The sequence below is a fragment of the [Limnothrix rosea] IAM M-220 genome, from assembly GCF_001904615.1.
Taxonomy (GTDB): Bacteria; Cyanobacteriota; Cyanobacteriia; order Cyanobacteriales; family MRBY01; genus MRBY01.
In genome coordinates this window covers 846-58,516 of sequence record NZ_MRBY01000020.1, presented here as the reverse complement: position 1 = coordinate 58,516, position 57,671 = coordinate 846, and the positions used below count along the sequence as shown (strand labels likewise).

At 45.2% G+C, this 57,671-nt stretch carries 48 protein-coding genes (1 of these 48 only partly in view); 25 read left to right on the top strand and 23 right to left on the bottom strand.

From position 1 onward, the window contains the following. On the bottom strand, positions 1-1,179 hold the start of the coding sequence (locus tag NIES208_RS09750; protein WP_075892189.1) for a CHAT domain-containing tetratricopeptide repeat protein. 2,124 nt of this gene lie to the left of the window's left edge; 1,179 of the gene's 3,303 nt are visible here — the first part of the coding sequence; it begins with the start codon at positions 1,177-1,179; its stop codon lies off the left edge, out of view. Between the two features lie 595 nt (positions 1,180-1,774). On the opposite strand from NIES208_RS09750, the gene NIES208_RS09740 reads away from it, so the two are divergent. Then, positions 1,775-2,323 (top strand): Uma2 family endonuclease, encoded by a 549-nt coding sequence (locus tag NIES208_RS09740; protein WP_075892187.1) that lies wholly within the window; start codon positions 1,775-1,777, stop codon positions 2,321-2,323. An 83-nt stretch (positions 2,324-2,406) separates the two neighbouring features. Beyond that, positions 2,407-3,285 carry a hypothetical protein gene (locus tag NIES208_RS09735; RefSeq protein ID WP_075892185.1) on the top strand — a complete coding sequence of 293 codons (879 nt, stop codon included), beginning with the start codon at positions 2,407-2,409 and terminating at the stop codon, positions 3,283-3,285. A gap of 435 nt (positions 3,286-3,720) precedes the next feature. Here the strand turns inward: NIES208_RS09735 and NIES208_RS09725 are convergent, their stop codons facing one another. From NIES208_RS09725 to NIES208_RS09705, 5 genes are all read right to left on the bottom strand, one after another. After that, positions 3,721-4,134, bottom strand: coding sequence for a type II toxin-antitoxin system VapC family toxin (locus NIES208_RS09725; RefSeq protein WP_075892179.1), 414 nt, complete (start codon positions 4,132-4,134; stop codon positions 3,721-3,723). Further along, positions 4,131-4,406, bottom strand: a complete 276-nt coding sequence (locus NIES208_RS09720; RefSeq protein ID WP_075892176.1) for a hypothetical protein — start codon at positions 4,404-4,406, stop codon at positions 4,131-4,133. Before NIES208_RS09720 ends, NIES208_RS09725 begins: the two co-directional genes overlap by 4 nt. Before the next feature lie 236 nt (positions 4,407-4,642). After that, complete coding sequence (locus tag NIES208_RS09715) at positions 4,643-4,903, bottom strand: type II toxin-antitoxin system RelE family toxin (RefSeq protein WP_075892174.1); 261 nt, start codon at positions 4,901-4,903, stop codon at positions 4,643-4,645. Continuing rightward, positions 4,900-5,139 carry a hypothetical protein gene (locus NIES208_RS09710; RefSeq protein ID WP_075892171.1) on the bottom strand — a complete coding sequence of 80 codons (240 nt, stop codon included), beginning with the start codon at positions 5,137-5,139 and terminating at the stop codon, positions 4,900-4,902. Before NIES208_RS09710 ends, NIES208_RS09715 begins: the two co-directional genes overlap by 4 nt. After that, positions 5,132-8,044 (bottom strand): NACHT domain-containing protein, encoded by a 2,913-nt coding sequence (locus NIES208_RS09705; protein WP_075892168.1) that lies wholly within the window; start codon positions 8,042-8,044, stop codon positions 5,132-5,134. Before NIES208_RS09705 ends, NIES208_RS09710 begins: the two co-directional genes overlap by 8 nt. Positions 8,045-8,320: 276 nt before the next feature. On the opposite strand from NIES208_RS09705, the gene NIES208_RS09700 reads away from it, so the two are divergent. Next, positions 8,321-8,506 carry a phage integrase N-terminal SAM-like domain-containing protein gene (locus NIES208_RS09700; RefSeq protein ID WP_225875285.1) on the top strand — a complete coding sequence of 62 codons (186 nt, stop codon included), beginning with the start codon at positions 8,321-8,323 and terminating at the stop codon, positions 8,504-8,506. Between the two features lie 175 nt (positions 8,507-8,681). Further along, positions 8,682-10,646, top strand: coding sequence for an acetate--CoA ligase (acs, locus tag NIES208_RS09695; RefSeq protein WP_075892166.1), 1,965 nt, complete (start codon positions 8,682-8,684; stop codon positions 10,644-10,646). A 70-nt stretch (positions 10,647-10,716) separates the two neighbouring features. On the opposite strand, the gene NIES208_RS09690 is transcribed toward acs, so the two are convergent. After that, complete coding sequence (locus NIES208_RS09690) at positions 10,717-11,280, bottom strand: Uma2 family endonuclease (protein WP_075892164.1); 564 nt, start codon at positions 11,278-11,280, stop codon at positions 10,717-10,719. A gap of 145 nt (positions 11,281-11,425) precedes the next feature. Between NIES208_RS09690 and NIES208_RS18955 the strand changes: the two genes are divergently transcribed. The 3 genes from NIES208_RS18955 (at position 11,426) to NIES208_RS09680 (ending at position 14,082) form a co-directional block, all read left to right on the top strand. Further along, the gene (locus tag NIES208_RS18955; protein ID WP_171971749.1) at positions 11,426-11,563 is read left to right on the top strand and encodes a hypothetical protein; all 138 of its coding nucleotides are present in this window, start codon (positions 11,426-11,428) and stop codon (positions 11,561-11,563) included. Positions 11,564-11,609: 46 nt separating this feature from the next. Then, on the top strand, positions 11,610-11,867 hold the full coding sequence (locus NIES208_RS18380; RefSeq protein ID WP_084176590.1) for a Uma2 family endonuclease: 258 nt from the start codon (positions 11,610-11,612) through the stop codon (positions 11,865-11,867). A 556-nt stretch (positions 11,868-12,423) separates the two neighbouring features. Continuing rightward, positions 12,424-14,082: a DUF6798 domain-containing protein gene (locus NIES208_RS09680; protein WP_139325030.1), complete on the top strand. Its 1,659-nt coding sequence runs from the start codon at positions 12,424-12,426 to the stop codon at positions 14,080-14,082. 81 nt (positions 14,083-14,163) lie between these two features. On the opposite strand, the gene NIES208_RS09675 is transcribed toward NIES208_RS09680, so the two are convergent. Further along, positions 14,164-14,961 carry a class I SAM-dependent methyltransferase gene (locus tag NIES208_RS09675; RefSeq protein ID WP_075892160.1) on the bottom strand — a complete coding sequence of 266 codons (798 nt, stop codon included), beginning with the start codon at positions 14,959-14,961 and terminating at the stop codon, positions 14,164-14,166. 142 nt (positions 14,962-15,103) lie between these two features. Between NIES208_RS09675 and NIES208_RS09670 the strand changes: the two genes are divergently transcribed. Then, the gene (locus tag NIES208_RS09670) at positions 15,104-17,494 is read left to right on the top strand and encodes an ATP-binding cassette domain-containing protein (protein WP_075892157.1); all 2,391 of its coding nucleotides are present in this window, start codon (positions 15,104-15,106) and stop codon (positions 17,492-17,494) included. Between the two features lie 72 nt (positions 17,495-17,566). Here NIES208_RS09670 and NIES208_RS09665 read toward each other — a convergent pair whose 3' ends face one another. The 3 genes from NIES208_RS09665 to msrB all read right to left on the bottom strand — a co-directional run bounded on the left by NIES208_RS09665 (position 17,567) and on the right by msrB (position 21,177). After that, positions 17,567-19,276, bottom strand: coding sequence for an L-lactate permease (locus tag NIES208_RS09665; protein ID WP_075892154.1), 1,710 nt, complete (start codon positions 19,274-19,276; stop codon positions 17,567-17,569). Positions 19,277-19,578: 302 nt separating this feature from the next. Beyond that, positions 19,579-20,637: a 4-hydroxythreonine-4-phosphate dehydrogenase PdxA gene (gene pdxA / locus NIES208_RS09660; protein ID WP_084176594.1), complete on the bottom strand. Its 1,059-nt coding sequence runs from the start codon at positions 20,635-20,637 to the stop codon at positions 19,579-19,581. A 138-nt stretch (positions 20,638-20,775) separates the two neighbouring features. Further along, positions 20,776-21,177 (bottom strand): peptide-methionine (R)-S-oxide reductase MsrB, encoded by a 402-nt coding sequence (gene msrB / locus NIES208_RS09655; protein WP_075892150.1) that lies wholly within the window; start codon positions 21,175-21,177, stop codon positions 20,776-20,778. A gap of 315 nt (positions 21,178-21,492) precedes the next feature. On the opposite strand from msrB, the gene NIES208_RS09650 reads away from it, so the two are divergent. From NIES208_RS09650 to NIES208_RS09640, 3 genes are all read left to right on the top strand, one after another. After that, positions 21,493-21,729, top strand: a complete 237-nt coding sequence (locus tag NIES208_RS09650) for a hypothetical protein (RefSeq protein WP_075892148.1) — start codon at positions 21,493-21,495, stop codon at positions 21,727-21,729. 248 nt (positions 21,730-21,977) lie between these two features. Further along, a complete protein-coding gene (locus tag NIES208_RS09645) occupies positions 21,978-22,121 on the top strand; it encodes a chlorophyll a/b-binding protein (RefSeq protein ID WP_075892145.1) in 144 nt (47 codons plus the stop codon). Positions 22,122-22,239: 118 nt separating this feature from the next. Then, a complete protein-coding gene (locus NIES208_RS09640; protein WP_075892143.1) occupies positions 22,240-22,512 on the top strand; it encodes a hypothetical protein in 273 nt (90 codons plus the stop codon). A 154-nt stretch (positions 22,513-22,666) separates the two neighbouring features. Here the strand turns inward: NIES208_RS09640 and NIES208_RS09635 are convergent, their stop codons facing one another. Both NIES208_RS09635 and NIES208_RS09630 read right to left on the bottom strand, forming a co-directional pair. Next, positions 22,667-23,026, bottom strand: a complete 360-nt coding sequence (locus NIES208_RS09635; RefSeq protein ID WP_235641366.1) for an FHA domain-containing protein — start codon at positions 23,024-23,026, stop codon at positions 22,667-22,669. A gap of 319 nt (positions 23,027-23,345) precedes the next feature. Next, positions 23,346-24,053, bottom strand: a complete 708-nt coding sequence (locus NIES208_RS09630) for a class I SAM-dependent methyltransferase (protein WP_075892138.1) — start codon at positions 24,051-24,053, stop codon at positions 23,346-23,348. 71 nt (positions 24,054-24,124) lie between these two features. Between NIES208_RS09630 and NIES208_RS18950 the strand changes: the two genes are divergently transcribed. Further along, positions 24,125-24,331: a hypothetical protein gene (locus NIES208_RS18950; protein WP_075892136.1), complete on the top strand. Its 207-nt coding sequence runs from the start codon at positions 24,125-24,127 to the stop codon at positions 24,329-24,331. Positions 24,332-24,400: 69 nt separating this feature from the next. Here NIES208_RS18950 and NIES208_RS09620 read toward each other — a convergent pair whose 3' ends face one another. From NIES208_RS09620 to NIES208_RS09600, 5 genes are all read right to left on the bottom strand, one after another. Then, positions 24,401-32,332 carry a calcium-binding protein gene (locus NIES208_RS09620; RefSeq protein WP_075892133.1) on the bottom strand — a complete coding sequence of 2,644 codons (7,932 nt, stop codon included), beginning with the start codon at positions 32,330-32,332 and terminating at the stop codon, positions 24,401-24,403. Between the two features lie 415 nt (positions 32,333-32,747). Then, the gene (locus NIES208_RS09615) at positions 32,748-33,479 is read right to left on the bottom strand and encodes a lipoate--protein ligase family protein (protein WP_235641365.1); all 732 of its coding nucleotides are present in this window, start codon (positions 33,477-33,479) and stop codon (positions 32,748-32,750) included. A 59-nt stretch (positions 33,480-33,538) separates the two neighbouring features. Next, positions 33,539-34,567 (bottom strand): mannose-1-phosphate guanylyltransferase, encoded by a 1,029-nt coding sequence (locus NIES208_RS09610; protein ID WP_075892129.1) that lies wholly within the window; start codon positions 34,565-34,567, stop codon positions 33,539-33,541. A 15-nt stretch (positions 34,568-34,582) separates the two neighbouring features. Next, entirely contained in the window at positions 34,583-34,789 is a 207-nt protein-coding gene (locus NIES208_RS09605; RefSeq protein ID WP_075892126.1) for a hypothetical protein, read from the bottom strand. A gap of 247 nt (positions 34,790-35,036) precedes the next feature. Beyond that, positions 35,037-37,481, bottom strand: coding sequence for a serine/threonine-protein kinase (locus NIES208_RS09600; RefSeq protein WP_171971748.1), 2,445 nt, complete (start codon positions 37,479-37,481; stop codon positions 35,037-35,039). A 237-nt stretch (positions 37,482-37,718) separates the two neighbouring features. Here NIES208_RS09600 and NIES208_RS18945 point away from each other — a divergent pair, with 237 nt between their 5' ends. Then, positions 37,719-37,895: a hypothetical protein gene (locus tag NIES208_RS18945; protein ID WP_171971747.1), complete on the top strand. Its 177-nt coding sequence runs from the start codon at positions 37,719-37,721 to the stop codon at positions 37,893-37,895. Between the two features lie 50 nt (positions 37,896-37,945). Beyond that, positions 37,946-38,569: an exopolysaccharide biosynthesis protein gene (locus tag NIES208_RS09595; protein ID WP_075892122.1), complete on the top strand. Its 624-nt coding sequence runs from the start codon at positions 37,946-37,948 to the stop codon at positions 38,567-38,569. Here the strand turns inward: NIES208_RS09595 and NIES208_RS09590 are convergent. Together NIES208_RS09590 and NIES208_RS09585 are read right to left on the bottom strand one after the other, a co-directional pair. Continuing rightward, positions 38,566-39,477, bottom strand: coding sequence for a mechanosensitive ion channel family protein (locus NIES208_RS09590; protein ID WP_075892120.1), 912 nt, complete (start codon positions 39,475-39,477; stop codon positions 38,566-38,568). The genes NIES208_RS09595 and NIES208_RS09590 overlap by 4 nt on opposite strands. A 1-nt stretch (position 39,478) precedes the next feature. Continuing rightward, positions 39,479-40,708, bottom strand: coding sequence for a hypothetical protein (locus NIES208_RS09585; protein WP_075892118.1), 1,230 nt, complete (start codon positions 40,706-40,708; stop codon positions 39,479-39,481). Between the two features lie 291 nt (positions 40,709-40,999). Here NIES208_RS09585 and NIES208_RS09580 point away from each other — a divergent pair, with 291 nt between their 5' ends. After that, entirely contained in the window at positions 41,000-42,526 is a 1,527-nt protein-coding gene (locus tag NIES208_RS09580) for a c-type cytochrome (RefSeq protein WP_225875284.1), read from the top strand. Between the two features lie 3 nt (positions 42,527-42,529). After that, positions 42,530-43,126 carry a hypothetical protein gene (locus tag NIES208_RS09575; protein WP_139325029.1) on the top strand — a complete coding sequence of 199 codons (597 nt, stop codon included), beginning with the start codon at positions 42,530-42,532 and terminating at the stop codon, positions 43,124-43,126. On the opposite strand, the gene NIES208_RS09570 is transcribed toward NIES208_RS09575, so the two are convergent. Then, positions 43,109-43,981, bottom strand: a complete 873-nt coding sequence (locus NIES208_RS09570) for a DMT family transporter (protein ID WP_075892114.1) — start codon at positions 43,979-43,981, stop codon at positions 43,109-43,111. The genes NIES208_RS09575 and NIES208_RS09570 overlap by 18 nt on opposite strands. Before the next feature lie 331 nt (positions 43,982-44,312). Between NIES208_RS09570 and NIES208_RS09565 the strand changes: the two genes are divergently transcribed. The 5 genes from NIES208_RS09565 (at position 44,313) to NIES208_RS09545 (ending at position 50,351) form a co-directional block, all read left to right on the top strand. Then, a complete protein-coding gene (locus NIES208_RS09565) occupies positions 44,313-44,810 on the top strand; it encodes an Hsp20/alpha crystallin family protein (RefSeq protein ID WP_075892112.1) in 498 nt (165 codons plus the stop codon). Between the two features lie 310 nt (positions 44,811-45,120). Next, on the top strand, positions 45,121-46,479 hold the full coding sequence (locus tag NIES208_RS09560; RefSeq protein ID WP_075892110.1) for a hypothetical protein: 1,359 nt from the start codon (positions 45,121-45,123) through the stop codon (positions 46,477-46,479). Between the two features lie 100 nt (positions 46,480-46,579). Next, the gene (gene ilvD, locus NIES208_RS09555) at positions 46,580-48,265 is read left to right on the top strand and encodes a dihydroxy-acid dehydratase (protein ID WP_075892108.1); all 1,686 of its coding nucleotides are present in this window, start codon (positions 46,580-46,582) and stop codon (positions 48,263-48,265) included. A 58-nt stretch (positions 48,266-48,323) separates the two neighbouring features. Then, entirely contained in the window at positions 48,324-49,379 is a 1,056-nt protein-coding gene (locus tag NIES208_RS09550; protein WP_075892106.1) for a HindVP family restriction endonuclease, read from the top strand. Positions 49,380-49,382: 3 nt separating this feature from the next. Next, complete coding sequence (locus tag NIES208_RS09545) at positions 49,383-50,351, top strand: DNA cytosine methyltransferase (protein WP_315861632.1); 969 nt, start codon at positions 49,383-49,385, stop codon at positions 50,349-50,351. A gap of 316 nt (positions 50,352-50,667) precedes the next feature. Here the strand turns inward: NIES208_RS09545 and NIES208_RS09535 are convergent, their stop codons facing one another. Further along, positions 50,668-51,471, bottom strand: coding sequence for an OmpA/MotB family protein (locus NIES208_RS09535; RefSeq protein ID WP_084176588.1), 804 nt, complete (start codon positions 51,469-51,471; stop codon positions 50,668-50,670). Between the two features lie 160 nt (positions 51,472-51,631). Here NIES208_RS09535 and NIES208_RS09530 point away from each other — a divergent pair, with 160 nt between their 5' ends. From NIES208_RS09530 to NIES208_RS09515, 4 genes are all read left to right on the top strand, one after another. After that, entirely contained in the window at positions 51,632-52,342 is a 711-nt protein-coding gene (locus NIES208_RS09530) for a hypothetical protein (protein ID WP_075892102.1), read from the top strand. 96 nt (positions 52,343-52,438) lie between these two features. Next, the gene (gene hemJ, locus NIES208_RS09525) at positions 52,439-53,062 is read left to right on the top strand and encodes a protoporphyrinogen oxidase HemJ (protein WP_075892100.1); all 624 of its coding nucleotides are present in this window, start codon (positions 52,439-52,441) and stop codon (positions 53,060-53,062) included. Positions 53,063-53,303: 241 nt separating this feature from the next. Then, positions 53,304-54,155 (top strand): FecR family protein, encoded by an 852-nt coding sequence (locus NIES208_RS09520; protein WP_171971746.1) that lies wholly within the window; start codon positions 53,304-53,306, stop codon positions 54,153-54,155. Continuing rightward, positions 54,139-55,959: a CHASE2 domain-containing protein gene (locus NIES208_RS09515; RefSeq protein ID WP_075892096.1), complete on the top strand. Its 1,821-nt coding sequence runs from the start codon at positions 54,139-54,141 to the stop codon at positions 55,957-55,959. Before NIES208_RS09520 ends, NIES208_RS09515 begins: the two co-directional genes overlap by 17 nt. A 782-nt stretch (positions 55,960-56,741) precedes the next feature. Here NIES208_RS09515 and NIES208_RS19230 read toward each other — a convergent pair. Further along, positions 56,742-56,912: a helix-turn-helix domain-containing protein gene (locus NIES208_RS19230; RefSeq protein WP_216349392.1), complete on the bottom strand. Its 171-nt coding sequence runs from the start codon at positions 56,910-56,912 to the stop codon at positions 56,742-56,744. Positions 56,913-57,671 lie beyond the last annotated feature (759 nt).

Below are 57,671 nucleotides of genomic sequence, written 5' to 3'. Positions count from 1 at the left end.
CAAATTATTGAGGGTTGTGGCTTCCATTTGGCGATCGCCCACCTCACGAGAGAACCCAAGAGACTGTTCGTAAAATTCCAAAGCTTGCTCATATTCGCCGAGGGAATAATAAACTAAGCCAATATTGCCAAGGGTTGTGCCCACCATTTTTCTTGCTCCACCCGCTTCCGATAGGGGCAAAGATGTTTGATAGGCATCGAGGGCTTGTTGTTTTTCACCGAGGGCATCGTAGGCTAACCCGATATTATTGAGCACTGTCGCTTCCATGGTCGGATCGCCAATGGTTTGGATAATTGCCAACGACTGCCCATAGAAATCAAGGGCTTGTAATTTATCGCCGAAGGAGCCATAGACCAACCCTTTATTACTGAGGACTGTGGCTTCCATCCGGCGGTTATTGACAGCTCGCAGTAAGGGCAGCGCTTCATCGTAAAAAGCTAGGGCTTTTTCTTTTTCCCCTAGGGCATCATAGGCATAACCAATATTGTTGAGCAGTGTTCCCCGAATAGATTGATCACCTAATTCTTCGGCGATCGCCACCGCTGCGAGATAGAACTCAAGGGCTTTTTCCCGTTCACTGAGGTTGTCATGGGTCAAACCCATATTGCTTAGGGTTGTCGCCTGCATAGCGAGGTCACCCACCTGCTTCGAGAGAGGCAAAGATTGCTCGTAATAGTCCAAGGCTTCACGGTTTTGACCGAAGGCATTGAGCACTAAGCCAATATTATTCAGAACGCGGGCTTCCCCTAATAAATCTCCGGCAGCGCGATAAAAGGGTAATGATCTTTCGTAATAGTCCAGAGCTGTCTGGTTTTGCCCCAATAGATCGTAGGAACGCCCCAACAGCAGATACAGTACGGCAATATCGTCAGGAAAATCATTGGCGACCACTTCCGGAATGACGACTTCAAGGTTGGCGATCGCCAATTTATAGCCCTCTTCAGTTTCCGTTTGAAAAGCAACCACAGCTTCTGTAATCAGCGCTTCTGCTGCGGCAGATAGAGTCGCAGTTTCTGCCTGGGCAATGAGCGGCATGGGAGAGGAAATTAAGGCCGTTTCAAGCTTCGGTTGTGTCGGGATGCCAACAATCGCAGCCGATTTCGCTGGTAAGGGGGCATTGAGCCCTGCGCAAAATACCGTTGTAGCGAGAGAAAGAAACGTTGCAGAGCGGATATTCATAACCACCAAAATCCATGTCCGTTTCTATCCTAATGACCCCACTTTAGAACTTGGAATTTGGAGTTTATTTAGTCACAAAAAGCAAAGAATTTCTGCTGAGTCTCTGTTTTCTTTTCCTCTATTTTTAGATATTTTTAAGAGTCCCAGAGGAAGCGAGTATCTAGCTCAAATCCAACTAAAATATCTTCACCGGACAATTTATTTAGCGCTGCTAAAATCTCTACAGGGCGATCGCCGCGATAGATGCCCACCCGTTTATTTTCTATATCTAATAATCAACCCAATCGACAACCATTCGCTTGATATTCTGCCATTTTGCCATACCCAATTTCCAAGAATCTGATGGCGACAACAGCTCAATCACAAAATCAAGGCACAGCGGCAGAAATCCTTGTCGTTATTCTGGCGTTAAGCTGTCCCATGTTTCGAGGGGAATCCAAGACACATCACTAAAATCAAGCGTAAAAGCAGTCATCGGTTTCAAGTAAAAAGATTATGTCTAGGGTGACAGGCAATTTTTTGAGACGAAAGCGGCGATCGCCCCCAAGAAATTCCCCATAAAATAGATAGCAGAGTGACTCAGGTAAATAATGCGATGCAACTGGCTACCTATAAATTCTCCGTCGAAGACTATCACCGCATGGGTGAAACAGGTATTTTGCCGCCTGATAAAAACTTTGAATTAATCCGTGGAGAAATTATCGAGATGTCCCCTGTCGGTTTTAAACACGCAGCAGCAGTCAAACGTTTAAATGCTTTTTGTTGCAATAATTTTCCTGCCGTTGTTAGTGTTCAAGATCCGATTTTATTGGGAGATGTATCGGAGCCAGAGCCAGACATCATTCTTCTAAAACCAGAGGATACTTTTTATGGTTCACGGTTGCCTGTTGCGGCGGATGCAATGCTAATTATCGAGGTTTCGGATAGTACCTTACGATATGATCAAACGGCTAAACTTACTCTTTATGCGGAAAACCAAATTCCAGAAGTTTGGATTGCGAACATTCAAGATCAGCAGTTAGAAGTTTATCGAGAATCGGATGGGTCAAATTACTTGCAAACTCTGATTTTGAAAGATTTGGAAACCATTACTCCGCTCGCTTTTCCTGAGATTGAGATTTCTGTAAAAGATATTTTGGGATAGCAGTGAGGCGATCGCCTATTGCTCTATGATCACCATCAAAATCCTGTATCTACAATTCCCATTCCAGATTCGAACATTTACCCATGCTCAATTCCTTTCTTAAAAAATATCGTCATCACCACAAGCCTCTTGCGGCTTTAGGATTAGTGCTACTAATCACAAGTTGCACTGCCAGTGAAGCCCCACCAGACTCTGCCACTGAAACTCCGAATAACCCATCAGAAGAAACAGTAGTCACAGAAACAGAAACAAATACTGAAATATCCACTCCCAAAACAAACAATGTCCCAACCCAACAGACATCAGCAACGAATACCGAAACGTTACTGAAAAGTTTTGAGCAAGGGACACCATATGCGGTTGTGCGTGCGCAGCTTTTAAAAGCAGGCTGGACTCCTGCAGAAGTACCGGAACCAGGGGCTTTTGGCGTTGAGCGAGAGGCCTATGATTCCGGGTTTATCGAAGTTTCGGCTTGTGCTGGCACTGGCATGGGACAGTGTCGTTTTGAATTGGTAAATTTAGAGAAACAAAAAGGGCTTTCTATCACCACCTATGGGGGTTCTGACCTGCAATTTGGCGATTGGAGTATTTATCCTTACACCTCGGCTGAAGTTGCACCCCCCAGTGACGGCAACATTACGGTGAGCAATCCCATCATCCAAGAGGGCCGCAGCGAGATTCCCTCTCAGTTTCAGGGTGAATGGAATGCGAATTTAGATGGCTGTGGTTCATTATCAAGCGACGGTCGGCTAGTCATTAAACCGAGTCAATTGCAATTTTATGCATCTACGGGAACTGTTTCAAAAATTATGGTGACAGGTACGGCGGGCTTGACGGTCACGGCTGAATATTCTGGGGAGGGATCAACTTGGACTGAAACGGATAATTTTCAGTTATCGTCGGATCTTTCCACGTTGACAAATTTAGATACTGGCGGTGTCCGATATCGTTGTTCTAGTTAGGAAAGATAGGGGCGATCGCCACCCATTTATTTCTGATTTCTACGCTTAATTTGTAAGGGAAAATCAGGCACAATTTCAGAAGTTTCTAGTTGTTTCTCTTTATTGAAAAAAGTGAGGTTGCCGAGGCGATCGCAAATCCAGACTTCCTGTGCCCCTGCCTCAAAATATTGATTTTACGGGGACTCATAACGATTTGTCCCCATTGATTCAGCTCAACTTTATAAGACAAATCTTGTAGTAATTTGTCATCACAAATGTCTTGCCATTCCATGAATTTTGCCTCTGTTTAGCCGACTAAATCCAACATATGTTTCCAGCATAGTAGGAGTTTTGAGAAAATTAGCGAGGGTGGCGATCGCCATCCAAATTTCTCACGATGAAATGTAGTGACAGCAGATGAACTCGAACTCTACACTTGCAGCCTTAGCTGGCAGTTCACGGAAATAACTCAAAGTAATTGCAGTGATTGGGACGAATAATCGAGAAATCTCGGCGGTCAAGGGTGTAAACACGAGCGATATTAAGTCTTTCAGCTATGGCAACAATCGCCGCATCTGTAAAATCAAGCTGATTATCGGCATACTGTTCCAAAATCTCATGGGCTCGCGCTAAATCTTCTGGGATTACAGGCTCAACTTGAACCGCATCAGGTGTCATGTTGGAGACAAAACGACGCATTGCTTGATGCCCCAATCTTGAGGCAATCAGATAGCAAACTTCGGGCAAAACTACTACTGGCAGCACTAACCGTTCATCTACGCTTTGAGCAATAGTCAAGACCCGTTGATGGTTGCGATCGCTCTGATCTGTTAGGGCATAGAGAAAACTGGTATCGAGTATTGCGGTCATACAGAATTGCTTGGTTTGGAACTCCACCCATACACAGGATCAACTTCATTGCGGAGAATCTCTTCATCCCGCTCTGAAACATCTGGCTGATTAGAATTACCTAAACCTGCAACTGCCACTAAAAAATTAGCAGATTGATTTTTTGTTTCTCTGCTCTGGGCTGATTTGTAGCGAAGGTAGTCAAGAAAACTGGCAAGTTCCATCAAATCCTCTTCGGGAAGAGCACTGACTGATTCCAGAATCTGTTGCCGCTCTATGGTGCTTCTATCCATCGCTAAATCTCAGGGCTAGGCTTCTTTCTAATGCTATCTTGTAACTCAAGCAAAACAAGTATGCCAGAATACTTGTAACTATAGCGGCGATCGCCGTACGAAATTCTAATGCTCCCCTTCAGCGGCGGCAAGTAACCTTGAACTCAGCACCGAGGATTTATACCTATCCGCTGCAAGAAGGCTGTTGTGCAAACGACGGTTGCGAAATGTTCCAACGGGACAAGAACTAGGAACTATCACTTTTTATAAACATCTTTTCGGTGCTTGCATTGCAGGAGGAGAATAATCAATTCTTTATCATCGATTTCGTAGCGAACGCGATAGTCACCGATACGAATACGGTACTGATTATCAGACCCTTTCATCTTGACCACTCCATCAGGACGTGGAGCTTCGGCAAGTTGGTCAATCTTCTTAGCGATGCGATTGTAAACGTCATCAGGCAAGACATCCAGCTGTTTTCGCACAGCTTTCGGTGTGATGATGGTATAGGTCATGCTGATCGCTCTGCTCGGTGCGCCTTGTATTCATCAAAGGTCATATAATCCCCTGCTTCGTAGTCAGCACGGGCAGCTTGAATTTCAGCGATATCCTCCGGAGAATCTTCATCATCAGGGAATAACTCAGCTTCCAGAAGCGCCCAAAGCCGATGCTTTTCAGCAATTCCTAGTGATGAAATTGCTCCTAAAAGTGATTGAAATGAAATATCTACTTTCACAGTATCCTCAGCCATCAGAATTTGCCTCCATTTTTATTTTTGCATCATGTATTTTTAACTGTTCCTGTGCCCATTCTCGCAGTTGCTCATCAGGATCATTAATGGCGTGATCGCGCAGCAGCTTGATCGTTTTGGGATAGGTAGGATAGTGAGTTATGAGAGCTTCTAATGCAGCACAACGCGGATCTCCTTCTAGATAGCCTTTTTCACCACCAGGATCATTGACTGCAATCTCACTAAAAATATCAGATAAATCTGAGCTGCATCCCCAATACTGAGACAATGTTTCTACTGCAGAGTGACGAGTTGCCCAATTTTCATCAGATTGAGCAATTTTTACAACAATTGGCAAAGCATCAGGATCATTTTTCCAGTATCGTACCAAACATTCCATAGCTCCTCTGCGAATTGCCCATAGTTTATGGTGCTGAACTAAATCTTTAAGCCAAGGTAATGTATCGCTATTTTCTTTCCAGAATTGAGCGACTGCATTTACTGCTGATTCACACACACCCCAATCCGAATGACCTTCCTGTACTAACTTTTTAAGCCAATTTAAAGTATTAGAATCTTTACCAGAATTGCAGGCAATAGCAAAAACTGCGCGTCTTACAAACCAATGCCAATCTTTATCACTTTCAACACCATTTTTCAACCATTCGGTTAGTTGTATATTTCCCTGCCAAGTAGAAGTGAGATTATCTGCAATTACCCTTGCAACGTCTGCTCCAAAAGGATAGGGTAACTGATTGTCAACTTCATCTTGGAACTTCATTAATAGCTTTTCCGAAATCTCAACTACCTGCTTGCGATTTTTAATCTCCATAAGACACTGAGATGCAAGCGTAAGGTTACCTATAGCTTCACGCTTGAGATAATTATCAGGGGGTCGATACATATTTGGATCATCTAGAAACTGGGTTCTATCTATTTCTACCTCCATTAGAAACTGGATTATTTGCGCTGAAAATTTTGGATCGATCGCCCCACAAATCAATCTCAGCACCTCATGCCAAGTTTCATCTTGCCAGCGTTGTCCAAACACCTTATCGCGTAATTCCTCAAAGGTGAGGGTGCGTTGTTTTTCGAAGCGATGGACGATTTCAATGGCACAGAAATATTCTAAAAAGGTGCGATGCATGAAGCCATAGGTGTCGGCTCCGCGATAGCAGAGGATGAAATTGCGTTCTCGGAGTTGTTGAATCAACCGACTGGCTTTTTCGCGAGGTTCGCTGAAGCCCTGATCGCGTAGATACTCAGTCAAAATGCGGGTGAGTTGATCAGCACTAATCAAATTCCCCTTCAGCCCTTTTTTTCCTGCCTGCATTTCGTAAGCAATCAGGCGCAACATCTCTTGTTTCTCCCGTCGCCCAATCGAATCCATCGGGATCTGCAATCGCTTATGATCCACATCCCAGTGGTAGAGCAACACGCGAGAAGCCTGATCGTAGAGGTCGGCGCGATCACGCGGTAACTCCTGCCGTCGATTCAAAATTACCATCATTGTCAGCAGCAGGGGATTATCTGCCAGGTTGGCGATCGCCTTGGAATTAGCAATCGCATCCTTCAATCGCTGTTTCAATCGCACTTTATCAGGATCACGACCCATCGATAGGTCATACCAGCGCTCAATAAACTCGTGAATCTCGTCGGTATCGAGGGATTGAATGGTGAAGTGTCGAAAACTGCTATTCTGGAGGCGATCAGGGTTATATCCAATAATGCGAGATGTGACTATCACCTGAGCTTTGGGATATTGCTGCGAAAAGCGAATGATGTCATCAATGACAGTGGATTGAGTCGGGCGATCAAATACCTCATCCAGCCCATCGAACATAACCAGCGTTGAAGACTCTAGTAGATGCTGATGGAGTTGCTGCTGGTCAAATTGCCAGTCCACACCCTGACCTCGATGCAGAAATTCGAGGAAATTAACAGATGGATTGATGGCGAATTCTCGCAACTCAATCAATAACGGCAGTCTCTCAGTGTTACCATCGACCCATTCCAGTGCCAGATATTGCAATAGACTCGACTTACCCGATCCTGGATCTCCTAAAATCACTGCCCGATGAGAGTCTGCTACCACTTCTAAAACCTTTCGTGCGGGTTGCTGAAAATACTCATGGCGATAATGCTTTAAGGCTTCGGGCGATAAATCTACTTCGAGCTGCCCTTCAGCTTGCAGTTGCCGTTTCAAGTCTAAAGGCAGGTCATAGCGCATTGGGGGTAAGGCTTCTCGCACCGTTTGCTCAATAAACATTGCCCAGAGTTTAATGGCATCAACGCGATCGGTGCTGTCGAGGGTGTACAGTTTCAGATAACCATAACTGGACTGCAAACTGGCTCGATAAGTCTTAACATCAAAGCCGGGCGAGAGTTGGGCAGTATTGCGGGCAATGTCTTCTAATAGATCGGTTTCAAGCAGCGATCGCAACTCTGGATTCGCTTTAACAATGCCCTTGACCTCATATACGTATTCCTTGCAGACTCCCCGCCAATCAAACTCCTTTGAGGGAAATTGCCATCCAGAGACTTGATACTGTTGTGCCCAAATTTGCTCTAACTGCCCATAATCAATTTGTTTACAATCTTTTTCAAAGGCTTTTCCGAGAATGGGGCGGACCGACTTATCCTGCACAAACTTCTTGATTACTGCTTTGTAATGATGCTGAATACTGGTTTCGTAAACATCGTTAATCTGAAGCTCCTTAATAAATCGCTTAATGAAGTAGCCAACTGCTTCCGCCATCGGTGTTTTCAGTGCTGTCGCACTGAGTCGGCTAACTCCGCTACTCAGGCAATCCTTGAAAAAATCTCGGACATACCCCTCCAAAACAGGTTTACTCAAATCGAGAATCTGCTCTAGTACGAGCTTACCTAGTTCTATTCCCGTTGTGGCTGCAACCCATTCCAGCATACTGAGATTTCAGACTTGACCTAGTATTACCTCTAATATCGTACCCGTGATTGTAAAGATGCCAGGGATTTCAAGCCATAACTGGCAACCTTTCACTACGCCCTCACCAATAACTCAGGCGGCACAACTACGTATCATGCAGATGATTTCTATATAATGCCTTCTCTGTTATTTTACACATAGAATATTCTTGCATAAACAGCTAAATATAGAGTGTTGTGCAAAAAAAATCCGCATAACATCTCTTTAAAAGGCAATATCAAAGATTTTAAAATTTTGCCTGATATCATCCCATCGCATAAGTTGTTAGATGTGGTGCGCGAATTCATTCGTCTCAAGTATCATTCCTACCGTACTGAGCAGAGTTATTTGGACTGGATTCGACGTTATCTGCTTTATCAGAATGGTAAGCATCCCCGTGAAATGTGCAAAGCAGAGATTCAAGCCTTTTTGACTCACTAGGGTGTTTCATGATTACTACTCCTGTGTTGAATTGGGTGGCAATGTCGTGCATAGTTTATAGAAAGACTGAGTTTAGAATCGCCCCCTGTTCCCCCATCCTTAACGAATTGCAATCTTTGTCGGCTTAACCTTGAGGGAAAATAGGTAGGCATAAATTTTGTCATAACAAGTTGATATGTCTGATCCAACAATTGAATCGATCCTCCACGAAAATCGTACCTTTGCGCCCCCTGCTGAATTTTCCGAACAGGCGCATATCAAAAGCCTTGAGCAATACCAAGAACTCTACGATTTTGCGAAAAATGACCCGGAGAAATTTTGGGGTGAACTGGCAGAGCAGGAACTGGAATGGTTCGAGAAATGGGATACCGTTCTCGATTGGCAGCCTCCTTTTGCAAAATGGTTCTCCGGCGGCAAAATTAATATTTCCCATAATTGCCTCGATCGCCATCTGAAAACTTGGCGCAAAAATAAAGCTGCTCTTATCTGGGAAGGGGAACCGGGTGATTCTCGGACGCTGACTTACGCGCAACTCCACCGGGAGGTTTGTCAGTTCGCCAATGCCATGAAAAAACTGGGTGTGCAAAAGGGCGATCGCGTCGGTATTTACATGCCGATGATTCCCGAAGCGGTGATTGCTTTGCTCGCCTGTGCCAGAATTGGTGCGCCCCATACGGTAATTTTTGGGGGATTTAGCGCCGAAGCTCTCCGCAGTCGTCTCGAAGATGCGGAAGCAAAGTTGGTGATTACTGCTGATGGTGGTTTCCGTAAGGATAAAGTGGTTCCCCTCAAGCCCCAAGTCGATGCGGCGATCGCCGATGATTTTGCCCCCAGTGTGGAAAATGTTTTAGTCGTCCAACGCACCAAAGGCGATGTGGAAATGGTCGAAGGCCGTGACCATTGGTGGCACGAAATGCAGAAAGAAGTATCTGCAAATTGCCCCGCCGAACCGATGGATGCAGAAGATATGCTCTTCATTCTTTACACCAGCGGCACAACTGGAAAACCCAAGGGCGTAGTTCACACGACGGGCGGCTATAACCTCTACACCCACATGACCTGCAAGTGGATTTTTGACCTCAAAGATGACGATGTGTACTGGTGCGGCGCAGATGTCGGCTGGATTACCGGACATAGTTACATTACCTATGGCCCCCTCTCCAATGGCGCAACGGCAGTGATGTACGAAGGTGCGCCCCGTGCGTCGAACCCCGGCTGTTTTTGGGAAGTGATCGAAAAATATGGCGTAACGATTTTCTACACTGCACCCACTGCCATCCGTGCCTTTATCAAGATGGGCGAGGAGATTCCGAATAAATATGACATGAGTTCGTTGCGCTTGCTCGGCACAGTCGGTGAGCCCATTAACCCCGAAGCTTGGATGTGGTACAACCGCGTCATCGGTGGCGATCGCTGTCCCATTGTGGATACTTGGTGGCAAACCGAAACAGGCGGCGTAATGTTGACTCCTCTCCCCGGCGCAACGCCTACTAAACCCGGTTCCGCAACCCTGCCTTTCCCCGGCATCGTTGCAGACATTGTTGATCTAGATGGCAATCCCGCTGGTGATAATGAAGGCGGTTACCTCGTCGTGAAACAGCCTTGGCCGGGTATGATGCGCACGGTTTACGGCAATCCCGAACGGTTCCGCAGTACCTATTGGGAACATATTGCACCCATCGATGGCAAATATCTCTACTTTGCGGGTGATGGGGCGCGGCGTGATGAGGATGGTTATTTCTGGGTAATGGGTCGTGTGGATGATGTGATGAATGTCTCCGGTCACCGTCTCGGCACAATGGAAATTGAATCAGCGCTTGTGTCCCACCCAGCTGTGGCGGAAGCGGCAGTGGTCGGCAAACCCCATGATCTAAAAGGCGAAGAGGTGTTTGCATTTGTCACCCTCGAAGGTAGTCAACCCGCTAGTGATGAGCTAGAAGCTGAGTTAAAAGCCCACGTGGTGAAAGAAATTGGGGCGATCGCCCGACCCGGAGAAATCCGCTTTACCGATGTGATGCCAAAGACTCGCTCCGGTAAAATCATGCGTCGTTTGTTGCGTAACCTTGCCGCGGGTCAAGAGATTGCCGGGGATACTTCCACCCTCGAAGATCGCACAGTCCTCGAAAAACTTCGCGGTTAAACCCAATTAAATAGTTTTCAAATTTTAGTCCCTTGCAATCCATGTATTGTGAGGGATTTTTTATTCTTGACTACCCTTTTAGCCAACCGAAGATTTCACCGACGGTCAGCTCCACATTTTCAGCAAAGGACGGTACGGGTAAAACTTGTTCAGCTTGGTCAAAAACGGCAATGGATTTATCGGCTGAATAGACAAAAATACAAGCTTCAGCGGGATCAATGAGCCAGCCTAGTTCAGTTCCAGAATCTAAGCAATGCAAAATATTCCGCATCACTCTTGAAGGGCTTTGTTGGGGAGAAAGGATTTCAATTGTCCAATCTGGATGCAACTCAAAGGCATTGGCAATGTCACCATTTTCATCCCGTGGAATACGCTCAGTTTTAAACACGGCAATATCTGGAACAGTAGAGCGATCGCCAAAAGTACAGCGCAGTTCTGGAAAAGCTTGGGCTGTTTTAGTCGCATGAAAAGCAAGGGTCAACATCAAACTCAATTCCCGTTGGAGCAAACTATGTTTTCCTTGGGGCATAGGTTTCTGGATAATCGATCCGTTGATATATTCGCTAGCGGGTTTGGTTTCGGGCTGTTCCAAAAATGCCGCTAGAGTTAATGGCTTCGTCAGTGCTTGTACCATGTGACCTGCTTTTTCTGTAGGTACTACTTATTTTAAGAGGCAAAACTGAAAATCCCAATCGTGAAATTGGGGCTACATTCAAATTGTGGCTAAGATCCTAGAGGCGATCGCCCCCTGTCCAAAGACATATTCATAGAAAACCAATATGCTAAAACGCTATTTTTTTGTACTATTGGCCGCTGTTTCTGTCTGGGGCTGCCAAGCAAAATCCACCCCTCCAGAAATTGAACTCGCTGAAATCACCCAAGCGCAACTCGGCGATCGCCTGTCCCGAGTCTCATAAGAATTGCAAGATAAAATATAGTCAAGTTCTCTGATAGGCGATCGCCATGATGACCTTCACGCTCGACTTTTCTTCAAACCTAACTATCGATGACGAACAATTTGAAAAAAATTGCCACAATAACCCCGATGTTCAATTTGAACATACAGCCCAAGGAGAATTAATTATTATGCCTCCAGTCGGCGCAGAAAGTGATGAGTGCGAAGCAAATATCATCACAGATTTAATGAATTGGAATCGTCAGAACAAATCAGGAAAAATCTTTAGTTATTCGACTTTTTTAAACTCCCGAATAGTACTCTAAAATCTCCTAATACAGCCTAGATAAACTTATTACGCTGGAACAAACCGAGTGCAGAAGTAAGAAAAAGATTTGCTCAAATTTGCCCTGATTTTGTCGTAGAAATTTGATCTGAAAGTGACTTAATTAAAACACTCCAAATAAAAATAAAAGAGTATATCAATAACGCTGCAAAACTCGGCTAATTAATCAATCCCCAGTCCCAAGAAGTAACAATCTATTAACTCAATCAATCACCCAGAATTCCTTCTAGACCCAAAATTTTAGACGGTGGCAAACTAATGCTTAATTTTACTTGTGAGCTAGATCTGCTTTGGTAGACAAGGGAAGGATGACCAGATTCATCTTGTCGAAAGATATTGTTGTTAACAATAGGACTATTTAGCCGTTAATGCCTAGGAACAAAACAAGCTAACCTTTTGTCAACTAAGGAAGCCTTTTTATAGGATTGATTTCCTTAAAATAGACTGCTAAATAACGAAAAAAGATTGTTACAATCTTTGCATGTAAATTATATTTATATGTTTTCTCACTAGAGATATATATGCTTTTTGACACTGTGACTTCGACATTTGAAAAAGAGGAAAAGCAGAATAGCTCTTCTTTTTTGAAAGAATTTTTGATTATATTTGCATTACTAATTTTTAGTCATTTACTAACCGGGAATATGGCTGAAAATGAAGTGGGTAAATTAATGTTAGCTAAACAATTCATGTTTCCTGATTGGCTACCCAATGACTGGTATCTTAGTCAGCCCCAGAAGTACCAAGCGCTCTTTCAGCTTGTGTTTGGACATAGTATTGCCTATCTTGGTTTTTTAGCGACATCTATCCTTGGCAGGATTATTTATTACAGCCTTATTTCTTTTGGGTTAGTCTTAATTGCCCGACAAATTAAGCTTCATCTTTTAAGTCTATTTACTGCAATTACATTATTTCTTTACTCGCATCAGGGAATGGCGATCGCCGGAGAATGGATGGTCGGCAGTTTAGAAACAAAGGGATTTGCCTATGGAATAGTGTTGATTGCTATTTGGTTAGCTATGAAACAGCGATATATTTGGATGATTGCTAGCTTAGGGATAGCAACTTCTCTACATATTTTAGTGGGCGGCTACGCCACATTAACTTTTCTCCCGTGGCTTGCTTGGAGTGCTTATAAAAAAGGATTGTTCCGACAGGAGTTTATCAAAAAATATTTGTCAACAATTTGTCTCGGAACTTTTATTTATTTATTAACGAGTATTTTTGCAACTGTAACTTTATTTCATAGTTTAAGTAAAACTGTCACAGCGCCGGAAAGTATGCTTCAGGCTACTTATATCTATACGTTTCTCCGAAATTCACACCATTTAGCTCCATTTACTTGGCAGAAAATTCGATTTTTAATAATTATAATTTACCTTGGTATTTTTGGATGGTGCTGGCATAAGACAAAGGAAGAATTCGTTTTTTCTGTACAGAAATATCCTAATAATGGGACTGGTATAAAGAGTCGCTTATTATTACTTGAGTTGACTGTATTTAGTCTTATCCCATTATTTGGTGGTTTTGTCGCTGTCTTTTTCGACTCAGAGGGGGCATTGCTCCAGTACTATCCATTTCGTTTTGGGAGCTTGATGCTTGCCTTAAATTCATTATTAATTGCTGTGTATCTTATTCAGAAATATATCAAAACTTCTCGTTACATTCAAGGGTTTAAAAAATACGGTTTTTCTCTATGTTTAGTGACTTTAGCTTTGGTTCATTCACTCACTCTGACAAGCTTTACAAAGCAAGCAATTAATTTATTAGATTTTCCCATTGGTATTGAGCAAAATAATTTAGAAAGTCAAGATGTGTTTACTTGGATTAAAAATAATACGGCAAAAGAAGCTATTATAATTTCTTCGCCAAGTCACTATATTGGTTTTAACTGGCTGACTAACCGAGCAACGATTGCTAAGTTTAAATTGGTTCCACCGACAGAGATTCAAATTTTTGAATGGTATGAAAGGTTAAATGATTTGTCTGGCTATCCGAAAGATTATGTGTGGCAAAAAACAGGTTTTGAGATGGAGGAAGAGTTACATCAAGATTATCAAAAACTAACAACGGTTCAAGTCAAAAATTTGATGGAAAAATATCAGGCTCAATACTTTTTTGATTATCGTAAGCATAATCTAGATTTGCCGATCGCCTATGAAAATAACGGTTATCGTTTGTACCAAAGTAACTAATGCTCGTAATATTGTCTGGGCTATAAATTTATTTGGAAATATGGCAAGGGTGATCTAACTAACTTTCTAGGTAGGGTGATTTTAAAAATGGTTTTCTGTAACTTGGCAAAAGTAATAAAGCCATAAATCTGGATGAGCTGATAGTTCTGCTGGGTTGGAAATTTTTAGACCTGTTTTCCATGAGTAAATTTCAATGTTTGAGAAGTTTTTTTCTAGTTGTTTTGTCTGTGCTTCTGCACGAATATAATAGGTTTTTAATTTAAAATTGTGGGATTCGTCTTTAATGATTAAGTGATTTGCTATGGTGAGTTGCTGGTATGTGATGGATAGGTTGAATAGTATCAAAATGACCAACATGATCAGATTGACATAGGTATGAATAGGGTTGAAACTAAGCTTGTTTTTCCAGTCAAATTCTTTTGCCATTGCCTGTAAGTTATGGCTGGAAAAAAGGACATAGCAGCCTGTTTTACCGATGCGATTTATTTCTTGCAAAATATCAAGGCGATCGCCATGGGAGACATAGTCAATGCCATTAAAGCTAAATAAAATAAAGTCGAAAGAATTATCGGCAAACTCTGCCATATTTCTCGCGTCTCCCACTTGCAAAGTCATCACATCAGACTGATTTTGAAAGCGTTTTTGGCAAGCTTCAATCATGCCATGGGAATAGTCAATGCCTGTGTAGGACTCGACCAAGGGGGCAAAATGTTTCGTTGTGCGACCACCACCAATGCCAATATCCAACATTTTTATAGTGGGTAACTGATGGCGGAGTTGGTCAAGGATTGTTTGTTCGGCGGGCTGTAGCAGTTCTAGTTGGGCGTAGTAATTGATGATATTTGCCGCGCTGTAGGTTGCCTCGTTTTTTTCACTCATGCAGTCAAATAATCAAAAATTTATTAGCAGCTTCGTAGTCTAATACTTTTTCTTTGGGCGGTGGGGCGATCGCCGCCAATCTCTCTATGTACCAAGACTTTTATCCTATGATTGCAAGAGACCTAAAAGTTAAACGTCAAGCATGGCACCTCAACCCCGTAGCCAAACTATTTTCAGCGGTACACCCTATTTGCAACTGGAATATCAGGGGGAACAGCTCACCCTAGATCTCCGCAAAGATATTCATATTATTGGGCGTGATCCCCAGCAAGCTGACTTGGTTGTGCCACAGGATTGGCTCGTTGTCGGGCGGTGTCAGGCGACGATAAAAAAACAAGGCTCGCAATATTTCATCTATGACGGCGACGGCGTGAATCCCAGCACCAATCGTCTATCGGTCAATAACATCACTATTTCTCCCGATGGCGGCGATCGCCTGCAGTGCGGCGTAGAATATCATATCGGGCAAAACCCAGAAAACTGGGTCACCCTAGAGTTTTGCTCACCTCACGATCCAAGCTACGCCAACCCTCCCGAAAAACGCTCTGTTCTCATTCAAAATCAAAAAATTACCATTGGGCGCGATGACCATGCAGATTTAATTCTCGACGCGCCAACGGTATCCCGAACCCATGCCATTGTCACTCAGCTTTCCCCCAGTAAATTTATCCTCGAAGATAAAAGTACCAATGGCGTTTTTGTAAATGGTCAAAAAGTTCAGAACGCCACAACCCTAGCTCCTAATGCAACCATTCGCATTGGCCCCTACACCTTAGTTTTGCGAGGTCAGCAGCTCCTCGTGGCCGACCAAGGACAAAATATTCGCCTCGATGCCAATCACATTCAGCGAGTTGTTAAAGGGAAAAATAATCGCTCGATCACCATTCTCAATGATATTTCATTGCCCATCGAACCCGGTCAGTTTGTCGCCTTAGTCGGGGGCAGTGGCGCGGGAAAATCAACGTTAATGCGAACCCTTTTGGGTATTGATCCCACCACAGAAGGGATCGTTTCTCTCAATGGGGAAGACCTGCGGAAAAATTTCAATATTTACCGCACTCAGATCGGTTATGTGCCGCAACAGGACATTGTCCACCGGGATTTGCGAGTGAAGGATGTCTTAATTTACGCTGCTAAATTACGCTTGCCGCCGGATATCAATATCAACGATGTCGTCAATCGAACCCTCGAACAAATCGAGATGATTGACCGAAAAGATACTTTTGTGCGTAATCTCAGTGGTGGGCAACTAAAACGGGTCAGCATTGGCGTGGAATTGTTAGCCGATCCGAAACTCTTTTTCCTCGATGAACCCACCTCTGGGCTCGATCCGGGTCTCGACAAAAAGATGATGCAACTATTGCGAAAACTGGCTAATCAGGGACGCACTATTATCCTTGTGACCCATGCCACCAGCAATATTACCCTCTGTGATCGCATTGTCTTTTTGGGGCGCGGCGGTAATCTTTGTTATTTTGGCCCCCCCGACGAAGCGATGAATTTCTTTGATATTCGGTCGGGGGATTTTGCCGATATTTATATCAAACTAGAATCCCAGCGAGCTGTCGAAACGGAAGCCCATAATTTCCATGCGTCTCCCTATTGTCAGCGGTATGTGAAAAACCGTTTGAGTGGCAGCAGCATAAAAACGGATAACCAACCCCCACAAAAGGCGCGACGTTCTTTTTTCCAGCAATTGCCCATTCTCAGTAGCCGTTATTTTCATCTCATCGTGGGGGATAAGGTGAATTTGGGGCTGTCGCTGTTCACTGCACCCATTGCGATTTTGTTAATTTATCTCGCGCTAAAGGATCAAGATCCCCTTGTACCAGATCCTGATGTGACCAATCTTGCGCCATTGGCACTACGGGTTTTGTTTGTGTTTACTTGTACTGCTCTGTGGGTGGGTTTTTCAAGTTCGCTACAGGAAATTGTGAAAGAGTCGGCAATTTATCTCAGGGAACGGCTCGTAAATTTGGGTTTGTTTGCGTATCTCGGCTCAAAAATTTTGATTCTCAGTGGGGTGGCGATCGCCCAATCTTTGTTAATGAGTATCGTTATTTTGATCTGTTTTTCTTCCCCAGACCCAGAACTTGTGCCTTGGTCAGTCGGCGTGACAATCACCACATTTTTGACCCTCTTTACTTGTAATAGTATGGGTTTGATGATTTCTGCCAGTGTGAAAAATAGCTCCCAAGCCAATAGTGCTTTGCCGCTACTGTTGTTACCCCAGATTATTTTTTCAGGGGTGTTGTTTAGCATGGAAGCGGGTCTAGGGAAAATCGCGTCGTGGCTCATGTTGAGTCGTTGGTCGGTGGGGGCCTACGGCACTTTAGTGAATGTCAATGCCTTACTCCCAGAAATGCAGGCGTTACCCGATGGCACAATTCCTGATTTGCCCTTTGATTGGGCGGAGGCAACTTATGACCCCACTTGGGAAAATCTTGGGCTGAATTGGGGAATGCTCCTGTTGCATAGTGCGTTCTATTTAGCGGTGACGTTTTGGATTCAGAAGAAAAAAGATATCCTCTAGGCGATCGCCCATCATTAAAAACGCCCAATTTTGTCGCCTTGGCTCAGGGAGATGCCGTAGGAAAAGGGAGCTTCAATTGATGATGATTCCCTTGGCTACCGAAGTAACCAGCGCACTGGGTACAGCGGCGATCGCCCCTAAAATACCCGCCACCACAAGATAATAAGTCAGGGGCAATAAAACCCGACGAATGATCAACCCCTCACAACCGTTTAAGCCCACCGTCGCCGAAGCAGCCACCACATTAGACACGCAAATCATATTCCCCGCCGCCGCCCCGATCGCCTGTAATGCCGTTACGACCACAGCCGAAGCCCCAATTTTTGTCGCGACCCCAAATTGAAACAGAGAAAACATCATATTGCTGACGGTGGCACTCCCCGCAATAAATGAACCCATCGCCCCAATGATCGGCGCAAAAAATGGGTAACTAGAACCCGCTAAACTCGCCACACCATCCGCCAAGGTGACAGGCATACTCGCAAGATCAGCTTCATTAAAACCAGAGTTGATAAAGACCCTTGCCATCGGTACAGCCGCCGCCAAAACGAGGGCTGTTCCAGCTAAAGTCGACACCGCATCACTCGTTGCTTTGAGCGTTGCCTTGCGCTGCATACGGTGGAGAAAATACGTCAACATTGCCACGAAAACAAATATTGTGCCCGGCAGATAGAGGGGTTGAGAGTTAATGGCGATCGCCGTGCCGAATAGACTGGGAAGATTGAGCTTGGGCGCTTTAAGAAATGCTTGAAACGGCAAAAAAGGCAGTCTAGAGAACATCAAAAATAAGCCGACTAAAACATAGGGAGTCCAGGCCTTCATTAAGCTAAGATCTGACCGCACATCATTATTAATATCTGCAGTTAAACTGCCAGACCAGCCCTCTGACCAAGTGTCTGCCGGGGGGAAATCCCAAACTTGTTTGGGGATTAAAAAATGTTTTTGGGCTGCGGGGATAACGATGGCTAAACCCACTAAGCCCCCAATTAAGGAAGGAAATTCTGCCCCTAAAAAAATTGCCGTCAAAGTGGAAGGAATCGTAAACGCGAAGCCGGCAAAGAGGGCGAACCAGCCCACCGCCAATCCTTCCCGCCAAGATTTGCGCTCACCATAGTAGCGGGTTAAAGTGCAGACCATAAACAGGGGAATAAGAGTGCCAATAATACTATTTAAAACTCCGACCCGCATGACGATAAATTTAAAATATTCAGCATAGGTAAAACCCTGTTCAGCAATGTGGTTTGTCACGATCGCCACCCCTTCTAGACCCGTATTAATCCCCAAGGAAACTGGAATACCGACAGCTCCAAACACAACGGCGGTACTGTTGGCAATAAGGGCAATGGTGACGGCAGCTAACGCCGGAAAACCTAAGGCCACTAATAAAGGGCTACAGACAGCGGCGGGTGTACCAAAACCCGATGCCCCTTCTAGAAAGCTGCCAAATAACCACACGATAATGATTGCTTGAATGCGTCTATCGGGAGAAATCGCCAGTAAGCCGCGCCGAATGGTGGCGATCGCCCCGGATGCCCGCAGGATATTTAGCAGTAAAATCGCCCCAAAAATAATGTAGAGAATCTCTGCCGCCATCACTAACCCCTGAAGCGTCGAAGCCATGACAACAGTGAAAGGGACTTGCCAGATCAAGAGGGCGATCGCCGCCGTGACGAGGTAGGCGATGGGCATCGCCTGTTTTGCCGAGCGTCTCGCAATGACGAGCAATAAAAATACCGTCACAATCGGCGCTAAAGCAAGCAAACAATACACTGCAAGTTCCATTGAAATACACTGTTTAAGTTAAGTTGAGTCTTGGGGGCAAATGCACCCTTAGCCAAGGCGATCGCCACCCCAGAGTAAGTCTATGCTTTCATCTCTGCCATTTCATCCCCCTGTCCTAAGTTTTGCGGGGATCATGACTAAATTCTTTGACCAAAAAAGTGCCATAGTCATTTCAAAAAACGATGAAACGACTCAAAAACGTAAGTCCCCCTTGATAAGCCGGAGCTTTAGTAAAGAGATTTAGGGGGATCGAATATGCCGAACTCAACTGAAAAGACAATATTTTAAAGATTTTTTACTGCTTAACAGATTACTTGAGGTTTGCTACTGGCCGAATCTTCTAAACGACATTGGCTAATGTGAGCCGCTAAACGAATAGCTTCTTTCATACTGGTGGGATTGGCAATCCCTTGTCCAGCGATATCAAAAGCTGTGCCATGATCCGGCGAAGTGCGAATAAAAGGCAAACCAACCGTGGTATTAATCGCATAATCGAACGCCATCAACTTCACCGGAATGAGACCTTGGTCATGATAAAGCGCCAGATAACCATCAGCCCCAGCTTCAAAATTAGGTTTGCCGTACCAAGCTTTACCCGTTTTCACCCACATGGTGTCGGGGGGATGCAGTCCCGTGAGCGTGGCTTGGGGATATTTGAGTCGAGCGGCATCGAGCCAGTCGTTGAGCCAATCTTTTTCTTCTCTGCCGAGCTGACCATTTTCGCCGCTGTGGGGATTTAGTCCGGCGATCGCCACCCGTGGATTTTTTATCCCAAAATCATTATCGAGGGATTCTAATAGCAAACCCAATTTCAGATCCATTAGCTCTGGAGTCAAAGTTTGCGGCACATCCGCAAGGGGAATATGGGTCGTTGCCAGCAAGCTGCGCAATGTCCAACCGGTGTAGGGCGATCGCCCGATAAACGCCATCCCATAACGATCACTATTCGTTTTTTGCGCCAATACTTCCGTCTGACCAGGGTAATGATGACCCGCCTCATGCCAAAAATTCTTCGCAATCGGTGCAGTAACAATGCCAGAAAATTTGCCCTCTAAAGTCGCGTAGATAGCCCCATTAAGATATCGAAACCCCAAATCCCCCGTAAATGCCGAACCTTGACCCCAATAAATTGTTTCATCAAGATCCCCCATCGGGTCAAACACCTCTAAATTCCCTGGATCTGCTAAAGGCTCTGTCGTTTTTAACCGTAACGCTGCGTAAGCCTGCTCTAAAAGACGACGATTACCCACAATGGTGATGGAACACAGTTGCCGAATGTCTAAATCTGCGAGGGCTTTTAATAAAACCTCAGAACCAATGCCCGCCGGGTCACCGAGAGTTAGCGCAAGATGGGGTTGCATAGAAAATTGCACAGATTGCAAATATCGTTTAAGGTTCATCATTTTGCCACAAAAAAAGTAGAGGCGCACCGCAATGCCGATCTCGAAAAGATCACCTCTACTCTAATTTCAAAATATAAATTGAAAGTTTGTAAAACCCTACTCAGATTTCGGCTTAAAATCTAGAGCAACAGAATTAATGCAATAACGCTGGCCAGTCGGTGGCGGCCCATCATTAAACACGTGACCAAGATGGGCATCACATTTCGAACAAAGGACTTCGGTGCGCTTCATAAAAAAACTAAAGTCAGACTTTTCGGTGATATTTTTCTCATCAATAGGCTGCCAATAGCTCGGCCAACCAGTGCCAGAGTTAAACTTAGTCTCGGACGTAAATAAAGGATTACCGCAGCAGACACAGTTATAGGTTCCTTCACCCTTATAGTCGTGGTACTCCCCTGTAAAAGCCCTTTCTGTGCCATGTTTACGGGTTACTTTGTAGGCTTCTGGCGATAATTGCTCTTGCCATTCGGCATCGGTTTTAACAACTTTTTCTGTCATGGTGACAATGGAAATCTTAAATCTGTGAATTGCTACTTATCCTAGCAAGATCCCTCCAGGGCGACATTGGTGAAAAGGTAGAGATAACTACCCCGCCCCAAAATCTACGGGTTGAAATTAGATGCCAGTGTCTTGGTGGATCGATTAGCTTGCAGGACATATCCCTAAGGATTTACTCGAATCGAAAACAATAGATTTTTGCTTGTTCGTTGCCGGGCGATCGCCGCCATTAGCCACCCCACAAAAAGGTTTTGGAGAACAGGGCTTGGGGTATACTCAACAAGCCTTTTGACCAATCTCGAGGAGAACACATCAATGCGCTGTGCCATTATCAGTCGTGCCGGACAGACCCTAGCGCGAGGAAAATTAGTCCTAACCGCCGTTGAAGCCGATCAGCTGCGCTTGGATTTGGTGACGGATCGCGGTCGCTATTTAGAAGGTGGTTTGGTAAGCCCCGACGGTGATATGACTGAGGCAAGCTTGGAATTATCACGCAAATTTTTTGATGTTTGGGGCATGAGCAATCTGCAATTACACGTTACATTACGTTAAGAAGAAGGCATTGTACGGCGATCGCCAACCCTGCACCAGAGCCGATACCAACCTAATATGATTCCCTACATATTTACTAAAAGCCTTGTCAAAACTTGAAACCAGCTAATTTCTCCCTACCTAACATGTGAGGCAGATCACATAAAGCATGTAGCAAGCGTTACAGCAATATCTATTTACAATTCGTTATACTGTATTCAGTGGGTCATAGAGATTCACTTGTTGCTCACATAAGGATTTACAACATTATGGATACTCAAGATACTAAGTTTGGTTTTTCTAACTTTGCAGAGACTTGGAATGGTCGCCTTGCAATGCTTGGATTTGTAATCGGTCTAGCGACTGAACTTTTGACCGGACAAGGCATTCTCTCTCAGATCGGTTTAATGTAATCTGACGATTTCAATAGTTAGATAATGCGAATGTGGCTGGTGCTCTAGATCTACTGGGTTTGTAGCGCCAGCCATATTACTTTTTTGGCAGACTAAATGTTTATTTTTAGGGTAATCTATGTTTCCCAACCTTTTTCAGGCAACTCAAGAGTATTGGCGTAAGCTTGACGATTTGGAAGCGCGCTATCAGAATAATGAAATTTCAATTCAGGAAGTGAATGCTGAAGTTAAGAGATTAATGGCAGAACTGGGTGAAGAGCGGCGACGTTCTTTGCGCTTTACCGCAGATGTTCTTCAAAATTGGCTTGTTACCCAAAAGGAAAGCTTAGTTGGCATTTCGGCGATCGCCTTAGTTTGTTATGGCTGGCTTTTAGTCGCACAGTCAACCTAACTCCACTGACTTTAATGCCATAGCCACAAAAAAGGCTGTCGCTTTGCTAAAGACCAAATATTTGAAAAATTAAATATCTAACAACTAAATATTTAAAAACTAAATACTGATAGAAAAGCCTTGCTTAGATATAAATAAATTGGCCCATGAATTCTTAGGTATCTTGATTAACCAGCGTATCTTTAGACTTATCGTTGGCATTCATCTTCGAAGAACGTTTAGAGGTTGTCCCCACAGAGCTATTTTCATTGTCTTCCCCTTCAAGCCGAATTTGTATCTTTGGCCCAGAGCTGGCTAAGCGAATAATTAAGCCATCTTTTGCATCACATTCATCAACGCGTTTGCCGTCAATGTAAGTCCCATTAGTGCCGAGATTGACAACTTTCCACTGGTCACCGTCCTGCCTTAGCTCTACATGGTGGCGGGACACAACAGCACTATACAGAACAACATCATTATCTGTAGAGCGACCCACCCGTACAACGGATTCGGTTCCAAATGTCCAATTTTGCACAGGGATGGATTGTAAGGGGTGTAACAGTGTCAGGGTAATCACAAATGGTCTTGGCTCTACATACTCAGCTGGTTATGTGCTAACTAAATTCTACTGATAATTAGGTGAATTGAGCGTCATATTTTCAGGTCGATTTTAACACTTAATAATCTACTAGAGTTACTAATTGCCATAAATTTTGATTTCCTTTAGGTCACTAGCCTAGGGTAAATAGTTAGTTTTGCTAATCGTTTCAAACCAAGATAAATAGGAAAAAACTATCGAGGTATTCAGCGCAATCGTGTGGTACTTGAGGATTTTCCCGATTTCATTGTGCCGCTTACCAACGAATTTTAAACATCTGAAATAGTTCTCCTTCGGATTGTTTCACAATTTTTGCGCCGGATTTTTTGATGAGGGCTTGCCAACTGCTGAGGTCTTCAAGGAAGACTTCGGTACCGAGGTAGGTTTCGATAATTGACCAATCTTCGGCGATATCTGCATCGGGATTAATGACATCAAAAACGAAAAAGCTGCCGGGTTTTAAGATTCGTTTTACTTGGTCTAGTACTGCTTCCCAGTAGTCGATGGGGTAATAACAGCTAAATCCGGTGGCGATCGCCACATCAAAGAACTCTTTTTCGTATTCTTCGAGGCGATGGGCTGGCTTATTAGAAATATTTTTAAAGAGCTTGGAGTTGAGCTGTGGGGCACGGGACTGAATAATTTCCGTGCTAATTTTACTAATATCGTGGCCATAGAAATAGGCATTCCAGTCGCGCCACGGATAAATTAAAAAACTAATGCCACAACCGATATCTAAGCAGCGCTGATTTTTCTTGGGTTTAACTAACTCCCAAAATGGTGAAGTGACGCGGTTTTGTAGTTTTCCTGATTGCCAATCGAGAAAAATGGGTAAAGCTTGTACTTCGTCTGGAAGATCGGATTTTTTATTTTGAAATTCTTGATCAAATCGTTTCGAGACCGCCTCAGATATTTCAAACCACTGCAATGCGGATTGGTTGCCTGTCGGAATGGAATAGGTCATAGCGCGTTGCCCGAAAAAGATGTTTCGGCATTCTAGCGGAGATGAAGGTATCGGTTCTCGGTTTTGTATAAATGTGTGAAGTTGGCGGTGAAGGGGTGAGCGGGGGACGGGGTGAGTGGGGACGGGGAGATTTTGTTATTGATTACGAAAGTCAGCTGTTTAACTATTTCAGTCAGATTGTCTTTTCATGTCTCCGTGTCTCCGTGTCTCCGTGTCTCCACGTCTCTGTTGTTGGCGATCGCCCCAGTTTAGGCTACAAAAAAGGCTCTCCATTTTAATTGTGGAAAGCCTCATTATTAGGTAAAAATCAAACCGTCATTGTGATGTAAGTTCTCGGTGGTAAAGATTTAAACCATCACGAAAATGTCGTTGTTACTTAGATCAGCATTGTTGGCAAGCGTTGCAAACTGGGTTTGAGCCATGCCGCCGACACCGTCAATGTCAAAGGAGAGTGCCCCTGTGGTTTGTTCGTAAATAAAGCGGTGGTCACTGGTGGTGGCGCTAGAGCCAAGGACAAAATGTTCCGCGTCTAGGGTGCCAATGGTCAGGGTTTGATCGAAGCCCCGCAGGGAAATTTGAATTTGATCGTTGCCATTGCCAAAGTCAGTAATCACATCTAGTCCCTCTGCGTAGTTACCAAAGAAGAAGGTGTCGTCACCGTCGCCGCCCGTGAGGAGGTCGCGTCCGTAGCTGCCCACAATGAGGTCATTACCATCGCCACCGAGCAGTAAATCGTCACCGTCACCTGCGAAAAGGTAATCGTTGCCAGCGTCGCCCACAAGGTAGTCTTCGCCGGAACCAGTGATGAGCTGGTCGTTACCGTCGCCGCCTTCTAGGTAGTTATCGCCTTCGCCGCCTTTGAGGATGTCATGGCCATCTTCTCCGTAAAGTAGGTCGTTGCCTTCTTCTCCGTAGAGGCGATCGCCATCATCTCCGCCTTTAAGGTTATCGTTACCGCTGCCTCCCTTGAGGTTGTCTGTGCCATCGTTGCCATAGAGGAAGTCGTTACCGCTACCTCCGAGGAGTTCATCGTTGCCGGAACCGCCTTCTAGGTAGTCGTTGTTTGCGCCGCCATCGAGGTGGTCGTTGCCATTACCGCCGTAGAGAGAGTCGTTACCTTGGTTGCCATAGAGTTGGTCGTCGCCGGAGCCGCCTTCGAGGTAATCGTTACCGAGGTTGCCAAAGAGTTGGTCGTTATCGAAACCGCCATAGAGTTGGTCGTCGCCGGAACCACCATCAAGGATGTCGAGACCTTGTTCGCCGAAAAGTTGGTCATCGCCGGAACCGCCGTCTAGGGTATCGTTGCCACGACCACCATCGAGGAAGTCTTCACCATTTTGACCATAGAGGCGATCGCCGTCGTTACCGCCGTAGAGGTAATCATCGTGGGAGCCGCCATCGAGAAGATCAATGCCATCGCCGCCTTCGAGGATGTCGTGACCATGTTCACCGTAGAGGCGATCGTTACCCTCATCACCGACAAGAAGATCTTCGTTACGGCCACCTTTGAGCAAATCATCACCAGCATCGCCGAACAGATCGTCATCACCGTTTTGACCATAGAGGCGATCGTTGCCGTCGCCGCCAGTAATGATGTCATCTTGGGAGCCGCCCTCGACGTAGTCATTACCCGCACCAGCATCGATGAGATCTTCTCCTTGCTGACCGTAAAGTTGGTCATCGCCAGCACCGCCGAGTAATTCGTCGTGACCTTTGCCGCCGTCGAGATAGTCATCACCGTCGCCTGCATCGAGGAAATCGTGACCGTTTTGACCATAGAGTTGATCATTGCCGTCGCCACCGAGCAGTTCATCGTGACCTTTGCCGCCGTCGAGGAAGTCATTGCCAGTACTGCCATCAAGGAAATCATTACCTTGGTCGCCGTAAAGTTGATCGTTGCCTTCGCCGCCAAGCAATTCGTCGTGACCCTTTTCGCCCTTGAGCAAATCGTTGCCTTCGTTGCCTTCGAGGTAATCATCTCCCCGTCCACCAAAGAGGCGATCGCCCCCTTCGTTGCCGTAGAGGAAATCATCGCCGCCATCGCCTTTAATGGTGTCGCGACCTTCTAAGCCCCAAATTTTATTGGAGAGGCGATCGCCTTCAAGATAGTCGTCATATTCAGAACCGGCTAAGTTCTCGACCGTTTCGACAGTGTCACGCCGAGCATCACCAGCCCAACCTTTACCTTGTTTGAGGCTGATTGCCACGCGGGAACCAGAGTTGTAGTAGGAAACAGTGTCCTCGCCTTCGCCACCGATAATGATATCGGCTCCTTCCTCGCCAACAAGCCAGTCATCGCCATCGCCACCATCAAGGATGTCGTCGCCTTTGCCGCCGTAGATTTCGTCGTCGCCATCTAGACCCCAAATCTTGTTGTCGCGGCGATCGCCCTCAAGGAAATCATCGTATTCAGATCCTTCAAGGTTTTCGATGTTCGTTAAAGTGTCACCATCGGCATGACCAGCCCAACCCTTTCCTTGCAACAGGCTAACAGCAACGCCAGCATCAGAGTTGAAGTAAGACGCAGTATCTTCACCACGACCACCATCGAGAGCATCAGCCCCAGCTTCACCGACGATAAAGTCATCGCCATCGCCGCCATTGAGGATGTCGTCGCCAACACTGCCATACATTTCGTCAGCACCGTCATCCCCTTCAATGGTGTCATTACCTTCGTCACCGAACAGCAGATCTTGACCGTCGCCACCACTGATAAAGTCATCGCCTTCATCACCGTGAACTAAGTCATCATCGTCACCACCGTAGAGAGCATCATCACCAGTGCCACCGGAGATATCATCATTGCCGCGATCGCCAGAAATAATGTCTGCGCCTGCGTTGCCTAAAAGAACGTCAGCATCATCACCGCCAGAAATGGTGTCATCGCCTTCGTTACCTTCGATGTAATCTTCGCCAGCATCGCCTTGGATCTCATCGTTACCGTCGTTACCGTAGAGCTTGTCATCGTCAGCACCACCGGAAATGGTGTCATCACCAGCGTCCCCTGTGATTAGATCTTCGCCCTCGTTACCGAAGAGAGTGTCATCACCATCGCCACCGGAAATGATGTCGTTATCCTCATTGCCTTCGATGTAGTCGTTACCAGCATCACCAGTGATATTGTCTCGACCTAAACCACCGTAAATGGTGTCATTGTCTTCATTACCAGCAATTAAATCGTTACCAGCGTCGCCACGAATGAGGTCATCTCCTTCGTTACCAAAGAGAGTATCGTTAGCGTCACCGCCAGAGATGGTGTCATCACCGAGGTTGCCTTCAATGTAATCTCTACCTTCGTCGCCAGTAATGGTGTCATTGCCGTCACCACCGTAGATTTCATCGTTGGATTCATTGCCAGAAATAGTGTCATCGCCTGCGTCACCATAGATCAAGTCTTGACCCCGATTACCAAAAATCAGGTCATTGCCAGCATCGCCATTGATCAAATCATTACCGTCGTCGCCGTAGATCGTATCGTCATCAGCACCACCGGAAATATTGTCATCACCGCGATCGCCGTGGATAAAGTCATCACCTTCGTTACCGAAAATGGTGTCATTGTCGTTGCCGCCGGAGATATTGTCATCACCGAGGTTGCCCTCAATGTAGTCTTCACCGCGATCGCCCCGAATCACATCATCGCCGTCGTTGCCGTAAATTTCGTCGGCATCGTTACCACCAGAAATCTCGTCATTGCCAGCGTCACCCGTGATGAAATCTTCGCCGTTATTACCTTGAATGACATCGGCATCATCACCACCAGAAATTACGTCATTGCCGTCGTTTCCTTCGATGTAATCTTCGCCGCTATCACCAGTGATCTGATCATCACCGCGATCGCCGTAGATGGTGTCGTTATCTTCGTTGCCCGCAATACGGTCGTCACCATCGTCACCATGGATTAGATCATCGCCAGCGTTACCGAAAATGAGATCGTTATCGTCACCACCAGAAATGTCGTCATTGCCAGTGCCACCATAGATTTCATCGGCTGCGTCGTTACCTTCAATGGTGTCATCGCCAGCGTCACCGAAGATCAGATCCTGACCTTCGTTACCGAAGATTTCGTCATTGTCGTCACCACCGGAAATAGTGTCATCACCAAGGTTCCCCTCAATGTAGTCTTGGCCTTCATTCCCGGAAATTACGTCGTTGCCGTCGTCGCCATAGATTTCATCATTGCCTGCGTTGCCATAGATTTCATCTTCACCAGCATCGCCATTAATGACATCTTCACCATCGTTACCTTCGATGTAGTCGTTGCCATTGCCGCCGCTAATTTCATCGTTACCGACACCGCCATAGAGTTCATCGTTACCGTCATCACCCCAAATACGGTCATCACCGTAACCACTGTCACCAAAGACAATGTCATCGCCGCCACCAGCATGGATTTCGTCGTCGCCATCGCCACCGCGAATCACGTCATTTTCACCAATGTCGGCGCGTCCTTCGAGGTCTCCCCAAATGGTGTCTTCCCCTTGGTTGCCGAAAATCCGGTCTTCCCCACGGTTGCCGATGATGAAATCTTCACCGCGTTCGCCGTAGAGGGCATCATTGCCTAAACCGCCATCGATACGGTCATCGCCTTCACCCCCTGTGACAATGTTGTCTTGGCGATCGCCAATGAGGTTGTCGTCATGTTCGGAACCAACAACATGGATAAAGTTTTGAATTTGGTCTTGTCCGCCCCAACCGTCGGTTGCTGTACCTGTTTCGAGATTAACAGTTACGCCATCAGCATCACGGCGGTAGCTCAAGGTATCGATTCCTTGACCGCCATCAAGGTTGTCATCGCCTGCATTACCAATAACGAGATCATTGCCGTCTAGGGCTTGGATATGGTTATCGGAATCGTTGCCAATGAGAACATCGTCGTAGTTTGTGCCGATAATGTCTTCGAGGTTCTGGAGGGTATCTGTGCCGCCCACACCGTCGAGTGCTGTACCGGCAGAGATAAAGAAATCGGGTTCTAGATCGGTGTAGTAGGATTCGGGGTTGTCCTCGTTAACTTCTTGGTTGTAGCGGAATGGACGAACGTGGACATAGGCTTGGCTTTCGTCGATATTGACGATTGCACCGGAAGTCGAACGTTGGTAATCCACTAAGTCAACGTCTTCACCGCCATTGATTAGGTCGTTGCCTGTGCCACCGATAAAGTAGTCATCACCGGATTCACCAAAGAGGCGATCGCCGCCGTCATTACCCTCGATGTAATCATTGCCTGTGCCACCGAGGATTAGGTCATTACCAGATTCGCCATAGAGAGCATCATTATCTTCATTGCCTTCAATGTAGTCGTCGCCAGAGCCACCTAAAATTTTATCTTCACCAGTGTTACCGAAGAGGCGATCGTTACCGTCATTGCCTTCGATGTAGTCTGCGCCTTGATTGCCGTAAACTTCGTCATCACCGGACTCGCCATAGAGATAATCAGTATTTTCATTACCTTCAATGTAGTCATCTTCAGTACCTCCCCAAATGGTGTCTTCTCCAGTGCCACCATAGAGTTCATCCTCTCCCCATTGCCCTCGGATTTCATCATTGCCGGACTGACCATAAATCTTGTCATTGCCAGAACCACCTTCGATGTAGTCACCGTAAGTGCCACCTTCTACGTAATCATTTCCAGCTTGGGCATAAATCGTATCTCCGCCGTCGCCACCATAGATATGGTCATTACCATCGCCACCGCGAATTTCATCCCATCCGGATTCGCCGTAGAGGAAATCTCCCTCCGAACCACCTTCAATGTAATCCCAACCAGAACCACCTTTGATGGTGTCTATCCCTGATTCACCATAGAGGAAATCTCCTTCTGTGCCACCTTCAATGTAATCTCCTCCAGAACCACCTTTGATGGTGTCTACCCCTGACTCACCATAGAGGAAATCTCCTTCTGTGCCACCAAAAATTTCATCCTCACCGGAACCACCTCTGATGGTATCTACATCAGAGTTTCCATGTAGTATATCGTTACCTTCATTGCCTTCAATGTAATCTTGTCCTTCACCACCAAAAATTTTGTCATCACCAAAGTCGGGAAGTGTCTGAATATTGGATTCACCGTACAGAAAATCATCTCCAGCGTTGCCGAATATAAAATCACCACCACCACCACCTAGGATCGTATCGCCACCAAAGTCTGGAATTGTTTGATTATTTGATTCGCCATAAAGAAAGTCAATACCCTCATTGCCTTCAATATAATCACTGCCAGCACCACCGAGGATTATATCTAGTTTCATTCCTCCATATAATTCGTCATCACCTCCATTCCCATACAATTGATCAGTCCCATCAAGACCATAGAAAATGTCAGAATAGTTGCCTCCGTGCATCTCATCATTTTTATTAGAGCCAATAATGATTTCAACAGCACCAACCATATCCTGATACTTAAAATCACCACCTTCAGAGTCGGTTAATCCTTGATAGCCAAAACCATCCTGAACTCTGTAGATGTGGTTGCCTTCAAATTGCCCAAACTGAACTTCAATGCCTTGCTCACTACTTGAATAATCTGCTCTATCCTCAATGCCTTCCCCTCCATCTATGAAATCATAGCCTTCTCCTCCAATTAAAGTATCATTTCCATCTTCACCAAATAAGGCATCGTTACCAGCTTTACCATCAATTTTTTCATCATTTCCATTTGTGCCTTTAATCCAATTATCTTTGTCATTATCTCCAATATGATCTTTTCCACCTTGAATACTCTCAATACCATTTTCAAAATAAAAACCTTTAGGTTGTAATTCAGAAATATAGTTATCAAAAGCGATATTTATTTGAGATTTATAGGGATCTACTTTGAGATAAGTCTTTAATAGATCGTGGGCATCGAAGCCTGTCGTCAATCTATTTAGTATTGCTGCTATACCAGCATCAAATGTGTATATCTTCGGAAAGTTTCTTTCTTCAAAGTTTACAATAGCTCTTGCCAAGTTGTCGGCAAGTCCAAGTGCCCAAATAGCAGGTGAAAGAAAACCGATATTAGTAGTCAAAAGATCGACAAGTTCACTTTTATTACGACCATCTTGAAAGTATGTAATTGGGTCACCATTATTTTTGACATTCTCAAGCTCATAACTTGAACTATTTGAATATGGCGTAGGAGAACCTGCGGCAATAATCTTAATCTTTTCTGGAACAAAATCAATGAGTTGTAAAGCATCTTCTAAGAAAAAATTTCCTTGAGAGTGACCAAAAAGAATGGTTGAATTTTTATCATTATCACTAAACCAAGACTCTAGATCATTTTTAATAGGTTCACTCTCATGGAGGCTAGGCCAAGCACCATCTGCAAAATGTTGAGCAAAAGTTTCAGTCAAATCAAATTTTAAATATATATCGTTCAAAAAACTATCTATATCACCATTTAAAAGATTATTGACTACATCAAAAGTAATGCCTATGGGACTAGACTTTACTAAAGCATTAATAATTCCAGATAGAAGGTCAGCCGTTCCGTCTAAAAAACCTTTACTAAAAAAGTCTATAACTGAATTGTTATGATTCCCTGCACCTAAAATCAGTGATTTATATTTGTCATCGATAGCGATTGATTGGTCTTCATGAATTAGACTAAAGTGTAATCCAATATCTTTTCTTGCATCTTCAAACGATGTTCCAGATGTAAAAATTCCATTGGAGAAATACACATCTGTTCTGCCAGTAAGATCAATTCTTTTTTCGAGTACTTCCAGAGCATTAAAACTAATAGGAGGCAAGTTAGAACTGTCGGAGTTTTGTTCTACAGTGATCTGCCCATGAATAGTATTAAAGTCACTTTCCTCTTTAATACTCATTAATTGTGTTGATTCCAGATCTAGATTTTGCACTAAATGAGAAAAGATAGCCCCTTCATCTCCGAGAGTATCTGTTTCATTGATTTGAGCATCGACAGAGTGACCAATTTCTTCTAGCCAGACTGCGGCGATCGCCCCCACATTTTCACGATTAGCCTCAAGAAATTCCTGAGAAAAATAGATAGTATTATTTGCCGCAGCATAAGCACCATTTGCCCCTTGGAGTGTTGCGCTGGGAAGGATTTCCACAGGGGGAAGCTCGAAAGTCCCAGATTGCCAGCTTTGCCTGATTTGCTCCAGAGCCGTTGGGTCATACTCTTCCCCAAAAGACTGCTGAATCACACCGAGAAAATCCTCGCGAGTCGCAAATGTACTGAGCTGAAACTGAACATCAGCCAAAACCTCTTGCAGGAGCTTGGGTAGAGCATTTTGGGGTTGTGGATTGGTAGAAGCAGTGGTTCCGGACATGGTAGAAGTCTCCAAAAATTTAGGCGTACGTAGTACATGTCAAAAAGGCGATCGCCTTCGTAGTACATATCGTTTTGATGCGTAAGGGTTATGCACTATTTGCTGACAATCAGTTTTCAAATATCTGTGAAAACCCTAGAAAGCCCCTTAATAAAACGACCTTGGTTAAGTACGAATAATTGTTTGCAAACTACTCTAAAAGCCCTAAGAAAAATTTTTAGGGAAAAGAAACACACTGCAATAATTCAGTGAAAATTATGATTTTCAAATGCCAGAAAAAATCATATTTAGATGATAAAAAAGAAAAATATTACTTTTGTTTTATGGATAAAATTAACTTTATGAAAAATACGAATTCACTAATTATTGCCATCTCAAATTTGCCAAAAGTTTTAATGAGGCACAACACCATCTCTTATGGTCTTGGAAGTGAAGTAGAGAAAAGAATGGATTGTCGTTCTTGAGGTTGTAAAGGGAGTTCTGATAAGTCATTTCCCCAGAGATTTTGACCATTACTCAGAAAATATGGGATGAGATGGGCATGGGATGGGACTAGGGGCGCAATAGAGGCATCATTTGTCTCGGAAAAAACAGATTTGTAGAAAGCTAGATCGGGATTGAGACGAATCGAACCATGCTGCAAGATGGCATGTTTGCGGCGCAGTTGAGCAGAACCGATTAATTTATAGCCATTTTCCGTCACAAGATCGGCGCTGGTATGGGTGCGAAAACAACTGTCGTGGCGAGTATAGTTGCGTTGGGATTTGCCGTAACTTAATTCAATTCCCAATTCACGGAAACCCGCGATCAGAAAACTACATAGCCTTTTATAAATTTGGCAGCGATCGCCCTTCAATCCAGACGTAATAACCGCGTAGGTCAAATCCCCTTGGTGCAGCACCGCTCGACCACCGCTCGGACGACGGACAATATCAATCTTTTCACCTTGATAAGTCAAACCATGCCATGCTTGCGGATACTTGCGTTGATGACGACCGAGGGAAATCGCCACCGGTTGCCAAGTATAAAACCGCAAAACCGACGGCATCTTTCCAGCGAGATGTTGCTCCAAAAGCCACTCATCGATCGCCATCTGAGTCTTCCCATCAGCCTCCATCAGAGGAATATACCGCCAACTATGACTCACACCCTTCCCTTCCCTGATAACTGTTCACTGATACCTGATAACTGTTCACTGATACCTGTTCAAAGCAATCCTTCCGGCAGCCGTCCCAAAATCTTCTTAATATCTTGGCTACGATTTTTATCCATCACAATCGTGACATCGCCCTGCCGCACGACTACCACATCAGATACACCGAGGGTAACAATGGTTTCATTTTCGTTTTCGCTGTAAACAATTGAGCCATCAGTATCAAAGGCTTGGTAGTTGCCCACATGGACATTTTGAGATTCGTCCGGCGGTAATAATCTTTCAAGGGATTTCCAATCTCCCAAATCATCCCAACCAAATTCAGCTGGCAGCACATAAGCGTTTTTTGTTTTTTCCATCAACGCGAAATCGACACTAATTTTTGGCAGTTCGGCGTAGGCTGCCGTGCCTTTTGCTTGGAGCGGTTCGAGAATTTCGGGAGCATGCATCGCCAATTCTTTAATCGCTGTGCCGATGGAAAACAGGAAAATACCGCTATTCCAACTAAATTTGCCTGTGGCGAGAAAAGATTTTGCAGTCTCCACATCCGGCTTTTCGCGGAACTGCGCCACTTTAAAAATATCGTCCGTCGCTGCGCCCCCCTGTTCAATATAGCCATAGCCCGTCGCCGGATTATCGGGGGTAATACCAATGGTGGCGATCGCCTGCCGTGTTGCCACAAAATCCGCCGCTTGATTTAACGTCGCCAGAAACTTCGGTTCATCACCGATCCAGTGATCTGCTGGGAAAAAAGCAACAACTGTATTTTCGTCATAATGCTTGGCGAGCTCCACACAAGTCCAGGCGATCGCCGCCGCCGTATCCCGCCGATCCGGTTCCACCAAAATATTTTTACTGGGCAAATTGGGCAGTTGTTCTTGCACTTGATCCGCAATCATTGCCGCCGTCACAATCCAGAGATTGTCCCATTGCCCATCCGGTAATAAACGCTTCGCCGTCGCTTGCAGGAGGCTTATCCCAGACCCATCTAAACTCAAAAACTGTTTCGGGCGATCGCGGCGACTAAGAGGCCAAAATCGTTCACCCTTACCACCCGCCAAAATTACCGGAATAAAACCCATTGCTGTCTACCTGCCTCAATTGCGATAGGCCTTTGCCGAAGCGCGAACCCATGTCGTTGCAGCGATTATAAAAGGAATCAAGAAAAACAAAAAGCCAAACCCCAGAGGATGTGCCCGAAAGCCCGGTTGGGTCACCATTAATAAAACAATGAGACCGCCATAAAGCAAACCCGCCATGGGTAATCCCACCACCAAAAAAATGAATTTATTATCATTGTCCATTACCCCACTCCCCATCTGTAACGCTCTACCTTAAGGTTAACGTGCCTCAGATAAAGGCGATGGTCCCTGTACATAAATTCAACGAAAAATTAAGGGTCACTAAGAAGACGCGGTGAGAGGGAGACTGGGTGACGCGGAGACCAATACGACAATATTGGCATTGTTCTAACCAAAATTTGTGAACTGAGGCGATCGCCCTTTTACCCTTGCAACATCCAGCGAACCCACAACATTTAGATCAATCCTCCTAGGTAATGTGCTGTAACACCATACCCGGATTAACTTGACTCACCATTTCAGAGGACTGCAATTGCCGACGCATTGCCGAAGGTGAACCTTCTGTAAACTCAACCTTATTGCTGCTGGCATCATTGTTTTGCTGCTTTGCTTGAGCTGCAGACCACCGTTCATAGGCTTCTTTGATTTTTTGCTTTTCACTGTATTCAACAATTTTGACCTCCGCTAGCTCATGGTGCTTGGAGTCATCAGAAATCTGCTCAAGGAAAACCACCGCTTCGCTAAACTCCCGCGCTTCCGCATGATTAACCGCCTGCTGGAGATAAAAATGATTACGAATGGCTTTTTTGCCTTCATATTCCGCGAGCTTGTCTGTAATGACATTGGCAAACTTACTATTAGGCGGGGCTTCGGCTAAGGTTGCTAGAGCCTCATTGAACTTATAGTTTGTCGCTAAATCGAAGGCCTTTTGCACTCTGGTGTAGGCTGCCACATCAATTTCAAATTGTGCGGCCTCGATCAGTGGGCTAACTTGTTCCTTGAGGGCTGGATCTTTGAGTTCTTTGCCCTTGGCGACTACGTCTTGCCAGTTTTGCGCCTCGTGAGCTGCCTGAATCCCCTCGATTTTTGCTGTTTGCGCTTGAAGTTCCCCTTCCCAGTTCACAAGATTTGTCTGGGCATCTTGGTAATCTGGTGCACCTTGGGGAATCGCTTTGGCAATATTAATGGCTTCCGGTAAATTGCCTTGGGCATAAACATTCTGTGCCCGTTGGAATTCGTTTTGGGCAGGTGTGGGTTTCGGTGCTTCTGCAACAGCTGGAGATTCTATTTCTGTGGTGGCTACTGCTATAGCTTCTGGTTCTGATGTTTCTGTCGGTGTGGTTTCTGCTGCTGTTTCACCTTGACCTTGCTGAAGTTCCCCTTGCCACTGGGCTAAATTTTCTTGGGCTTGTTGGTAGGCCGGGCTTTGTTGGGGAATGGCCTTCGCGATGGCGATCGCCTCAGGTAGATCCCCTTGGGCATAGGCATCCTGCGCCCGCTGAAAATCATCACCCGGCTCGGGTACATCCCCCGTCGCCATATTTTTAATGAGATGTTGCAAGCCAAAGGCAATCAATAGACCATTCACAATAACGATGCTGATACTAATCAAGGCAAATACAGGCAACTTCTTCGGGCCAGACTTCGGTCGCTTGAGTTTGAGCGGTAAATCATTGGCGCTAAGTTCTGACGTACTTTCAGCCTCTTGAACAATGTCATCGCTATGCTCCAGTTCTGCAGCGAAAGAGTCATCAAAATCAAGAGATTCATCTTCACCCTGAATAAAGGTTTGCTTATAAAAATCCTCATCGTCCTTTTGGATGTAGGTATCCTTAGCCATGGCTGGTGGCAAAATAGTCTCCTCTAGAGATTGGGGTTTGGGTCGTTTTTGAGCTTCAATAGGCCCTTGGAGATCCTCCGGTAGTTCTTCTGGCTTCTTAAATAACGTGGAATCATCAAAGGAAATTTTGCCGTAATCGAGGGGGACATCATCTTGTTCTTCATCAAAGGTATGGATAAAAGCATCCAGCTCGCCAATAAGATCCCTCGCATGGCGGAAGCGATCGCCAATATCCGGTTTCACCATCCGTGTAACGATTTCCACTAGGCGGCGACAAGCCTCAGGGTGTTCAATCTTGACATACTGATCCCAAACAAACTCCCCCGTGTGACTATCTTTTTTGATGCGAGCAGGGTCAAGACCAGTCCATGCCTGAATCGCCATAACGCCCAATGCATAAAAATCACTACAAGGTTGCGGCTGACCATTCATCTGTTCTGGCGCTAAATAGCCCGACGGACTAACAGTAATTTTTGTCCGTAGCGACGTGATGGAGGTATCTTCATTGCTCTGGAAGCCCGGAATATACTGCGCTGAACCAAAATCAATAACCACGAGGCGACCATCCGTGGCACGGCTAATAATGTTGTTCGGCTTTAGGTCACAGTGAATAATCTTTTGGCTGTGGATAAACTGCAACGTCTCACAAATGTCGTGGATAAAGCGAGCAACCTCATACACACTCCAGCAATTATCGCTGTACTCGCTCATGGGCAAAATATTGTTGACAAGTTTGCCTTCAACGAGATCTTGCACTAAATACCAGCCCTGATCCGTAATGCCAAAATAATCCACAAGGCGGGGAATCTGGGGATGAACGCTGAGCACCTGTAAATGCTTCGCTTCCTTGAGAAACAGACGCATATTGGTCTTGTACAGACGGGGAATCTCTTTGTTGTAGGGGTAATGTTTCAGAACGCATTTCGGTTCATTGGGCTGGGACAAATCCTGCACGAGATAAGTCCGCGACAATGCGCCACCCTTGAGCTTGCTCAGAACTTGATAACGCCCTTGAATAATACTGCCGATAATTAATGTATTGGAACTGGAGTTTTTCTCTAATAGATTGCTCACATTCACCACCCTAAAGATTCCTTACCACTGTTCTGAGAATCGGCAAGATTATCCGGAAATTCCAATCCTGAAATCTGTCAAGGCTAGGACAATATTGAGGGGGTGAATCTTTTATCTCAATTTATACCTAAGGGTGTTGTTTGAAGGTGTTTTCAGACAATATGGGTGAACTTAAATACTTGATAAAAAAAAGTTGCTGAGAATAGTCATTCTGGCGCTCTGAAATGCCTCGAAAATATGGTGCAAAGTTATTTGTCGGGACAATTTGCCCGCGGTAAGATGGGTGATCTTATTAAAGAAATAACGAATGTGGCATCTCAAATTAAGCCTATAGATTTATGGGCGTTACTTTTGTTTTCTCATGGTTTGGTGGGCATTTTTGGCGGTAATGGTCGGGGAAATTATTTAGGATAGGTAGAAAATAAGCTATTCTCGTTAGCTGATCGCCTGTTTTGGAAAAATGTATGGCTCGCTTATCAAAGGAACTGAATCGCTATTTTTTTGAAGAAGATCGCGGTGAAACGGTGAGCCTTGCCCAAGTGATTGCCCTCGCTGAAGAAAAAGTATTTGGCATTGTGTTATTACTCCTTGCGTTTCCCTCGGCGCTGCCTGTGCCTGCACCGGGCTATTCGACTCCCTTTGGGATTATGATTTTTTTGATTGCGGGACAGCTAATTTTGGGGCGTAGGAAGCTCTGGCTGCCGGCATCTTGGCAACGCAAAACGATTTCAACGAAAAAAATTCAAGGCATTTTAAAGAAGGGCTTGCCGTGGCTCCAGAAGGTCGAGGCGATCGCCCACCCCCGTTTACCGATGGTCTGCCAAAGCCAAGGGGGAAGGGTTTTGATGGGTTGTACGATTTGTTTGATGGCGATGTCGATGAGCATTCCGATTCCCGGCACGAATACATTACCTGCCATTAGCGTATTTTTGACGGCGTTTGGGTTGCAGGAAGACGATGGGTTAATCAGCGCCGCCGGGATGGTGCTTTCCATTGTGATTGCAGTGCTAATGGTTTCTGTGATTTATGTCTTCTTTAATGGCGGTTTGAGTTTACTCGATATTCTCAAAAATACGATCAAACCCTAATTGGGAAGTTGTCCGCTGCCGATGCCGCCTTCGGAGTCTGCCATTCGCGCAAATTCTGGGTAGGGTAAATCATGGCGTGCAAAGGCTTGCTTGGCACGACGAATCAAGTCTGTTTTGTAGATAAATTCGTCGCGGGCATCCATGGGATAACAGCGGAGTTTAAATTGTGTCCCCCAATATTGCTCTTCCATAACGACAACAATGGGCAATTTAAGCTGAGTGTATTTGCTGCTGTAGGCGGCTTGGTAGAGAATCGAAATGATCTTTTCGGCATCGGCATGGTGCGCAAAGTAAAAACTGGTGGCAACTTGGGCTTCGAGATGTCCGGTATTGGCATTGGAAATTGCCTCTGTCCAAGTTTTGTTGTGGGGCACTGTGACCACATTGTCGTCGGGGGTTTGAATCTGGATACCCCGCAAGCCATAGCCCACGACTTCGCCGTAATGGTCTGCGATTTGGATGCGATCGCCCATCCTGTAGGGGGCTTCAAATAGGGCAATGAGACCGGCAATTACGGAGCTGGCATAATCTTTAAAGGCGAAACCAAGGGCGACGGCAATGGTGCCGGTGAGGGCGAAAAGATTACCTTCAGATAAATTAAGAAAAAGATTAAGCAGGTAGGACAGACTGATCAGGAGAATGAGTGCTTTCCAAAATGGCAAAGCTTGTTTAATGGCTAACCGAAAACGGCGGGGCACCCGTTCAGAAATCCAATCGGTGGTCGCTTGAATCAACCAGAAACTACCATAGGCGATCGCCACAGTCATCACTGCTTGTAAAACCTTATTAGCCGTGATCTCCGTGAGGAGTTTATCCGATAGCTCCTGCGACTCTCCCGACTCCCCTGTTTGGGCGAAAAATAAAACCGTTTGAATTTTGAGCTGGGCGAGGAAAAATAGCGTTTTCATCCTAGTCGTCCCCCACAAAGAAATTATTATTGTTCAGTTCAGTTTTTAACTTTGAGTAATGGGTTGCCTCGACGGTTAAGCCACCATTAGCCCGTTCGATCAAACCTTGCCTCAGTAATGCTTGAATTTCCGACTGAATTTGTCCTTCCTCTTGCCCCAAACTAAAGGCAAGGTGGCTTCGGGTCATTTGACCGTGAATCAACAGCGAATGCATTAAATAACGATCATCACCACTCAGTGGCGGAAAAATCGGTAGCGAGGGGCGCACTTCATGGAGGGCAATGGGTTCTTTTTGATCGTCGTGTTCCCCTAAAAGCTCTAATTCCCGGAGGTCTTCTGTGGCTTCAAGAATATCTGTTTCGAGTCGTAAGCTTCGTAACCATAGGCTTTTGGCAATACTACTGACCCCAAGGGATTTGCGGGCTAATGTATCCCAATATTCGGGGCGATCGCCACCTTCCTGATGTTGAGATTGATGATTATCCTCCTCCGGTGGTGTCGCCACAATGGTTTTAACGAGGGGATCGAGCCACTCTTTTAACATGTCACCATCAAGTTCTGGGAGGGGTTTTACTTCGCTAAAATAGGCACTCACTTGACAGACAAAATCTAAAAAGTCCCAAGCCCAATGGTTGCAGCCCATCACCCAAAAACAATTGCGATGGCGAATGGCGACATCCCGTAGATACTCAATGCTTTCCCAACCGCCGATACACCGCAAAAAACATTGCTCCAAGCAAGGCACTAAAATCAAGGTTTTTCGATTGTCTAGGGCATCTGGGTCGGGTTGCTGGTCTGGATCCCTAGAGTCCGGCGGATCGATTTGAGCATAGGGGCGCAGGGCATTTTCCACTTGATATTTCAGTTGCCAAGGGTCTAGTGGCCGCGTCAAACAGGGTAGGGGCGTAATGATCGATGCGGGTGGATCAACCCATTGCCGTAAACTATCGTTCAAAATTGTGCCGATGGGTTCGACGGGACTGCCGAGGAAAACTAAGCTGTTGGGCGCATCAAGGTTTTGCTGCCAGGCTTCGATGGCGGCGCTAATTTCTGTCTGGACAGTGGCTTGGTAGGGCTGCGGGCTGGGTAAAGCCTCTAGTTTCTGGGCAATTTGGGTTTTGAGCAGATCCGGCAGCTCAACGAGTCCGTCACTGGCTTCAATCACGGTTGTCGCTTTCTGGAAACGGAATTGCAGGTATTGCTTCAGGGACTGAACGGCAGAATTAATCATTTACATCCGAGGGGTGGACTGACCCTGTCTCTACCATAGGGCGATCGCCGACCCTCGAGGATTTATGTCATGGATATTTGCAACTAGTTAAATGTTCGGGCGTGATCCTTTGGCTATTTAAACAGTTTTTGTTGGCTGGGATTTTGCACTAAAACAGTTCAAGTAATGTGGGGATTTATTGCAAGATCTGACAGATTACGGTGTCAAAATTGACGGTTAAAATTTCCTTGGTTAGATTTTGGGAAAGGCTGCTTGATCTTGGTTTTGCCAAATCGTGGAGGATTTCTCAAGGTGATAAATGACCCTCAAAAATTAGGCGATCGCCCTCCCCATCGTGCGGCTAAAAAACGAATTTTGCTAGCTATTATTGCGGTATTACTCGCCTTAGTCTTGTGGTTACTCTGGCCTTTCCTAACGAGTCGACCTGCCTACTATGCTGATATTGACGAACATTTCCGTTACGGCACTATTGGCGGCGAAAGTACAGATGGTATTCCCTACTGGCTATGGAAAGCTTTGCCCGTCGTTTTTGAAGATCGGCTACCTCCAGATCATCTGCCCGGCGAAGGGATGACAGCCTTTGGATTTATGCAGGAGCCTGACCACGATTTACCCATCGGTTTTGCGAAATCGTCCCGTCAAATTTTGCCCGCCCTTGGTCTTGATGTCGTCACTCAAAATTGCGCCACTTGCCATGTCGGTAAATTGCGGGAAACGCCGACTGCTCCCGTCACCTTGATCTCTACCATGCCGGGACATAACGTTAATTTACAGGGCTATATTCAATTTTTGACGGCGATCGCCCCTGACGAAAGATTTTCGGCAAAACATATCATGCCCTACATTGCCGAGATGGGGGCGAATCTAAATCCCCTCGAAAAACTCGTCTACAAATTTTTTGTAATTCCCCAAGCCCGTGAACAACTGCTGCGGGAGCGCCTTGATCTGGCATTTATGGATCGTCAGTCGCAGTATGGGCCGGGGCGTGTTGATACTTTTACTTCTTACAAAACTCGTCGTTTTGGTTTTCCGGTGGAGTTGCTGCCGCCAGAACAACTCAATGGCATCGCTGACTATCCCAGCATTTGGAACCAAGGGCCTCGCGCTGGTATGTACCTCCATTGGGATGGCAATAATAACAATCCTGATGAACGGAATCGCACGGCAGCTTTAGCATTAGTTGCTCCGGGGAATTTGAATTTTGACTCACTCTATCGACTGCAACAGTGGCTTAATGATTTACCAGCTCCCCAATATCCCTATGCAATCAATCAAGATTTAGTGGCGCAAGGGAAACCAATTTTTGAAGCGAATTGTGCCAGTTGCCATGACATTCTCAATCGTCCCGATAAGCTCAATTTAGAAACGGTTATACCGATTGGTGACATTCAAACAGACCGTGGCAGACTGGATTCCTATACCTATGACCTGACCTCTAACCAATATTTATTGTTTAGCGACATCACCTATCGCGGTGAGGATAAACGTTTCAAAAATTACCGCAAAACTAATGGCTATGCCAGCGCCCCCCTAGATGGCATTTGGTTGCGATCGCCCTATCTCCACAATGGCTCTGTGCCAACCATGCGCGACTTGCTGAATCCCCCCGCAGAACGTCCCACCACCTTTTACCGGGGCTATGACGTGTATGACCAAGAAAATATGGGCTTTGTCACCACGGTGGCTGGGGAAAATAGCAAACAGTTTTTTCAGTACGACACCAGCTTAGGAGGCAACGGCAATGGCGGTCATCTCTACGGCACAGCCCTCAGCGACTCTGATAAAACGGCTCTTATTGAATATCTCAAAACCCTTTAACCCATGAACAGCATCAAGTTTAAAAAATCATGGCAGGTGGCGATCGCCGCGACGCTAATAGCAATTGTGTTGATACTCTCGTTGTCATTTTTAGGAAGTTTGCGTGACTACAGTCGCCCAGTTTCAGCGGCTTATTATCAAAATGCAACAACTTTCAGAGCGGGAACCACGGGTGTACCTTTCTGGATTTGGGTGGTTTTGCCGCGCCTATTTCCAGAAAAATTACCGGCGATCGGAGGTTACACCGCATTAGGTTTAACTTGGGAGCCGGGAGAGCAATTGCCCCAGGGGCTAACCCAAGAAAAACGTGGCTTATCGAGGGTGATTTTAGAAACGTCGGATGTTCCGTTTGATCTGGATGCCTATTCTAAATTTTTGATGGACTGTGCTCAAGATCCTCGTTTTAACCCTAATTTTCTGTTGCCTGAAATTACCTACAACGTCAATTTGTCTTGGCGCGAAAAATTACTGTATCGCTTTGCTGCCATCCCAACGACCAAGTCGTCATTAGTTGCGGAACAGCAACAAATTTTCAAACAAGTGAATATAAGGTTAATACGTCGGGTGTTTCTCGCCATGCTCCTATCTGATGAGCAATAAACCAATCCCCACTAATGCAATCACCACACCACCGAGGGATCGCCAAGTGACTTTTTCGCGTAGATAAACACTGATACCCACGGCAAACAAAGGTGAAGTACTAAGTAGCGTCGCCGCAATACCGACCGGCGCAAATTGAAAGGCCGTCTGATGGAGCCACAGCCCAACAAAAGAGCCGCCAAAGGCTGCCCCGGTTATCGCTTGCCACTGGGGAAAAGATAAAGCCGAGAGGGTGAAATTACCTTTGTAGCCGAGCCAGAAGGCGAGAATGACCGTGCCCAAAACCATCCGTAGGGAGCTGCTCCACAGGGAATTCAAGTCGCTATTTTCCAGCACATCTCGAATAAACATCGCCCCTAATCCTTGGGCTGCGCAGGATAAAATCCCCCACAAACTTCCTCGCAATAAATGAGGCGATCGCCCCGCCGTTGTCCTTTCAGTGATCACCCACACCACGCCGAGTAAGGTCAGAGCAATGCCAATTAGCCCATAGACAGTAAGACTTTCCTTGAGAAACACCCATGCAAAAAATGCCCCAAATAGCGGCGTTAATGTTTGCAGCAATAATGCTTTGCGCACACCGACATCTTGTAACGACAGAAAATAAGCGGTGTCGCCGATGGTAATGCCCAAAATGGCGCTAATCACCAAATAAAACCAATGGAGACTACTCAGCTGGGGCAGATGGGGGTCGAAAATGAGTAAGCTAACAGCAAAAAAAGGCAGGCTTACTAGTCCACGGTAAAAACTAACTAACGTCCCTGAAATTTTTACTGTGACAAGAATTTTGTCATAAATGATCGCGGAAGCTGACCAGATACCTGCTGCAATGAGGGCAGAAATTTCCCCAACCATAATGACCTTGACGACTTTGCCAGATCAGATTGTGGCATATTTATTCGTCCCTAGTCTGGGGGAGGCGATCGCCCCAACCCCATAAACAACCGAAGAAACAGTTTTTCAAAAAAGTATAAAAGCTCCTTTTCTTTTATTTAGTTAGAAATTTTTATAAGCCAATTATTCGGAAAACCGTAATATCAGATCGGCTTTCAACATAAATTTAAAAAACAATCAAATTTCCGTGGAAAACCCAACAACAAATGTGAGGTTATTTCACTACTTTATCTAATAACTAATTGGCATAATGAAAACGTGAACAAAACAGATTCTCTCTGGAGGTCAATATATGTCTATCGTACGCTTTTCTCCTTTCTCTGAACTCGAGACTGTACAAACCCAAATGAATCGTATTCTCGATGAACTCGCAGGCTGGCAAAGTGATGAAAAAGCTGCTTGGCGTCCTTCTGTAGAGCTCCTCGATGGCGATACCGAACTCACCTTGAAAGCGGCTTTACCCGGCATTGCCAAGGATGATATTGACATCAGCCTAACCCGTGAAAGTATTCGCATTAGCGGTGAATACAACTACCAAAAAGAAGACCACGACAAAGGTGTTTATCACTCCGAGTTCCGCTATGGTAAATTTGATCGTTCCATCGTTTTGCCTGTAGCCATTGACCATGAAAATGTCTCTGCTGATTTTGCCGATGGTGTCCTCACTTTGACTTTACCGAAGGTTGTTCCAACCTCTAAGAAAGTTGTGAAGTTGAACCTTGGTGGTAAGCAGGAAACACAAGCTCCGGCACCAGTCAGTGACGAAGGAAATGCTGACGTAAACGGCTAATTTTTCCTTGGGGCGATCGCCGATCGCCCTGCTTCCCAACAACTTAAAAACTAGACAATCGCGTCTCCTACACGGTCTGTGTGAGAGATTTTTTTTGTTACCTTTCTTTTTGAGGAATTGGTAAAGAAAAGGCTTTTTTTGCCAGTTTTATGAAGACTTTGTGTGTAATCTCTGATGGTTTTCCTAGTGGAAATTTTTTTTCTACGTGATTTTAGTGAATATCCCTGCCCCCCCTTTTTTTCCTTTGAAAAGCAATGTAAAAAGGATGCAGAAAGCATCTGCATTAATAATATTCAAGGAAAAACAAATTATGTTTGCTCCTAGTTTCCGTAAACGCAAAGTCCAATTGCCAAACACTTCCTCAGACAAGGTTTTAGCTTGGCACCGTCGCCCGGAGCAAACATCTCCTCAGCAGTTTACAGAAATGCAAATTGGCTACCCTAAGGCAACATTTGAGGGTCAAGCCGCTGCTATTGAGCAAAATGAACGGCCTGATGAAATTATTGAAGCAAGTGAAGAAATCCTCAACTTTTTTGTGGAGCTGAGTAGGACGGCTTCGATATCTTCTCTACTTGAGCAGTTTGATATTTTCTTTATTAATCATGATCCGAGTGGTATTCCTGCCCAGCTAAATCATGCAATTTATCAGTTGTTGGTTTATAACTGTACGGCTGATTTTATTTATCTGTTAAACCGCTGTGCGTTTTTAATTGTTAATACTTGTTTTCTACAGAAAAAAATAAAGTATGTTGAAAAGCTGATGGGACTATTTCAAGGGCGATCGCCCCTTGCTTCCAATGCGGCATTATCGACCCGTAAGTTTCGGGATTGGGTTGAAAGCTACATGGATAGTCGTCAGTACAAAGTCTTAGCGTTATTTTCTCCGGCTGTAAAACTGCAAAAGAAAACTTGGCACGACCGCTATGTTACTTTAACGCTCCTCGCCCAAACCTTTGATGCTGAAGTTTCTATCGAACAGCGCCAGGCTTGTCAGTGGCTTTATCAGTTTCTGAAGAGTCGTTATAAGTTTCAGCTTGTCATGTTTTTGGCTAAGGGGTGCGATGCGGCTCCGAATGAGGAAAAAGTGCGCAATCCGACATTCATCCATCCCGCGACTTTGAAGCTAATCCAAAAGGTTGTGGTGAAACGCAATCAGGGCTATCCGCAAATGGCTGAGGATTTTTTGGCTCTCCATGAGCATGATATTTATGGTGATTTTAAACAGGCACTCGTTAAATATTTGCTGATCTCCATTGGTGGCGATCGCCGGTTGAAATGGTTACCACAAAAACTAGAACAGCATTTAGCAGAGCTCCACCCTGAAAAAAATAGTGTGACCGTGGGCCATCACCTGATCACGAAAACCTGCGATGAAATTATTCGCTATCTGCTCAACCCTGAAAGTTTTGCCGATCCGACCCATCCTTTTACCTTGCTAATGATCCAGCGGGAATTTCTGTCCCTAGGCATTATTTTGCTCAAGCTAGTCCTTGTCTCACCCCGTAGCTACGGACAACTAGTGATCTCCCTCAATGAGTTAATGCAGCACTATCACCACAAATCCAAGGCGGAATGTGAATGGCTAACGGGTCTGCTCGAAACGGTACAGGTAATTTTAACTTTGGCGGTGAATGAGGGTCAGTATTATTCCTTTACGAAGGCTGTGTAGTGTGCCTTTTGATTCGGTGCGAAACTACCCAAAAGCTCGAAAACGACAGACAATATAAACGTTATTCTGATGTAACTGTACATATTTATTCTGTTTTGTTATGAGAGAAAATCGTCGTAGTTGGGTTGTTACTGAAGGTCATCAACGGAGTCCAAACCGAGCCCTGCTCCGTGCTGTGGGCTTTGGGGATGATGATTTTAAAAAACCGATTGTGGGGCTGGCGAATGGGTACAGCACGATTACGCCTTGCAATATGGGGATAAATACTCTGGCGTTGCGGGCTGAGACTGCGCTCCGGGAGGCGGGGGCAATGCCGCAAATGTTTGGCACGATCACTATTAGTGATGGCATCTCCATGGGGACTGAGGGGATGAAATATTCCTTGGTTTCCCGTGATGTGATCGCGGATTCTATCGAGACGGCTTGTAATGGCCAAAGTATGGATGCAGTCCTTGCCATTGGTGGTTGTGACAAGAATATGCCGGGGGCTGTTTTGGCGATCGCCCGCATGAATATTCCCGCAATTTTTGTCTATGGCGGCACAATTAAACCGGGTCACCTCGACGGCGAAGATCTAACGGTGGTTAGTTCTTTTGAAGCGGTGGGTCAGTTTAGTGCAGGCAAGATCACCGAAGAGAAATTAATGGCGATCGAGAAAAATGCTTGTCCCGGCGCAGGTTCCTGTGGCGGTATGTTTACGGCAAATACCATGTCTTCAGCATTTGAGGCGATGGGTATGAGTCTGCCCTACTCTTCCACCATGGCAGCGGAAGATGAAGAGAAAGCAGTAAGTGCAGAGGATTCTGCAAAGGCATTAGTGAATGCGATCAAACATCAGATTTTGCCGAAGGATATCCTCACCCGCAAGGCATTTGAAAATGCGATCACGGTGATCATGGCGGTCGGTGGTTCAACAAATTCTGTGCTGCACCTGTTGGCGATCGCCAATACGATTGGTGTGCCCCTCACCCTTGACGACTTCGAAGAAATCCGTCAGCGCGTACCCGTGTTCTGTGACCTCAAACCCTCCGGCAAATATGTCGCCACCGATCTCCACAAAGCAGGTGGCATTCCCCAAGTGATGAAAATGCTCTTAGATCAAGGCTTATTACATGGCGACTGCATGACCATTACCGGAAAAACCATTGCCGAAAACCTTGCCGACATCCCCAGCGAACCACCCGCCGATCAAGATGTGATCCGCAAATTCGACAATCCCCTTTATCAGGTGGGTCACCTCGCCATCCTCAAAGGTAACCTTGCCCAAGAAGGTTCCGTCGCAAAAATTAGCGGCGTGAAAAAGCCTGTCATCACCGGCCCCGCCAAAGTTTTCGAGTCTGAAGAAGAATGTCTCGATGCGATCCTTGACGGCAAAATCCAAGCAGGTGACGTTGTAATTGTCCGCTATGAAGGCCCCAAAGGTGGCCCCGGTATGCGCGAAATGCTTGCGCCCACCTCCGCCATTATCGGTGCAGGTCTAGGAGATTCTGTTGGTCTAATTACTGACGGTCGTTTTTCTGGCGGAACCTATGGTCTCGTGGTTGGTCACGTAGCACCGGAAGCCTATGTCGGCGGCAATATTGCCCTTGTCCAAGAAGGCGACAGCATCACCATCGATGCCAATCAGCTTTTGTTGCAAATCAACGTTTCTGATGAAGAACTAGCAAAACGTCGTGCTGAGTGGAAAGCCCCTGAACCCCGTTACAAACGTGGTGTCCTCGGTAAATATGCAAAGATTGTTTCTACCAGCAGCAAAGGCGCTGTAACCGATATCGATCTGTTTTAAAACGTTTCGCAAATCGGAAAGTTTTTTCTCGATTCAGATTGAATTACACAAACACAATATGGAACAGCAGAAACCGCGTCTCTTTGGGCTAGATAATTCAAATCGAGACTTTACCTCTAAAAATGCATGGGGCAAAAATCAATTTAACTCATCTTTTCCAGCGGCTCTCTGCTGTTTTTTATACTCAAATCACCAACACGCTAATTATCTCAAAATCAGTAATAAAGCACTTGTTTGTGAAACAATAGATGTAGAAACGGCATTCCAAAATAATCCACTAGACGAAGATACTTATTTTGCATTTGAGTCGACTTTTACTCCCTTTCAAAAATATGTGATTGGTTCTTTAGCCAGAACAGATCTTGTAATCCAGCGAAAAAGTACAGGAGAATGCTTAGCCGGAATCGAAATAAAGCTTACTGCGCTTCCAGATAATACTACTTGTGATCTATCAGAAAAAAAATACGGTTCAGAGATTGTAATAAGACCGGATACTATTGTTTATCTTGCATGTAGTATTGCTTCTGCTTTGACTCAAGAGAACTTAAGGAACTTAGTCAAACCCATTCAACAGATTCAAGATTGGAGTGATGCTACGCAAATATTGACTTACATATCTCGAATAATTGACAGATTAGCGAATCTCACACAAGAGCTTGAGCCTCAGCAATCACCGTTTTTACTCCAACCTATTTGGAAAACATTGGGAAAGTCTCCACGACTTGCAGAGCACTGTTTAGATGTTTTCTTTTGGAGTGATGCTGGGTTTGCATATTTTATAAGTCAAATAGCGGATCCAAACTCAAAGGCGACTCGCATTACTCGCCAGACGAGAACGGCAGTTTGGCTTTATAAAATGCTATTGGATATTGCAGAAAGTCAACGCTTTGATCCCGAAGAAATTATCGATAAGCTTTCGTACAATACTAAGAACGATAAAGCATTTGCTTCCTCTGGAAAGATAACAAATAAATTCATGTCATGTACCAGACTCGAAAAACCAATAATCAAAAAAGATCAAATCAAAGAGATTATTCTAGGAGGAGGACAACATTTTCTGAGTCCTGAAAGACGATTTGATGCAATCATTGTTAATTCACCAGAGCTTTTTTAGTAGATGATGCAATGTGTTGACTTATTTTGCGGTTGCGGTGGCATGAGCCTTGGCTTTCAACAAGCAGGCATAGATATAGTTGCCGCAGTTGATCACTGGGACAAAGCAGTTGATATTTATAAAAAGAATTTTCAGCACCCATGTTATCTACATGATCTTCGTGATGAAATAGGCTGCCTAGAAATAATTAGTCAATATTCTCCAGATATGATTATTGGTGGTCCTCCGTGTCAGGATTTTTCTTCTGCTGGTAAGCGAGATGAGTCATTAGGAAGAGCAGATTTAACCTATCATTTCAGTAATATCCTTCTAGCTTATAGACCCAAATGGTTTGTGATGGAAAATGTTGCGCGTATCAAAAAAAGTCGTATTTTAAATGACATTATACGAGAACTAATAGAAGCAAACTATGGGCTTTCTCAAATAGTTTTAGATGCTTCATATTATGGAGTTCCTCAAGCTAGAAAACGATTTTTTTTAATTGGAGAGTTAAATGGAAAACACTCTCAATTAAATCCAATTCTGGAAAGTAAGCGATCTAAGAAACCCATGACAGTCAAAGAATATTTAGGTGATTCTTTACAGCTTGAATACTACTATCGTCACCCAAGGAACTACAGCAGACGAGGTATTTTTTCTATAAATGAGCCTAGTCCTACAGTTCGAGGTGTCAACCGACCTGTCCCCAAAGGTTACTCCAAACACCATGGCGATCCTGCTAATGCAAAACTTGATCAGATTCGTCCCTTAACAACTATTGAACGCTCTTATATTCAAACTTTTCCCAAACAATTTCAATTTGAAGGAACAAAAACGAGCTTAGAGCAAATGATCGGTAATGCTGTTCCTGTGAACTTAGCACAGTTTGTTGCATCAGCAATCTTGGAATATATAGGCTTGGGAGATTACCAAAAATATTCTCAGACTCTGTTTGATCTTGCTCCATTCACTAGTCAAACAATCAAAATCTAGTGTTAAAATTATGTTCAAAGGAAAATATAGCCGTTTGCAACTGAAGTTATGTAATCAGATTAATGCTGTTACCGAAGATGCTCAGATTGCTTATGCCTTTCTAACAGTTGCGCTGTAGTTTTGGCGATCGCCCCATCACTCCGAGTAACAGGTAATATTTTGTCCTGTTTAGAAAATGGTTGCTTGCCAATTAGGCTGGTTCATCGAGCCTCTAATAGAAATGCGGACATCTGAGTAACAAGCGATCAAGACTTGCCCGTTCTTCACCCTTGTAGAAACACTTAAATTCTGACAGTGACTAACTTTCTCGCTAACCTTAATCTGCTTGAGTGGTAATCTCAATCCGTTGATTTGCATTTTGATCATCGGCAGCGAGGGGTTGGCTGTCGCCATAACCCACCACTAACCAGCGATAATTACCATCAATTTGAGCGTCTAGAAAAACCTTTACTGCTTGTGCTTGCTGGAAAGAGAGAGCTTCGGCTTGCTCGGCATTTTCCGGGAAACTATGACCCGCAATTTTAATGGTGTTTAGTCGGGTTTGTTGTAAATCGATGGCGATCGCCCCAAGGATTTCTTCAGCTTCGGTGGACAGTTGACCACTATCGTTAAACAAAACATTGCTGGGTAAGGTGATTTTTAGATCATTACTAGGAGTCGTTGCGGTGGCTTCGGTGGCAGAAAAGTCCTCTGGGTCGGCGGCGAGTAATTCCGTTAAATTCCCTAGACGACTGGCAAGATTACCATTCTGTGTACCGATTTCTAGCTCTGCTTCCAGCTTCTGGGTACGGGTCGTCAAAACCTGCAATTGCGCTTGAATACCCGCGATCTCTTCTTCAATTGCCGCCCGCTCCTCTTCCCCAAGGGTTGCCACTGTTTGATTAAGTTCTGGTTCAGCAAGATCCGTAAAACTGGCGGAACCCTGAAATAGCCTCAAGAAAAGTGGTTTTTGGGGATTATTCGTCGGCGTTAAATGTCCTGCCAACAACCCTAGGGCGATCGCCCCGGCGGCAAAACCTGACAGCACAACAATACGCAATATAAAGACGATGATCCATTTTGTTACGGAAGGACGGCGAACCGTTGACTGAGCTTGGGGTTGGGACGAAGATGAACTCACAGTATTACAAAAGTACTAAATGTAACGGGCAACGAAACATCGGGGAATTAATAAGTTATCGCCATTGTAATGCCCACGGGAAATTCCCCCACAATTCTCTTTGCGAGTTTTTGCATCTTACCGAGACAGTTCTGCACATAATTTCTGCTGACTTTGTACCATGTCCATTTCTGCTTCTTCGCCTGACCTTGTTCGCGATCCGCTCAATAGTCCTTTTCCGCTGCCGTGGCAATGGATCCTTGATACCCAAGGGGCTGTCAGCAGGGGTAAACATCCCGGAAAAGAGCTTTACCGTAGCCCCTCTCTATATGATCCCCATAGGTTATTTGCCGCCTACTGTCGGGTGCGCCTTGATCTCAAAGCTGCTATGTACGAGGGTCGGGTGACCAGTACTTTATTTATTGAAAATCTCCAAACGGGTGTGCTGAATACGGTGATCGCGCGATCGCCCCTTGCTCCCCATCCTTTCCAACAGGAAGACATTGTTGATGCACCGGGAATCATTTCGCTGATTATGCCGGTGTCGTGGTCAGCCGATGGCAAAAAATTGCTCGCACGACAGTTTGAGGGATTTTTAGGGAGTTCTGATGTTAGTGACTATGGCGTGATTTGGGATAGTGAAACAAAGGAGACTTTTACCCTATCTCCCAGTGCCGTAGTCGATTATACCCATGCTATTTTATTGGGCTGGAGTGACCATCATCCTGACCATGTTTTATTCCAAGCAGGCTGTATCGGTGAGGAACATTGGCAAAATTGGGCGGTGGCCATCAATGGCCAAACGATGTCTGCATTGGATGATGCTGGGATTGTTTTTGGGGAAATGGGCTCAAATATTTGGTCGGGTAGTAACGCGAAATTTAACATTTAGTTGCAACTTCGACGAAATTCTGGCGATCGCTCCCCCCACCCTTTTACACTGGCTAGAACTATAAAAAATTTTATTGAAAGAGATTAAAGACTTGCTATGGCACAGTTTTGGTCAGATATCGCCCCCCAAGCCTATTTTTGGTTTAAGGCTTTTCACATTATCGGTGTCGTGGTCTGGTTCGCTGGGCTTTTTTATTTAGTGCGGTTATTTGTCTACCACGCGGAAGCGGAAAAGGAGCCGGAACCGGCTAAGGGCATCCTCAAGAAGCAGTATGAACTGATGGAAAAGCGTCTGTATAACATCATTACCCAGCCGGGGATGTATGTGACAGTCGCCATGGCGATCGCCGTTATTTCTACCGAACCCGCTGTACTAAAATCTTGGTGGCTCCATGCCAAACTAGCCCTTGTGGCATTGCTTTTGGTGTATCACTTCTACTGTGGCCGCATCATGAAAAAGCTGGAAGCTGGCGAATGTGAATGGACTGGCCAGCAATTTCGCGCGCTCAATGAGGCTCCGACATTGCTCCTTGTCACCATTGTGATGTTGGCAGTCTTTAAAAATAGTTTGCCCCTCAACTGGACTGGTGGTCTAATTTTGGCTCTGATTGTCTTTATGGCGGCGGCTATTCAGCTCTACGCCAAGAAACGCCGCCATGATCAAGAAAAACTGCGCCAAGCCCAATCTCAAGTTGCCACAGAATTGGTTTCCAACTCCTAGGGCGATCGCCTAGCACTCTTATTTCACATGGTTTTTTTAGAAAATCCTCAACGGCTAAGGGCTGTGGGGATTTTTCTATTTCTTTAAACTTTTCACGGGAAATTTAAGACATTTTGCGTATTTTTACGTAATCTATCGGTTTTACTATAGGAGTAGTGAATGGGTTGATTAAGTCCCCAAATTCCATGGATTCATGAAATTCCCCCGAAATCTACCCACAATACTCTTCAGTGTCTTGTGTTTGGCTGGCTTTCCAGCAATATCAACGCTTACCTTACCAAGGGCGGCGATCGCCCAAACCAGTTCCCGCAGTATGGAAGTACGCCGGACTATTGGGAATGTCACCTTTCGGAATTCCTTTACCCGTGCAAAAAATGGCGATCGCCTAACCCGCGTTGGAGAGGGATTATCAACAGGATCGCGTTCCAGTGCAGTTTTAGCCCTTGATGAAGGGATTGGCAGCATCAGTGTCGCCGCCCAAACGAGTTTTTTAATTAAAGAATTCAACACCACCAGTAATGGCGGTAAGGTCACAGTCATCGAAGTAACAAAGGGACAAGTACGCGTTAATGTTCGACCCTTTAGCAATCCCCAATCTCGCCTAGAAGTCAAAACCCCAGCCGGAATTGCGGGGGTGCGAGGCACAGAGTTTGGCGTAGCCGTAGCTGATAATGGACAAACCAATGTACTTACCGATAAAGGGATGGTCGAAGTTAGCGGCCAAGATGCAGGTGAAAGCGTCGAAGTGAAAGCAGGCTATGCCACCATCGTGGTGCAAGGGGAAGCACCGACACAACCCGTGCGATTTACCGAAAACCTCGATATGGAGATATCCCGTGCCCGCCTTAATGCCAATGGGGTGTGGGAAATGACCGGACAAGTCGATCCCTTTAATTTTGTTTGGGTCGATGGTGAGCAAGTGCAAGTGGCTGAAAATGGCACATTTCAGGTGAACTATGATCGCCTACCACGAGGATTAACGACCTTCCGTATTTTGTCGCCCCTAGGCTCAACGAAAACAACCTATACCCTCATTCGTGAAGCAGGTTTCCCAATTAAACTGCGTGGTGAAGACGATGAATTTGCCGGTTAAACCTTGGGCATGGCTCGGCGGTCTGGTGGGACTTGGCTGTGCGGTGCTGTGGCAAGTGGGGGCTTGGGAAACCTTGGAGCGGGCGGCTTATAATACCCTGATGCGATCCCAGAATTTGCCAGTTTTCCCAGAAAAGCAGTGGGATGAGCGTGTGGTGGTGATTGCCATTGATGAGGCGAGTATTGAAGCCTATGGCCGCTTTCCGTGGGAACGCAGTTATTACATAGACCTCCTGACTCAGCTTTCCTTTGCGCCGCCGGCTGCCATTGGTTTTGATGTTATTTTCAGTGAGCCGACGGAGCATGATGCGGTCCTCGCTGAGGAGATGATGTTTGGGGGAAATGTGGCGATCGCCCAAGCTATTCGTAAAGATTTAGAACCGATTGAGGTGTTACCAGAATTTACGGCAGTGGCAAAATTAGGGCATATTGTGGCGCGTCCCGATCCGGATAGCATCATCCGTAAAGGCATTTCCTACATTGGTGATTTTCCCTCCCTTAGTGTGGCGATGTTGGAGATTTACCAAGACACTCTCGATTTAACGCTCTCCGCGCCAGACGAAGAACTCGAACGCATTTTTTTTGACATACCAGAGCCAGTCGCCCAAGGAAAAGAACAACACCACACACTCAATTGGAAACGTCCCAGCGCGGATTTTCCGACCTATTCCTTTAGTGATGTGGCAAGCGGCAATCTTGATCCAGATATTTTCGCGAATAAGCTTGTCCTGATTGGCATTACTGCAACGGGTTTTGACCCGCTACAAACGCCCTTTGAGCTGACCCCCCCTGCTTCGGCGGTGTATTTCCATGCGGTGATGTTGGACAATTTTTTAACGGATTCTTTTCTGCGGCGATCGCCCCATATTTTGACATTGGTGGCTCTTTTGCTTATCGCTCCAGCAACGATGTTTATTCTCACGCCCCTAAACTTACGGGGCAGGTTACTGTTCCTCACTTTGGCATTTGTGGGTTGGTGGACTGTCGGTTTATTGAGTCTGGTATATGCTCAGCTTTTACTCCCAGAAATTGCCCCTTTAGGAACCATTTTGCTGGCGGCGATCGCCCTACAATTTTATGAGCAATACGAAAAACAAGAACTCATGAATTTGTTTGCCCGCCACGTGTCGCCGGAGATGGCCGCAGTGATTTGGCAGCGCAAAGCGGAAATTTTTAGCCAAGGACAACTAGAACCCCAAGAGCTGACGGCAACGGTTTTATTTAGTGACATTCGCGGCTTTACTAAAATTTCTGAGCATTTTCCCCCAGAGGAACTTTTACCCTGGCTCAATGAATATCTCCACGAAATGACTTTGTGCATTATTAACCACGGTGGCATTGTCGATAAGTATATTGGCGATGGCATTATGGCGGTGTTTGGTGTGCCCTTCGCCCGTGAGACGAAAGCGGAAATTCAAAGGGACGCGATCGCGGCGATCGCCGCCAGCCTAGAAATGCACGACAAACTAAAACCCCTTAACAAATCCCTTGCAGCCAAAGGATTACCCCAAATTGAAATTGGCGTGGGTATCCACACAGGCAAAGTGGTGGCGGGAACAGTTGGTGGACAAGAGCGACTCAGTTATTCCGTTGTGGGCGATACGGTCAACACCTCTTCTCGCCTCGAATCCTTAAATAAAACCATCTCTAAAAAAGGCGATTATCCTTTTAATATCATACTGAGCCAAGCAACATTTCAGCTCATTCAAAACCACTACACCACTAAAAGTTTAGGGAATATGGCCATTCGAGGGCGGGACAAAGCAATGCAACTATACACAGTAGTTGGTGGGCAAAATCCATAATAAAAAAAGAGGCGATCGCCCTCCTACTTCGTTACCCTTAAACAACCTATAAGATCTGTGGGCGCAGCGTAACGCACAAATGTTTAAGACATTTTGAGCCAAACAAAAACCTCACCAATAGAAATCTTCAAAGTGATGTTCGATAAAAAAATCAACTCATCATCCTATAAAAAAAGTTGAGGTTATACCAAAACCGTTATGTAGAGTCAGAAAATATGACTCTTGTCTATGGCCACCAAGAATAGTTTGTGAGTTGTCGAATCTGCCTTTTAAATTGTTCACCGAAAACACAACAACGTTGGGCAATAATCTCCTCTAAACAGTCCAAAGAGTGAGGTGCCTGATTCACAATGGGCTCATCCACTAACGACCATAATCGTTCTGCTAGCGGTAGTTCTGGAGAATAAGCGGGTAAAAATAACAGTTCTACGCCCTCTTTTTGCTGGATGTCACCCTTAAAACTGGCTTGGGCTTCTTTGTCTGCTTTGACATGGCTTGGCCTCGGTCGCTTTCAGCTGAAGCCTAACCCTCTTGAGGTAATCCCATCCTCTTTTCTTTGGGGCCAGACTTTCTCTCTGCCTGTTTCTCTGGCTATCCATTGAGCTACCTTCGGTCCTGTCCAGATACCCCCATCTTCTGGTGATGCTTGCAAACATTGTTTTAATTTTGCCTGTTGTTCTTTGTCTAATAGTTCCGGTTTGCCTGGAGGGATAATCTCTCGACGCCGATGACGTATCTCCCCTGCCTCCTTCTTTATTGTAGGCACGCACAATTTTTTGACCCTAGTCATAACTGATGCCTACTGCTTGAGCGGCTTTTTTAATCGTCCAACTTTGGCTCAATAACCATAGCAATTGGTATCGACGTCTCTCCACCCGATCTTCTCCTGTAAGATACTTTTCCTTCAGTTTTTTTGGACTTAGATACTCAGCGAGTTTTGCTTGTCTCGGCATGAATTCTCTCAAACTCTACCCTTTTATTCTATTTGCAGACTCTACTTATCGGATTTGGTGTTATTTGTTTGGTTAAAAAGCAAGAATTTGGCGATCTCCCAGATCAATGAGCCAACCTAATTGACAACCATTTTCTAGACAATACAAAATATTTTGCTCGCTCGGTTCAAGCCTTGCTCTCGTGAAAAAATTTCAATTGCCCAGTCCGAGTAGATCAAAAAAATATCTGACAATACATTCCCTAGCAGCTTTCATTTCTAGACACGCAAAAAAAATCCTGCAATAATACCTGCCGAGAAGTGAAAGTTGTCACAGCTCCAGTTACTTGCAATAGTATTTCTTATTTAACACTACATTTTTTCATTTCTTACTACCTTTCAAGCACCCCAACAACACTATACATAAGATTTGTTAATGAAACATATCGAACAAATCAGGGGAACAAAAAAAGAAATATTAAATTTTATCAATTTAACGTACTAGTAGAATCCCATAAATTGTTATGCATATCAGGGTAATCGCATCAAAATAAAAGACAGGAAAGGGGTAAAGTAGAGGAGTTTATCAAAATGCCCTGCGACCTGACAATAGAGACATTACGAGCATTGGCTTCAACTTAAGCATCTGAGCAATCATGTCAGCCCCCATATTTCTGTTAGTCGGGCATCGATTTGACGATGCCTTTTTCGTTTGGTTTTAATTAAGCCTAACAGCTTGGCATGCTGTTGATAAAAGTTGATTAACGACTCCTGTGGATTT

What these genes read in the sequence shown, in the direction of transcription:
- NIES208_RS09650 (WP_075892148.1), top strand. Translation starts at nt 21,493, where the DNA reads ATGCGCTGTGCCATTATCAGTCGTGCCGGACAGACCCTAGCGCGAGGA.
- NIES208_RS09740 (WP_075892187.1), top strand. Translation starts at nt 1,775, where the DNA reads ATGCAACTGGCTACCTATAAATTCTCCGTCGAAGACTATCACCGCATG.
- NIES208_RS09675 (WP_075892160.1), bottom strand. Translation starts at nt 14,961, where the DNA reads ATGAGTGAAAAAAACGAGGCAACCTACAGCGCGGCAAATATCATCAAT.
- NIES208_RS09585 (WP_075892118.1), bottom strand. Translation starts at nt 40,708, where the DNA reads ATGATTAATTCTGCCGTTCAGTCCCTGAAGCAATACCTGCAATTCCGT.
- NIES208_RS09705 (WP_075892168.1), bottom strand. Translation starts at nt 8,044, where the DNA reads ATGCTGGAATGGGTTGCAGCCACAACGGGAATAGAACTAGGTAAGCTC.
- NIES208_RS18380 (WP_084176590.1), top strand. Translation starts at nt 11,610, where the DNA reads ATGATGACCTTCACGCTCGACTTTTCTTCAAACCTAACTATCGATGAC.
- ilvD (WP_075892108.1), top strand. Translation starts at nt 46,580, where the DNA reads ATGAGAGAAAATCGTCGTAGTTGGGTTGTTACTGAAGGTCATCAACGG.
- NIES208_RS18950 (WP_075892136.1), top strand. Translation starts at nt 24,125, where the DNA reads ATGTGTGAAGTTGGCGGTGAAGGGGTGAGCGGGGGACGGGGTGAGTGG.
- NIES208_RS09715 (WP_075892174.1), bottom strand. Translation starts at nt 4,903, where the DNA reads ATGACCTATACCATCATCACACCGAAAGCTGTGCGAAAACAGCTGGAT.
- NIES208_RS09610 (WP_075892129.1), bottom strand. Translation starts at nt 34,567, where the DNA reads ATGGGTTTTATTCCGGTAATTTTGGCGGGTGGTAAGGGTGAACGATTT.
- NIES208_RS09620 (WP_075892133.1), bottom strand. Translation starts at nt 32,332, where the DNA reads ATGTCCGGAACCACTGCTTCTACCAATCCACAACCCCAAAATGCTCTA.
- pdxA (WP_084176594.1), bottom strand. Translation starts at nt 20,637, where the DNA reads ATGCAACCCCATCTTGCGCTAACTCTCGGTGACCCGGCGGGCATTGGT.
- NIES208_RS09720 (WP_075892176.1), bottom strand. Translation starts at nt 4,406, where the DNA reads ATGGATAGAAGCACCATAGAGCGGCAACAGATTCTGGAATCAGTCAGT.
- NIES208_RS09645 (WP_075892145.1), top strand. Translation starts at nt 21,978, where the DNA reads ATGGATACTCAAGATACTAAGTTTGGTTTTTCTAACTTTGCAGAGACT.
- NIES208_RS18945 (WP_171971747.1), top strand. Translation starts at nt 37,719, where the DNA reads ATGGTGCAAAGTTATTTGTCGGGACAATTTGCCCGCGGTAAGATGGGT.
- msrB (WP_075892150.1), bottom strand. Translation starts at nt 21,177, where the DNA reads ATGACAGAAAAAGTTGTTAAAACCGATGCCGAATGGCAAGAGCAATTA.
- NIES208_RS19230 (WP_216349392.1), bottom strand. Translation starts at nt 56,912, where the DNA reads ATGCCGAGACAAGCAAAACTCGCTGAGTATCTAAGTCCAAAAAAACTG.
- NIES208_RS09565 (WP_075892112.1), top strand. Translation starts at nt 44,313, where the DNA reads ATGTCTATCGTACGCTTTTCTCCTTTCTCTGAACTCGAGACTGTACAA.
- NIES208_RS09530 (WP_075892102.1), top strand. Translation starts at nt 51,632, where the DNA reads ATGTCCATTTCTGCTTCTTCGCCTGACCTTGTTCGCGATCCGCTCAAT.
- NIES208_RS09640 (WP_075892143.1), top strand. Translation starts at nt 22,240, where the DNA reads ATGTTTCCCAACCTTTTTCAGGCAACTCAAGAGTATTGGCGTAAGCTT.
- NIES208_RS09560 (WP_075892110.1), top strand. Translation starts at nt 45,121, where the DNA reads ATGTTTGCTCCTAGTTTCCGTAAACGCAAAGTCCAATTGCCAAACACT.
- NIES208_RS09665 (WP_075892154.1), bottom strand. Translation starts at nt 19,276, where the DNA reads ATGGAACTTGCAGTGTATTGTTTGCTTGCTTTAGCGCCGATTGTGACG.
- NIES208_RS09735 (WP_075892185.1), top strand. Translation starts at nt 2,407, where the DNA reads ATGCTCAATTCCTTTCTTAAAAAATATCGTCATCACCACAAGCCTCTT.
- NIES208_RS09545 (WP_315861632.1), top strand. Translation starts at nt 49,383, where the DNA reads ATGATGCAATGTGTTGACTTATTTTGCGGTTGCGGTGGCATGAGCCTT.
- NIES208_RS09575 (WP_139325029.1), top strand. Translation starts at nt 42,530, where the DNA reads ATGAACAGCATCAAGTTTAAAAAATCATGGCAGGTGGCGATCGCCGCG.
- NIES208_RS09605 (WP_075892126.1), bottom strand. Translation starts at nt 34,789, where the DNA reads ATGGACAATGATAATAAATTCATTTTTTTGGTGGTGGGATTACCCATG.
- NIES208_RS09690 (WP_075892164.1), bottom strand. Translation starts at nt 11,280, where the DNA reads ATGGTACAAGCACTGACGAAGCCATTAACTCTAGCGGCATTTTTGGAA.
- NIES208_RS09550 (WP_075892106.1), top strand. Translation starts at nt 48,324, where the DNA reads ATGGAACAGCAGAAACCGCGTCTCTTTGGGCTAGATAATTCAAATCGA.
- NIES208_RS09515 (WP_075892096.1), top strand. Translation starts at nt 54,139, where the DNA reads ATGAATTTGCCGGTTAAACCTTGGGCATGGCTCGGCGGTCTGGTGGGA.
- NIES208_RS09710 (WP_075892171.1), bottom strand. Translation starts at nt 5,139, where the DNA reads ATGGCTGAGGATACTGTGAAAGTAGATATTTCATTTCAATCACTTTTA.
- hemJ (WP_075892100.1), top strand. Translation starts at nt 52,439, where the DNA reads ATGGCACAGTTTTGGTCAGATATCGCCCCCCAAGCCTATTTTTGGTTT.
- NIES208_RS09590 (WP_075892120.1), bottom strand. Translation starts at nt 39,477, where the DNA reads ATGAAAACGCTATTTTTCCTCGCCCAGCTCAAAATTCAAACGGTTTTA.
- NIES208_RS09570 (WP_075892114.1), bottom strand. Translation starts at nt 43,981, where the DNA reads ATGGTTGGGGAAATTTCTGCCCTCATTGCAGCAGGTATCTGGTCAGCT.
- NIES208_RS18955 (WP_171971749.1), top strand. Translation starts at nt 11,426, where the DNA reads ATGCTAAAACGCTATTTTTTTGTACTATTGGCCGCTGTTTCTGTCTGG.
- NIES208_RS09670 (WP_075892157.1), top strand. Translation starts at nt 15,104, where the DNA reads ATGGCACCTCAACCCCGTAGCCAAACTATTTTCAGCGGTACACCCTAT.
- NIES208_RS09595 (WP_075892122.1), top strand. Translation starts at nt 37,946, where the DNA reads ATGGCTCGCTTATCAAAGGAACTGAATCGCTATTTTTTTGAAGAAGAT.
- NIES208_RS09725 (WP_075892179.1), bottom strand. Translation starts at nt 4,134, where the DNA reads ATGACCGCAATACTCGATACCAGTTTTCTCTATGCCCTAACAGATCAG.
- NIES208_RS09630 (WP_075892138.1), bottom strand. Translation starts at nt 24,053, where the DNA reads ATGACCTATTCCATTCCGACAGGCAACCAATCCGCATTGCAGTGGTTT.
- acs (WP_075892166.1), top strand. Translation starts at nt 8,682, where the DNA reads ATGTCTGATCCAACAATTGAATCGATCCTCCACGAAAATCGTACCTTT.